This window comes from Celeribacter sp. (genome assembly GCF_048270365.1).
GTDB lineage: Bacteria > Pseudomonadota > Alphaproteobacteria > Rhodobacterales > Rhodobacteraceae > Celeribacter.
In genome coordinates, this window is the sequence record NZ_JBLWTA010000004.1 from 1 (window position 1) to 57,671 (window position 57,671).

At 57.5% G+C, this 57,671-nt stretch carries 51 protein-coding genes (1 of these 51 running past the window's edge); 21 read left to right on the plus strand and 30 right to left on the minus strand.

Annotated features, from left to right (window positions below; translation table 11 throughout):
* Positions 1-272: 272 nt before the first annotated feature.
* From ACN0X0_RS06550 to ACN0X0_RS06560, 3 genes are read left to right on the plus strand one after another with little or no spacing between them, the layout of a single operon-like run.
* Positions 273-920: a hypothetical protein gene (locus tag ACN0X0_RS06550; RefSeq protein ID WP_417278507.1), complete on the plus strand. Its 648-nt coding sequence runs from the start codon at positions 273-275 to the stop codon at positions 918-920.
* On the plus strand, positions 920-1,579 hold the full coding sequence (locus ACN0X0_RS06555; RefSeq protein ID WP_417278508.1) for a hypothetical protein: 660 nt from the start codon (positions 920-922) through the stop codon (positions 1,577-1,579). Before ACN0X0_RS06550 ends, ACN0X0_RS06555 begins: the two co-directional genes overlap by 1 nt.
* Positions 1,576-2,229: a hypothetical protein gene (locus ACN0X0_RS06560; RefSeq protein WP_417278509.1), complete on the plus strand. Its 654-nt coding sequence runs from the start codon at positions 1,576-1,578 to the stop codon at positions 2,227-2,229. The genes ACN0X0_RS06555 and ACN0X0_RS06560 overlap by 4 nt, the downstream gene beginning before the upstream one ends.
* A gap of 601 nt (positions 2,230-2,830) precedes the next feature.
* Here ACN0X0_RS06560 and ACN0X0_RS06565 read toward each other — a convergent pair.
* From ACN0X0_RS06565 to ACN0X0_RS06630, 14 genes are all read right to left on the minus strand, one after another.
* Positions 2,831-3,805, minus strand: a complete 975-nt coding sequence (locus ACN0X0_RS06565) for an aminotransferase class IV (protein WP_417278510.1) — start codon at positions 3,803-3,805, stop codon at positions 2,831-2,833.
* Positions 3,802-5,148, minus strand: coding sequence for an aspartate aminotransferase family protein (locus tag ACN0X0_RS06570; protein WP_417278511.1), 1,347 nt, complete (start codon positions 5,146-5,148; stop codon positions 3,802-3,804). The genes ACN0X0_RS06565 and ACN0X0_RS06570 overlap by 4 nt, the downstream gene beginning before the upstream one ends.
* Positions 5,145-6,425 carry a Tm-1-like ATP-binding domain-containing protein gene (locus tag ACN0X0_RS06575; protein ID WP_417278512.1) on the minus strand — a complete coding sequence of 427 codons (1,281 nt, stop codon included), beginning with the start codon at positions 6,423-6,425 and terminating at the stop codon, positions 5,145-5,147. Before ACN0X0_RS06575 ends, ACN0X0_RS06570 begins: the two co-directional genes overlap by 4 nt.
* Entirely contained in the window at positions 6,422-7,771 is a 1,350-nt protein-coding gene (locus tag ACN0X0_RS06580; protein WP_417278513.1) for an APC family permease, read from the minus strand. Before ACN0X0_RS06580 ends, ACN0X0_RS06575 begins: the two co-directional genes overlap by 4 nt.
* Before the next feature lie 254 nt (positions 7,772-8,025).
* The gene (locus tag ACN0X0_RS06585; protein ID WP_417278514.1) at positions 8,026-8,775 is read right to left on the minus strand and encodes a metallophosphoesterase family protein; all 750 of its coding nucleotides are present in this window, start codon (positions 8,773-8,775) and stop codon (positions 8,026-8,028) included.
* Positions 8,775-9,692 carry a LysR family transcriptional regulator gene (locus ACN0X0_RS06590; protein ID WP_417278515.1) on the minus strand — a complete coding sequence of 306 codons (918 nt, stop codon included), beginning with the start codon at positions 9,690-9,692 and terminating at the stop codon, positions 8,775-8,777. The genes ACN0X0_RS06585 and ACN0X0_RS06590 overlap by 1 nt, the downstream gene beginning before the upstream one ends.
* Positions 9,693-9,993: 301 nt before the next feature.
* Positions 9,994-10,884, minus strand: a complete 891-nt coding sequence (locus tag ACN0X0_RS06595) for a hypothetical protein (protein WP_417278516.1) — start codon at positions 10,882-10,884, stop codon at positions 9,994-9,996.
* A 67-nt stretch (positions 10,885-10,951) separates the two neighbouring features.
* Positions 10,952-11,662, minus strand: coding sequence for a hypothetical protein (locus ACN0X0_RS06600; protein WP_417278517.1), 711 nt, complete (start codon positions 11,660-11,662; stop codon positions 10,952-10,954).
* 309 nt (positions 11,663-11,971) lie between these two features.
* Positions 11,972-12,808, minus strand: a complete 837-nt coding sequence (gene fdhD / locus ACN0X0_RS06605) for a formate dehydrogenase accessory sulfurtransferase FdhD (protein WP_417278518.1) — start codon at positions 12,806-12,808, stop codon at positions 11,972-11,974.
* A complete protein-coding gene (locus ACN0X0_RS06610) occupies positions 12,801-13,106 on the minus strand; it encodes a hypothetical protein (RefSeq protein WP_417262528.1) in 306 nt (101 codons plus the stop codon). Before ACN0X0_RS06610 ends, fdhD begins: the two co-directional genes overlap by 8 nt.
* Before the next feature lie 13 nt (positions 13,107-13,119).
* The gene (locus ACN0X0_RS06615) at positions 13,120-15,417 is read right to left on the minus strand and encodes an FdhF/YdeP family oxidoreductase (protein ID WP_417278519.1); all 2,298 of its coding nucleotides are present in this window, start codon (positions 15,415-15,417) and stop codon (positions 13,120-13,122) included.
* A 97-nt stretch (positions 15,418-15,514) separates the two neighbouring features.
* The gene (locus ACN0X0_RS06620) at positions 15,515-17,218 is read right to left on the minus strand and encodes an OFA family MFS transporter (RefSeq protein ID WP_417278520.1); all 1,704 of its coding nucleotides are present in this window, start codon (positions 17,216-17,218) and stop codon (positions 15,515-15,517) included.
* A 260-nt stretch (positions 17,219-17,478) separates the two neighbouring features.
* Positions 17,479-19,458, minus strand: a complete 1,980-nt coding sequence (locus tag ACN0X0_RS06625) for a cache domain-containing protein (RefSeq protein ID WP_417278521.1) — start codon at positions 19,456-19,458, stop codon at positions 17,479-17,481.
* Between the two features lie 15 nt (positions 19,459-19,473).
* The gene (locus ACN0X0_RS06630) at positions 19,474-20,844 is read right to left on the minus strand and encodes a sigma-54-dependent transcriptional regulator (protein ID WP_417278522.1); all 1,371 of its coding nucleotides are present in this window, start codon (positions 20,842-20,844) and stop codon (positions 19,474-19,476) included.
* Between the two features lie 333 nt (positions 20,845-21,177).
* Here ACN0X0_RS06630 and ACN0X0_RS06635 point away from each other — a divergent pair, with 333 nt between their 5' ends.
* Genes ACN0X0_RS06635 through ACN0X0_RS06645 form a run of 3 tightly spaced genes read left to right on the plus strand, consistent with a single transcriptional unit; the run spans position 21,178 to position 23,713 of the window.
* Positions 21,178-22,239 carry a methionine ABC transporter ATP-binding protein gene (locus tag ACN0X0_RS06635; RefSeq protein WP_417278523.1) on the plus strand — a complete coding sequence of 354 codons (1,062 nt, stop codon included), beginning with the start codon at positions 21,178-21,180 and terminating at the stop codon, positions 22,237-22,239.
* Positions 22,229-22,903 (plus strand): methionine ABC transporter permease, encoded by a 675-nt coding sequence (locus ACN0X0_RS06640; protein ID WP_219784180.1) that lies wholly within the window; start codon positions 22,229-22,231, stop codon positions 22,901-22,903. The genes ACN0X0_RS06635 and ACN0X0_RS06640 overlap by 11 nt, the downstream gene beginning before the upstream one ends.
* A gap of 33 nt (positions 22,904-22,936) precedes the next feature.
* The gene (locus ACN0X0_RS06645) at positions 22,937-23,713 is read left to right on the plus strand and encodes a MetQ/NlpA family ABC transporter substrate-binding protein (RefSeq protein ID WP_417262522.1); all 777 of its coding nucleotides are present in this window, start codon (positions 22,937-22,939) and stop codon (positions 23,711-23,713) included.
* 188 nt (positions 23,714-23,901) lie between these two features.
* On the opposite strand, the gene ACN0X0_RS06650 is transcribed toward ACN0X0_RS06645, so the two are convergent.
* Genes ACN0X0_RS06650 through ACN0X0_RS06660 form a run of 3 tightly spaced genes read right to left on the minus strand, consistent with a single transcriptional unit; the run spans position 23,902 to position 26,696 of the window.
* Positions 23,902-24,201, minus strand: a complete 300-nt coding sequence (locus tag ACN0X0_RS06650) for an antibiotic biosynthesis monooxygenase (protein ID WP_417278524.1) — start codon at positions 24,199-24,201, stop codon at positions 23,902-23,904.
* 33 nt (positions 24,202-24,234) lie between these two features.
* Complete coding sequence (gene lsrK / locus ACN0X0_RS06655; RefSeq protein ID WP_417278525.1) at positions 24,235-25,764, minus strand: autoinducer-2 kinase; 1,530 nt, start codon at positions 25,762-25,764, stop codon at positions 24,235-24,237.
* 2 nt (positions 25,765-25,766) lie between these two features.
* Complete coding sequence (locus ACN0X0_RS06660; protein ID WP_417262519.1) at positions 25,767-26,696, minus strand: sugar-binding transcriptional regulator; 930 nt, start codon at positions 26,694-26,696, stop codon at positions 25,767-25,769.
* A 254-nt stretch (positions 26,697-26,950) separates the two neighbouring features.
* On the opposite strand from ACN0X0_RS06660, the gene lsrA reads away from it, so the two are divergent.
* The 5 genes from lsrA (at position 26,951) to ACN0X0_RS06685 (ending at position 32,767) form a co-directional block, all read left to right on the plus strand.
* A complete protein-coding gene (gene lsrA, locus ACN0X0_RS06665; RefSeq protein WP_417278526.1) occupies positions 26,951-28,426 on the plus strand; it encodes an autoinducer 2 ABC transporter ATP-binding protein LsrA in 1,476 nt (491 codons plus the stop codon).
* Positions 28,419-29,429 (plus strand): ABC transporter permease subunit, encoded by a 1,011-nt coding sequence (locus ACN0X0_RS06670; protein WP_417262517.1) that lies wholly within the window; start codon positions 28,419-28,421, stop codon positions 29,427-29,429. The genes lsrA and ACN0X0_RS06670 overlap by 8 nt, the downstream gene beginning before the upstream one ends.
* Entirely contained in the window at positions 29,426-30,409 is a 984-nt protein-coding gene (locus ACN0X0_RS06675; protein ID WP_417262516.1) for an ABC transporter permease subunit, read from the plus strand. The genes ACN0X0_RS06670 and ACN0X0_RS06675 overlap by 4 nt, the downstream gene beginning before the upstream one ends.
* A gap of 36 nt (positions 30,410-30,445) precedes the next feature.
* On the plus strand, positions 30,446-31,462 hold the full coding sequence (gene lsrB / locus ACN0X0_RS06680) for an autoinducer 2 ABC transporter substrate-binding protein LsrB (protein WP_226551388.1): 1,017 nt from the start codon (positions 30,446-30,448) through the stop codon (positions 31,460-31,462).
* 63 nt (positions 31,463-31,525) lie between these two features.
* The gene (locus tag ACN0X0_RS06685) at positions 31,526-32,767 is read left to right on the plus strand and encodes a class II aldolase/adducin family protein (protein ID WP_417278527.1); all 1,242 of its coding nucleotides are present in this window, start codon (positions 31,526-31,528) and stop codon (positions 32,765-32,767) included.
* A 79-nt stretch (positions 32,768-32,846) separates the two neighbouring features.
* Here the strand turns inward: ACN0X0_RS06685 and ACN0X0_RS06690 are convergent, their stop codons facing one another.
* The 3 genes from ACN0X0_RS06690 to ACN0X0_RS06700 form a co-directional block, all read right to left on the minus strand.
* Positions 32,847-33,824 carry a DUF4105 domain-containing protein gene (locus ACN0X0_RS06690; protein WP_417278528.1) on the minus strand — a complete coding sequence of 326 codons (978 nt, stop codon included), beginning with the start codon at positions 33,822-33,824 and terminating at the stop codon, positions 32,847-32,849.
* Positions 33,825-33,889: 65 nt separating this feature from the next.
* The gene (locus ACN0X0_RS06695; protein ID WP_167601057.1) at positions 33,890-34,174 is read right to left on the minus strand and encodes a YiaA/YiaB family inner membrane protein; all 285 of its coding nucleotides are present in this window, start codon (positions 34,172-34,174) and stop codon (positions 33,890-33,892) included.
* A gap of 56 nt (positions 34,175-34,230) precedes the next feature.
* The gene (locus ACN0X0_RS06700) at positions 34,231-34,908 is read right to left on the minus strand and encodes a PspA/IM30 family protein (RefSeq protein ID WP_417278529.1); all 678 of its coding nucleotides are present in this window, start codon (positions 34,906-34,908) and stop codon (positions 34,231-34,233) included.
* Positions 34,909-35,015: 107 nt separating this feature from the next.
* Between ACN0X0_RS06700 and ACN0X0_RS06705 the strand changes: the two genes are divergently transcribed.
* The 7 genes from ACN0X0_RS06705 to ACN0X0_RS06735 all read left to right on the plus strand — a co-directional run bounded on the left by ACN0X0_RS06705 (position 35,016) and on the right by ACN0X0_RS06735 (position 42,789).
* Positions 35,016-35,630, plus strand: a complete 615-nt coding sequence (locus ACN0X0_RS06705) for a TetR/AcrR family transcriptional regulator (protein ID WP_417278530.1) — start codon at positions 35,016-35,018, stop codon at positions 35,628-35,630.
* A gap of 71 nt (positions 35,631-35,701) precedes the next feature.
* Positions 35,702-36,310: a helix-turn-helix domain-containing protein gene (locus ACN0X0_RS06710; protein WP_417278531.1), complete on the plus strand. Its 609-nt coding sequence runs from the start codon at positions 35,702-35,704 to the stop codon at positions 36,308-36,310.
* Positions 36,311-36,313: 3 nt separating this feature from the next.
* Positions 36,314-37,573, plus strand: a complete 1,260-nt coding sequence (locus ACN0X0_RS06715) for an FAD-dependent oxidoreductase (RefSeq protein WP_417278532.1) — start codon at positions 36,314-36,316, stop codon at positions 37,571-37,573.
* A 26-nt stretch (positions 37,574-37,599) separates the two neighbouring features.
* Positions 37,600-38,523: an ornithine cyclodeaminase family protein gene (locus ACN0X0_RS06720; RefSeq protein ID WP_417278533.1), complete on the plus strand. Its 924-nt coding sequence runs from the start codon at positions 37,600-37,602 to the stop codon at positions 38,521-38,523.
* Positions 38,524-38,583: 60 nt separating this feature from the next.
* Entirely contained in the window at positions 38,584-39,489 is a 906-nt protein-coding gene (locus ACN0X0_RS06725; protein WP_417278534.1) for a rhodanese-related sulfurtransferase, read from the plus strand.
* 134 nt (positions 39,490-39,623) lie between these two features.
* Positions 39,624-39,947, plus strand: a complete 324-nt coding sequence (locus tag ACN0X0_RS06730) for a hypothetical protein (RefSeq protein WP_417278535.1) — start codon at positions 39,624-39,626, stop codon at positions 39,945-39,947.
* Between the two features lie 232 nt (positions 39,948-40,179).
* A complete protein-coding gene (locus ACN0X0_RS06735; protein WP_417278536.1) occupies positions 40,180-42,789 on the plus strand; it encodes a M10 family metallopeptidase C-terminal domain-containing protein in 2,610 nt (869 codons plus the stop codon).
* Positions 42,790-42,869: 80 nt separating this feature from the next.
* Here ACN0X0_RS06735 and ACN0X0_RS06740 read toward each other — a convergent pair whose 3' ends face one another.
* Positions 42,870-45,356: a calcium-binding protein gene (locus tag ACN0X0_RS06740; RefSeq protein WP_417278537.1), complete on the minus strand. Its 2,487-nt coding sequence runs from the start codon at positions 45,354-45,356 to the stop codon at positions 42,870-42,872.
* 303 nt (positions 45,357-45,659) lie between these two features.
* On the opposite strand from ACN0X0_RS06740, the gene ACN0X0_RS06745 reads away from it, so the two are divergent.
* Positions 45,660-46,421, plus strand: a complete 762-nt coding sequence (locus ACN0X0_RS06745; RefSeq protein WP_417278538.1) for a glycosyltransferase family 2 protein — start codon at positions 45,660-45,662, stop codon at positions 46,419-46,421.
* Here ACN0X0_RS06745 and ACN0X0_RS06750 read toward each other — a convergent pair.
* The gene (locus ACN0X0_RS06750; RefSeq protein WP_417278760.1) at positions 46,415-47,272 is read right to left on the minus strand and encodes a glycosyltransferase family 2 protein; all 858 of its coding nucleotides are present in this window, start codon (positions 47,270-47,272) and stop codon (positions 46,415-46,417) included. The two genes, ACN0X0_RS06745 and ACN0X0_RS06750, sit on opposite strands and share 7 nt — an antisense overlap.
* 98 nt (positions 47,273-47,370) lie before the next feature.
* On the opposite strand from ACN0X0_RS06750, the gene ACN0X0_RS06755 reads away from it, so the two are divergent.
* Complete coding sequence (locus tag ACN0X0_RS06755; RefSeq protein WP_417278539.1) at positions 47,371-48,696, plus strand: GSCFA domain-containing protein; 1,326 nt, start codon at positions 47,371-47,373, stop codon at positions 48,694-48,696.
* A 55-nt stretch (positions 48,697-48,751) separates the two neighbouring features.
* On the opposite strand, the gene ACN0X0_RS06760 is transcribed toward ACN0X0_RS06755, so the two are convergent.
* The 7 genes from ACN0X0_RS06760 to ACN0X0_RS06790 are packed head-to-tail and all read right to left on the minus strand — an operon-like array spanning position 48,752 to position 55,678.
* Positions 48,752-49,852 carry a glycosyltransferase gene (locus tag ACN0X0_RS06760; protein WP_417278540.1) on the minus strand — a complete coding sequence of 367 codons (1,101 nt, stop codon included), beginning with the start codon at positions 49,850-49,852 and terminating at the stop codon, positions 48,752-48,754.
* A gap of 3 nt (positions 49,853-49,855) precedes the next feature.
* Positions 49,856-50,881, minus strand: a complete 1,026-nt coding sequence (locus ACN0X0_RS06765; RefSeq protein ID WP_417278541.1) for a hypothetical protein — start codon at positions 50,879-50,881, stop codon at positions 49,856-49,858.
* A 2-nt stretch (positions 50,882-50,883) separates the two neighbouring features.
* Positions 50,884-52,119, minus strand: a complete 1,236-nt coding sequence (locus ACN0X0_RS06770) for a glycosyltransferase (RefSeq protein WP_417278542.1) — start codon at positions 52,117-52,119, stop codon at positions 50,884-50,886.
* A gap of 1 nt (position 52,120) precedes the next feature.
* Positions 52,121-52,828, minus strand: a complete 708-nt coding sequence (locus ACN0X0_RS06775; protein WP_417278543.1) for a hypothetical protein — start codon at positions 52,826-52,828, stop codon at positions 52,121-52,123.
* A gap of 3 nt (positions 52,829-52,831) precedes the next feature.
* Positions 52,832-53,722 (minus strand): glycosyltransferase family A protein, encoded by an 891-nt coding sequence (locus ACN0X0_RS06780; protein ID WP_417278544.1) that lies wholly within the window; start codon positions 53,720-53,722, stop codon positions 52,832-52,834.
* 54 nt (positions 53,723-53,776) lie between these two features.
* Positions 53,777-54,442 (minus strand): ABC transporter ATP-binding protein, encoded by a 666-nt coding sequence (locus ACN0X0_RS06785; protein ID WP_417278545.1) that lies wholly within the window; start codon positions 54,440-54,442, stop codon positions 53,777-53,779.
* A 3-nt stretch (positions 54,443-54,445) separates the two neighbouring features.
* Positions 54,446-55,678 carry a hypothetical protein gene (locus tag ACN0X0_RS06790; protein ID WP_417278546.1) on the minus strand — a complete coding sequence of 411 codons (1,233 nt, stop codon included), beginning with the start codon at positions 55,676-55,678 and terminating at the stop codon, positions 54,446-54,448.
* Positions 55,679-55,807: 129 nt separating this feature from the next.
* Here ACN0X0_RS06790 and ACN0X0_RS06795 point away from each other — a divergent pair, with 129 nt between their 5' ends.
* Positions 55,808-56,590, plus strand: coding sequence for an ABC transporter permease (locus ACN0X0_RS06795; RefSeq protein ID WP_417278547.1), 783 nt, complete (start codon positions 55,808-55,810; stop codon positions 56,588-56,590).
* A gap of 70 nt (positions 56,591-56,660) precedes the next feature.
* Here the strand turns inward: ACN0X0_RS06795 and gyrB are convergent, their stop codons facing one another.
* A protein-coding gene (gyrB, locus tag ACN0X0_RS06800; RefSeq protein ID WP_417262497.1) for a DNA topoisomerase (ATP-hydrolyzing) subunit B crosses the window boundary here: on the minus strand, positions 56,661-57,671 show its 3' portion. 1,425 nt of this gene lie beyond the right edge of the window; 1,011 of the gene's 2,436 nt are visible here — the last part of the coding sequence; the start codon falls outside the window, past its right edge — the gene reads right to left on this strand; it ends in the stop codon at positions 56,661-56,663.

A 57,671-nucleotide genomic window follows, 5' to 3' on the forward strand; every position in this document is an offset into this window, starting at 1 on the left:
AACAATGAACGCCCGAACATGGGCAACGGCGGGATGACACCCGCACAGAAACTGAGAATGGCCGCGTAAATTCTACGGCCAAGCCCCCGTAAAAACGGGGGGATTACCCCGGGGCATTTAAAAGACGCGATGGAGACACGAGCGTATTATTTGAGTCGCAATCCAATGCCGACGAGCTTCTGTTCAGAAGAAGGAGGCGACCAATGAAAGAAACAACTCAACGAACAAATCGAAGTGTAGGATCAAGCACTGTAAAAAGATAAGGCACCGATATGAAAAAGGTATTCTCGGCTATACTGTTGCTTCTCGCCATAGAGGTTGGAACCAGTTGGCTCATACAAGCAAAACGCCCAAACGCGCTTGGGTTATCCTTTTCGGACAATGTCGTTTCCCCATCCATTACCCGACTTGTCGAGAATGGGCGCACCATTGTTCAACGCTCCGCTAAGGGTCGCAATGAAGGCGGCGCGGCTAACTATCCCAATGCCTGGAGCGATAAGATTTATTACGAAGTGACCTGGTATGATATTTTAGCTGATCAGGCCTATACGCTGGATTTTTCCGTTTCAGCATCTGAGTTAGCTACGCTTGATCCAGAAAAAAATCACGCCACAATCACAATAGAAGTTGGCCCGGGCGCGGATGTCTTGGTCACGACTGCACATCCTACGGTCGCCAAACTGATTGCGGAACGGCGTGGCGTGGAGCTTGGCGAACTGAGCCATGAAGAGGTGCTTCCCGTAGTGCTCCGTGAACTTTGCGCCCATTCGCTGCCGGCCAGTGATCCCGTGGCGAGAGAGTTAAAGGCGGCTCATGATCCAAACGACGAGCATTTTAAAGACGCCATGCGCGGTAGAGATTATGTTTTGCAGCATGAAGGCCCAGTTTTATCCCGCTGCTCCAAGGAAAGAGACAGCTGATGACAGAAACAAACCAAACACGACTTCATGCAGCTCAGCAAGCCGCTCAGGCATCCGCGACAGAAGCAGGATCGGGGCCGACCGACACCATCGCTGCAAGTTGTGATCTGATCCGGGCCGGAGTGTTTTTTGACGGCACAGGGAATTCCCGCGACCATGTGCCGGTCAATGGCGTCACGTGGCACACGAATGTCGATCTCCTAGAGAGACAATATAGAGCGACAGAAAATCCAGATGTCGAAAACATTGACGGCCAGCCGCGCAATGTTTTGTATCTTAGCCGCTACATGCGCGGAATTGGCGTCGATGAAGATGGCACGACCAATGACTTTCTCTCATTTGATGATGGGATTATGTCTGGGCCCAGGGGTATGGGCTGGGGCACCGGACCAGAGGGGGTTGAAAGTCGTGTCGCGCAAACGATGGATTTACTTACACAAGACCTCCACAGCAAAACTCTAGGCATGCAGCCCTGTGATATTTGGTTTGATGTCTTTGGGTTCTCGCGTGGGGCCATCGCCGCCCGCGATTTCGCAAATGGCGTTCTGGATGAAGAGATCGAATTTGGATCCTCCAAATTTAAGGTCAAGTTCATGGGGCTGCTCGATACGGTTTCCTCTATGGGAGAAGGGGGCATACGGGTAATTACGAAGGTGTGACAATCGATACATATCGCAACGTCGCCGAAACCATTTTTCACATCACTGCCAAAGATGAGGTCCGACAGTTTTTCCCGCTGACCTTGGCTAAGAAAGGCAGGCGCATTCAGATGGTTGGCGCACACTCTGATATTGGTGGCGGGTATATGCCAAATGCCAAACCAGGGGGCGGGGCATTTAACATAAAGGAATATCAAGGTGTGCTTGATGTCTTGCGTGAAAAATTCGGCTTTTCCAAAGTCGATGAAACACGCGCATTAGATACCTACAAAAATCAGCAGGGCGATACCCTATTCATTAATTATTTCAGCCAGGCAAGAATACCGACAAGCTTTGCCTTCTTTAACAAAGCTGAGCATGGATTGCAGTTCGTTTCTCTACGCCTGATGCTTGATGAAGCCTTGGCGGCGGGCGTGCCGTTTAAGAAGAGCCTTGGCAACAATATTGACGGGATAAATGTCGCACTCTCCGATGAATTGCAGAAATATTACGAGGCGCTTAGTCATAGCGACACAGAAGCAATTGAAGAATTGGAAATGCATATACGCCAAAGATACGCGCATATGTCATTTCGCAATGCATCCATCGCAGGTGTGGTGTACGCGGCACTTCCAGAGAAAAATGGTGAACGCAGAATTACTATAATGTGACCACCATACCCGGAGTTACTCCTTTTCAAACCCTCCTTGACGAGCCGAATACGCGGCGAAGATGCCCCAAAATACGATTGAATTTTATGCACTTGCCTTGGGAGCAAAAGAATTCGTCATTAGGGGCAAACGTTTTGCACAAGTGGCTATGCAACAATGACGATTTCTGGTGTTTTCACAGCCCATAGCGGCAAAACTATGCGTCATCGCTCCAGAACTGGGGCAAGCCCCATAGTTCTGCCGCTGGCTCATATAACAAACACCTTTCCTCGCTTCATATTTTCGGGGTTCGAGCATCGTACAAGCTCAATCCCTTGTGAATCTTTTTCGTAAGTGTGGGCGGGAAGTGTGCGTTCGCCGCGGTTGCGAATAAAGAAGGCTGCTGTACCCATTGCGGACATTGGCATGCATCAAAGATGCAAAAAGCGGGATTAGCATGCCAACCAATTCGCTCAAACGAGCCGGACCTTAAGCTAAATCACCCGATCCAATAGCTCGCTGTTTCGCAAGGAGGCCGGAAACACTTGCGACTTTGGCTGCGTAAAGCTGAGCCAGCATGACCTCTTCCGCATCAGAGGTCATGCCTTTCGCTCACCTCCGATCAGTCAGTGCCCCCATCACAGGACCTCTCGTAGTCCACAGGCGTTCCAAGCCAGCCCGCTTCGCGCTCGGCCCAATATCTGTGCCGCAACTGGCGGCCAATCGTCGAAGCCAGCGCCCGGCCATCCAGTTCAGAAGCCGGCATGACGCCGCCTGCCGTGGTGGTCATGAAGATTTCGTCACAGTGCTCCAATTCTTGCACGGATATCGGCCTGACCTCTGTTGGGATGTTCAGCATAGCGCACAGTTCCAGCACGGATTGCCGCGTCATGCCTTCCAAAGCGCCACGATCGGGGGTCACAACCGTGCCCGCCAACACGGCAAACACATTATAGCCCGGGCCTTCGGTCACATAGCCGTCCGCATCGAGCAAAATCGCCCCGTCGAGCCCCTGATCCTCGGCCTCGAACAACGCTTGCGTCATATCCCCCCAGTGAAAATTCTTGGCGGTCGGGTCCACCGCCTCCGGGGCGATCCGGCGGGTCTTGGCAATCATCATCCGCGCGCCGCGCTCCTGCAGATCCGGCGGCATGATCCAGGCAAAGCCGCGCGCGAAAACCGCGAGATAGTTCTGGGCATTGGCCGGATGGCTTGCGACACCGCGCGGCGCCTTCCCCCTGAGGCAATCCATGCCCACATAGGCCGCTTTCAACCCCGACAGGGCGACGACGGCCAGAGCGACGTCATGGATTTGCGCGTCACTTTCCGGCGGATCGAGGCGCCAGCGGGTCATCGAGCGACGAAACCGGGCGATGTGGTCATCGAGACGAAAAAATGAGCCCTCCCAAACGCTTGCCACATCATAGACAACATCTGAGCGCCGGTAGGCCCAGTCAGTGATCGGAATCGTGGCTTCCGACAAGGGAACAAAGCGCCCACGCATATAGGCCGCCCCCTCTTTAAAGTCCGCCTTGCGGGACCAGGCTTCGGCAAAGGCTGTTTGGAGGCGTTCATCTCCAGCAAAATCGAGTGTCATTGAGCAAGGTCCCGGATCAGCGGATAGAGAATATCGAGCATGGCATGCGCGTCGGATTCGGTTGTGATCAACGGCGGACAAAGCGCAATCCGTCCATTGCGCGCACGCAGGATCAAGCCTTTCTCCAGAGCCGCACGCACCACGCCTTGCAACATCGCATCTTCAGGGCGCTCACGCGTTCCCGGCGTGCCGACCAGCTCCAAAGCCATCATCAAGCCGATTCCCTCGACCTGCCCCACATAGGGCAATGGCAGGAATTCCGCGCGCAGCCGCGCCATCATCAGTGTCGAGATGCGCGCAACATTGCCTTCGATCCCATCTTGGTCATAGGCGTCGAAGGCGGCATTCGACGCCGCCATGGCCAGCGGGTGACCGGAATGCGTGAACCCCGGCAGCTTGGCCCCTGCCAAAACATCCGTGATGCCTTGCCGGATCACGACACCGCCACAGGGCACGTAGCAGGAATTGATGCCTTTGCCGACCACAAGCATGTCGGGCACGATGCCCCAATGCTCTGCGGCAAAGCGCGGACCGGTCCGGTGGAACCCGGTCATGACCTCATCGAGGATCAACAAAACGCCGTAGTGGTCGCAAATCTCGCGCACGCGTTGCCAATAGCCCGGCGGCGGCGGGACATAGCCGCCGACCCCCAGCACCGGCTCGGCAATAAAGGCCGCCACGCTGTCGGGCCCCTCCAACTCGATGGTCTGAGCAAGCTGCTCTGCGGCGCGCGCGCCATAGTCTTCGGGATCCATGTCCGCGCCATCGCGGAACAGGTCGGGGGCCGGGATATGCACATGACCAGCAATCAACCTCTGCATGGAGCTTTGCCCGCCCATGGCCATCCCCGTCGCAGACACCGCGCCCGAGGTGGCACCGTGATAGCCCGTGTAGCGCGAAATGATCTTGGTCCGGTTGCGACCCATACGCGACCAGTAAAGCCGGGTCAGCGCCAGCGCCATTTCGATCCCTTCGGAGCCGCTCGTGGTGAACAGCACCTGTTCGAGATCGCCCGGCGCGGCGGCGGTCAGCCGCTCGGCGCATTCGATGACGCCGGGGTGGCTGAATTGATAGAACATCGACAGGTAAGGCAGTTCAGCGACCTGGTCTTGGACCGCACGCACCAGCCGCTCATGGCCGTAGCCAAGATTGACACAGTTCAACTGAGACCGGCCATCAATGAAACTGCGGCCCTCTGCGTCAAAAAGGCGGATGCCTTCTGCGCGATGGATGATGAAATCAACCGGCTCTTGCACGGCGTGATTGGGATGCAGAACATGGGCGAGATCGCGGGCGATGTCTTGGTTGAGATCGCTCTGATGGGCGCCGAAGGGGATGTTCATGAATGTGCTCTTTTCTTTTGGTCTTGATCTTGTGCCGGGGCAATCAGGCCCTGACGGCACCACTCGTCAAAGATCGCGAGGATCGCCTGACTGAACTCCGCGTCATTGATGTGATGATCGACGCTGTGCATTTCGATCGCGCCTGACAGGGCGGCACTCAGGGTGGCTTCGAACTGGGCAAGCCCCTCCGGGTCATGCATGTCCTGCCCCGGACGATCCCATTCGTTGACGCCCAAACGCGGCATGACAAAGGCCGTCGGCCCCTGACTGATCGAGAGCTTTTGCGCAATGATTTCAGCGATCCTGATCTTGTCCGCCGCCCCGGTAGCAATGCCTCCGATCAAACGGTTGTGCGCGTGAAAGCCCACCTCAGAGGACCGACCGGAGCCGTCCCACGCGCGGTCGTCCACGCTATCGATTGCACCGGGGGCGACGATCTGGGGCACGCCCAGCCGTCCGGCGGTTTCCAACCGATCCGCGCCGGAATGCACCGGGCTGCCCAGAGCGTGGTTCGAAACCTCGATCAGGGACAGATCGAGCACGGCGGCAAAACGACCCTGCGCCACGAGGCCCTCCAAAGTGCGCCCGCCCATTCCAACGGTGTGAAAAATCACCACCTCATAGCCACGCGCCTCCAACTCGGGCTTGAGATGTCCGATATAGCGCAGACAAGACCCGCCCAGAGACGAGATCGCGATGGCACGGGCGTCGGATCGCAACACGCCACACATCGCAGTTGCCGCGCCAACCACCGCACCCGCAGCCTGATTCAGCACCGCCTTGCAATCAGAATTCAGCCCCCATAGGCCACCGGCCCAGAGGATCATCATCAAATCCGGCGCGATGCGCTCGGGCGGGATGATATGCGAAAAGGCAACCGATGAGACGATCAGCTTTGGCACACCGATCGGCAAAGCGGACATGACCTCAAGCGCGAGATCCGTGCCCATCGTGCCACCGATCGCCAAAGCGCCGTCGATCTGCCCCGCGAGATAGAGATCAGACGCCAGCCGGGCCGCGCCCTCGGCCATCACTTCCATCGCCTTGCATTCATCCCCGAGCGCCGCCACCTCGGACAGGCGCATCTCTGCCCTCTTCGCAACCTCATGATTGGCATGATCGACGGGCAGTTTCGGCACCCCAAGCACACCGACATCCATGATGAGCGCCCGGTGTCCCAGGCGCGCAATTTCGGTTTGAAGGTAGCTGAGCTCATCGGCTTTCGTGTCGGCTGTGCCAATCAGCAGGATACGTTGCATCGTCTGTGTCACAGTCATTCTGCAGCATCCAGTCCCACCACAGGCGTGCGCCCCAGCATAAAGCGCTGGACGAGGTAAAAGGCGATCCCCGCCACGATCCAGGCCGTTCCCATGATCAAGGACTGGCTACTCAACCCGGTGAACACATAGGCCACAACGAGAAAGCCGATGCCGGGCAGGATCCAGTGCCGAACCAGCTGACGCGAGCCGCCACGAATCCCGTAATGCATGATGACCGAGGCATTGACGAACATGAAGGCCATCAGCGCTCCGTAGTTCACCAGCGAGAGCAAAGTGTCGAGATGCGCCCCGAAGCCCAGCGAGAGCACCGCCATGATCACGGCCATGAACAGGATCGCCACATAGGGGGAGCGAAACCGGCTATGGACGCGCGACAAAATACCCGGAAGTTGGCGGTCGCGGGCCATGGCAAAGAGCACACGGGACACGGCAGCCTGCGGCGGGATGGTCGAGCCAAAGCCGGTGCCAAGACCCACGGCGAGCGTCACAATCAGACCGACGAAGGGCATCCGGGCGTTGATGATCTCAAAAGCGGCGGCATCGGGGGACAGGTCCTCCAAGCCTTTCGACAGATCGGAAAGCAGCCAGCTTTCGACGATGAAAATGCTCGCCATCACCACAAGACAGAGGATCGTCGCCCGACCAACGGCATTGCTATGCCCCTCTTTGAGCTCTTCGGACAGTGTCGAGATCGCATCGAACCCGAGGAAGGACAAGATCGCGACGGAGGCCCCGGCGACGACCAGATTCATCTGCACGCCACCTTCGGGCAAAAGCGGCGAAAGGCTGAGACTGACGGGCGTGGAGGGCGACAGAAGATAGATCACGGCGGCGATGACGAAAATAGTCACGGCAATCATCAAGGCGCCTGCGATCATCATGTCGGCGCGGGTGGTGAATTTGATGCCACAGAGGTTCGTGACGGTCGCGATCACCAAAAAGAACATGACCCAGCCCGCGACCGGCACGGCGGGGATGGCGGCATTCATGCTTAGACCGGCGATCAACAGCATCAGAGAGGGCAGCAGGACATAATCAAGCAGGATCGACCAGCCCGCCGCAAAGCCCAAAAAGGGACCAAAGGCCTTTTGCGCGTAGTTGTAGACCGACCCCGCCCCCGGCGCGGCCCGCGACATGGCGGCATAGCTCAGCCCCGTCAGCACCATGCCGATACAGCCGATCAAATAGGACAGAACCGCCATATCGCCGGAGCTGTCCTGTACGAAACCATAGACAGCAAAGCCCGCGATGGGGCTCATAAACACGATACCATATAAAAGCAGATCAAGCGTGCCCAAGCTGCGCTTGAGCTTTGGGCGCTCGGTGTCAGTTGTCTGTGTCAAATCCTAGTCTCCCGTTGTCGCCTCAGACATGGCTGCCGTGTCTTGTCCCGCGCGCGGGACAAGCGAGGGCCTGTCTGAGCTTTTTGCTTTTTGCGTTTTGTGCCCCGGAGCGTGGGGCACGAGAAAACGGTACGAGGCCTATTTATATAAATGAAATGAAAGTTTTGAATTGCGGTATTCGCGATTTGAATTCCGCGGGCGCGCGCGTCGCACTCAAAGGAGCGTCACGCGGCACGCGAGACGCCCCGTCGCGATTATAGCGTCGTCAAAAACCGACGCTCACGTCCCTCAAGCACGGCGCAGGTCAACACGCCCTCATAGGCCCGCGTGTCCACATTGGTCCGGTTTGGACGTATCGTCGGCAGGTCCGAGGGCGTGTGCCCATGGATCACATATTTCGGAAAATGCCCACGGTAGTCGAGAAACCCCTCCCGGATCCACATCATATCTGTCGCGGTCTGCTCTTCGAGACGGACCCCCGGACGCAGGCCGGCATGGACGAAAATATAGCCATCCCGAATGTAGCAGGTCTGCAATTCCTCAAAGAATATCATATGCTTGTCAGGAATTCTCTCCCGCAACTTCTGCGCGATCTGCGGGAGGCGTTGAGGTGTGATCTCACCGGTTTCGACACCGTAGGCCTGCGCCGCCTCGGCCCCACCATGCGAAAGCCAACTCTGTCCCGCATGCTGATCCCCGTCTCTCAAAAAGCGCAGCAACAGGTCCTCATGGTTGCCCCGAAGACAGATCATGGGCACCCCCTCATGAGGCAGCTCCTCAAGAAGGAAATCGATGACGCCATCCGAATGCGGCCCGCGCGATATATAATCCCCCAAAAAGATAAATTCGCAGCTGTCCGCTGGGAAACGCCGGATGTCTTCGCGAATGCGGGCCATGAGGGCGCGCAAAAGATCGACCCGCCCATGGATGTCACCAATCGCATAGCTCCTATGCCCTTGGCGCAAATGCAGATTTGACAGGCGTCTTGCTCGTTTTATAGGCATCACATAACCTCCCTGAAACATTCGGCGATCTGGTCTCGCATCCAGCGATGCGCCGACTGGTTGGTCATATGTTTGTGCCACACCATGCGACAGGGCACGGGTTCCTGATCCATCGGCAGGGCAAAGGCCCGCAGCCCATCGAGATTGGCATAGGTCTCCGTATGGCTTTTCTGAACCCTTTGCAGCACATAGGTCACCATATCGGTATCGCGCAACACATTGATTGCGGCGAACAAATGCGGCACGGTCATCATCGTATTGATGTCGATACCCGCCTCGATGAGCACCGGGAAAATCCCCGTTTCCTGCTCTTTCAAAGACCCGATTGCGATCACCGGCAGTTCTGACAGACTTTCGCGCGTGATCTCTCTGTCGAACAGCGGATGGTCATGGCGCGCCAGTCCGCAATGGGAATCCATCAGGAGCGTAACACTCTCAAAACCAGGCGGAACCTCACCCGTCGGTCCGATCAGAATGTCATAGGCCCCGTCCCCAAGCCGTTTGAACAGGTCATGGCCGTCATTTGAGGAAATATGCAGCCGGACCTGCGGCGCGCGGTCGCGCAGCCTGCGCGCCAAAGGAGTGGCCAAAACTGTCGAAGCGTAGTTGTGAAACGCGATGTTGAAGGTGTTTTTCGCATCAAAAGGGTCAAACGCCGTGTCATCCAGAGTGACTTGAAGCTGCATAAGCGCCTCGCGCACCGGCCCGGCAATTTCAAGCGCGCGCGGCGTTGGTTTCATGATGCCTTCCGATCTCTCGAACAGGTCATCCCCCAACAAACTGCGCAATTTATTGAGCGCATGGCTGACCGCAGGCTGCGACAGCGCAAGACGCTCTCCGGCGCGAGTCACATTGCGTTCTGCCATCATGACATCGAAAACAAGAAGAAGATTTAGATCGAAGCGTCTTAAGTCCATACCGTTCTATCCGGTTGTCTGCGGGGCCCCTATCGCACCACACAGGGTGTTGCGTCATGGTCACCACAAATCAGGTCACATGTAGGAAAGCGGAAAATCTCCGCCGTGTTGCCGCGCTCCTCGGCAACACAATGCATCATAGGTGGCTCCAAATCAGACGCAAGCGATTGAGCGCCAAAAGAGCCGGGTCACATCGGCAGGAAAAAGGAAAATGCTGCCCGTATGTTGAGTCGTGCTGGCCCGTCCCAACTGATTTCGAGAGGATGCCGCATTCTGCCAAGGGCATCCGGCACACCCTCCCTTACTCCGGCAGCCGCCACGCAAAGTTTGAGCAGAACTCCAAGTTCACAGCATGATTGCTCTCGCGTGAACTTGTGAGAATTTCAGCATCGAACTCACGCGGAAACTCTTTTTCGGGCAGGAGTTTGGCAAGGTTCCTCGCAAGAGGCCTCAGCCGTCCCAATCCGAGCCGATTGAGCCTCTGAAGCGCGCGAATTTCCCCATAGGTCGGCGAGACATTTCGCTGACGTACCTCACGTGCCGCGTCACGCGTTGCCGGCGTATCCTCTTCAATTTGCGCCAGAAAATCGATAAGGATATTTCCCTCTGGAAAGTTCTTTCTCGAAAAAGGAATTGCGCGGATCTTCTCAGCTCCAAAGGCATCCGCCCACAGAGACAGCGGTCGATAATAGTCGAGCCAGAATCCGTCAGCAATCTGATCGCGCATGAAGTCTTCAAAACTTGACGCACTCGCCCTTTTGCCTTTCACCCATTGCGCGTAATAACTTTTGAGAAACGAGACCTGATCGCGCAGATATACAATCACCGTCACGTCTCCAAAAACGTCATAAAGCTGGTGCTTAAGAGCCTGTATGGCCTCCGCATCGTTGCCAAAATCGGAATAGATATGCTCACATGAGGCCAGAAAACGGTCGCTATTCTGCGCCGCTATTTCAACAGCTGCGTCTCTGAATACCGTGTCGCGCACGGTTTCAAAACGCGTATGGTTCGGTTTGTTTTTCCGACGTAGGAATCGCTCTCTGGCAAGTGTGCTGTTGGATGTCATCGCAAGTTTCCACGCCGTCTGCTCGCCGAAAGCCGCAACAGAATGCACTGAGAGCAGAGTCGTATTCACGAACCTCTGAATCGACGTACTGGCCGTTTTCGGTGTACCGATGTGAAGATAAAGCATGAGTTTTCCCGGCTGTTTCCGCCCTGTCGCCAAAATGGTCGACACAGCACATCAGTAAAGCGACGTTCTATCTAAGCTGGTAGTCAAATCGTTCGATCAAGTCACCGAAAATGGCATGAATCATCTGTTTGACCTCGGGCTGATCGGAGAGAATGGAGGCCGGAGTTGTCTTTTGAGGACGAATGTTGCCCTTCGCATTGATGGAGTGAAATGTGCTCCAAAGGCCTTTTAATGCAGGCACTTGGCTTTCAAGTTCCAGGATGTCCGGCTCAAAATTTTCAAAACGAATATAGAAATCAATGACATCCTTACCATTCAGATAATATTGATCCATGTATCTCCGAAGAACACTTTTGTTGCGCTTGACCCACGCCTGAAGGCTCGGGCGTTCCTCTTCATGTCTCGTTTTCCAAAAATAGAGAGAGACGATCATATCGAAGGGATTCCGCACGATAGAAACCTTATATGCCGCATCAAAAACCTCACGCCCCAAGCGACGACGCATTTTTGCAGCACCGATATGATTGTAGTATTTCTTTGGCTGGATCCCTTTGCGAAGAAGGTTCACAACATCCTTGGGCGTATATTCACGCGGCCGTTTCAAATAATTTTGACAGGTTGGAAAGCCCAGTGTCCGACGCGTGTTTTCATCCACGTTGGAAATCGGAGTGATGATATCGTCTTTTTCGGCGAAACGTGAAAGCGCGATTTCAAATGATGTCCCGGCTGTCTTTTTCGGCTTCAGGAAAAGAACATTCGATGATTTCAAAAAGATCACGGGCTACGTCCCCAAGTCGCGCAGAAAGCGCACGATAAGCCAGTCTTTTTAAGAGTCATTTAAGTATTTTTTCAACAAAAAACGTAAACGTTGCATCTGCCCCCAAATAGCCTCCGACGGGCGACATCACACCCTGATAGCCTTCCTCCAAACCAGAAGACGGCAATATGTCAGAGCAACCGAGCATTCGAAACCACTACGGTTTTTTCACATTCATCTGTTCCTTCAAGGTTGGGCAGACTCTAGGTGAGGGATTTCGCGGGCAGAAACGCGCTTCATTCCCGCCAGAGACTGTCCAACGGATGGGGCTCACGTCTTCGTTTCAGGGAGAGAGAGCTTCAGGCGGTCTGCGCCGGTCAGGATGTCGAACCGTCCGGCTTTGCAATTGGCGATCAAGGTCATGCCCGCAGCCTCTGCCGTTTCGACCGCGAGCAGGCTTGGGGCGGAGACGCCGATCACCGTCGGGCAGCCGATCATCGCGGATTTTTGCACGAGATCGACGGAGAGCCGCGAGGTCATCACGATCGCACCACTCTCAGGGGCGATGCCTTCGCGAAGCAGGGCGCCGCAGAGTTTGTCCAAGGCATTGTGCCGCCCGACATCTTCACGCGCAAAGGTGATGCCAAGGCCGGGGATCAGAAAGCCCGCGGCATGGGCCGAACGGGTCTGGTCGTGCAGCGGCTGAAAGGCGCGGAGCTGATCCGGGGCTTCGGCCACCTCTTGCGGGTCAAGTGTCACACCCTTGCCGAGGGGCGGCAGAGTGCGCAGCGCTTGATCGAGGCTGTCGATGCCGCAGAGCCCGCACCCCATCGGCCCCAAAGCCGCACGACGGCGAGACAAAAGCGCCTCGGCGGCCTGTTCCGCCACCCAGAACCGCGCCTCGAGGCCCTTGTCATGCGCGATCACCTCGAACCGCTCGATCTCGGCCAAATCGCGCAGATAGCCCTCCGTCAGGGCAAAGCCATAGGCGAAATCTTCGATGCCTTGCGGCGAGGCCATCATCACGGCGACGGTCGTGCCGTTGAACACGATCGCGACCGGGGTTTCGACCATGAGGCTCCGGCTCTGCTCGCGCAGGCCCTCGGCGGACCATCTGCGCGGTGCGATGGGACGGGTGGCCATGCGGGAAAGCGTCGGGTCAGCCATGTGCCGGGGTCCGATGCTCAAACAGGGCGCGGCCCTTTTCCGTCAAATGGTAGAACACCCGCGAGGTACGGATGTCCTTTTTCTGGGTCTCGATCAGGCCAAATTCCTGCTCGAGGCTGGTGCATTCCCGGATCACCAAAGCATGAGCCAGATCGAACAGACGCGCAAAGCCGCGGCTGTCTTTCGCGATCCCTAGATGAGAGGCCGCCAAAATCAGCGGCCCCATCGTGCTCAGGTAAGAGTGCTGCGCGTTTTGCGCAGCCCCGAAGGCGGACTCAAGGGCGTCTTCTTGCGACATGGTGATCCGGCTCTCACGCGCCCTGATGCGGGGTGATCTTGACGATCACCGACTTAGACGTCGGGGTGTCGCTTTGATCGCCCACGGTTTGGTGCGGCACCAGCTCGTTCATCTCCGGGTAATAGCCCGCGATACAACCCTTTGGCGTGTCGTAGGGAACGACGCGGAACCCAGTGCAGGCGCGGTGACGACCATCCTCGAAACAGCCCGTCAGATCGACGAGATCGCCGGCCTTAAGACCGTTTTTCTCAATGTCCTTCGGATGGATGAAGACCACATTGCGGGCGCCATAAACGCCGCGATAACGGTCATCCATACCGTAGATCGTGGTGTTGTACTGATCATGCGAGCGGAAGGTCTGAAGCACGAATTTTCCGGCCTCCGACTGAATTTGCTGCCATTCCGTCTGGTCGCGCAGATCGTCGATGGCAAAATTCGCCAGCTTCGTCGGCGTGTTCCACTCGCGTTCGCTCGCCGGGTTGCGCAGCCAGAAGCCACGCGGTTTGCGCACGTCGTTGTTGAAGTCGCCATAGATCGGCAAAACCCGCGCGATCATGTCCCGGATCAGGTCGTGATCTTCGGCCATTTCACCCCATTTGACCACATCGCTGCCGATGGTGGCCGCCGCGATGCCCGCGATGATGCCGATCTCGGATTTGAGCGTCTTCGAGGCCGGAAGGTTGATCCCGGAGGAGCCGTGCACCATCGACATGGAATCCTCGACCGTGATCATCTGGCGTTCGCCTTTCGAATTGCGGTCGATCTCGGTGCGGCCCAGACAGGGCAGGACATAGGAGGCCTTGCCCGGCATCAGATGGCCGTGGTTCAGTTTCGTCGCGATGTTCACGGTCAGATCGAGGTTGCGGAAGGCATCGGCGACCAGAGAGCTGTCCGGCACGGCGCGGGCAAAGTTGCCGCCAAGCGCGACAAAGGCCTTGGCCGAGCCTTCGAGCATCGCGCCAATCGTATGGGTGACGTTATGCCCCGGCGCACGGGACAGGGTGACACCCAACTCTTTTTCCAGCGCCACAAAGAAGCTCTCCGGCGCCTTTTCGTTGATCCCCACGGTGCGGTCGCCCTGCACGTTGGAGTGACCGCGCACCGGGCAGAGACCCGCGCCTTCGCGACCGATATTGCCCTTGAGGAACATGAAGGAGGCAATCTCGCGGATGGTTTGCACGGAGTGCAGGTGCTGGGTCACGCCCATCGCCCATGTGGTGATGACACGTTCGGCCTTGAGATACATCTCGGCGGCGGCGGTGATTTCGTCGCGCGACAGGCCGGATTGCTCTTCGATCAGCTCCCATGAGGTGGCGCGCACGATGTTGCACCAGCCCTCGAAGCCAGAGGTATGTTCGCGAATGAAATCGTGATCGAGGATCGGGGCCTCGCCTGCGGCCTGTACGCGGTCTTCGGCCTCCAGAACGATTTTCGACATGCCACGGAAAATCGCCATGTCTCCGCCCAGACGCGGACGGTAGTAATCGGTCGAGGTCGGCTCGGCGCCGCCGGTGAGCATCTCGATTTTCTTCTGCGGGTCAGCGAATTTCGTCAGACCCTTTTCCTTGAGCGTGTTGAAGACACAGACTTTTGCTCCGCGCTCCACCGCTTCGCGCAGGCTGGCAAGCATCCGCGGGTGGTTGGTGCCGGGGTTCTGACCGACGCAATAGACCAGATCGCATTTCTCAAAATCTTCGAGCAACACGGTGCCTTTGCCGATGCCGATGGCTTGGGACAGGGCGACGCCGCTGGCCTCGTGGCACATGTTGGAGCAATCGGGGAAATTGTTGGTGCCGTAGAGGCGCACGAAGAGCTGATAGAGGAACGCGGCCTCGTTCGAGGCACGGCCAGAGGTGTAAAACTCGGCCTGATTGGGGTCCTCAAGCGCGTTGAGCCCCGCCGCGATGCCAGCAAAGGCCTCGTCCCAGCTGACCTCTTCATAGTGGTCAGTCTCCGGGTTATAGCGGATCGGGTGGGTCAGGCGTCCGGCGTGTTCCAGATCGTAATCGGTCCAGCCCTGCAGCTCCGTGACGGAATGCTGGGCGAAAAATTCGGGCGTGACACGGGCCTTCGTGGCCTCCCATGCCACGGCTTTCACACCGTTTTCGCAAAATTCAAAAGACGACCCATGCTCGGGATCGCCCCAGGCGCAACCCGGGCAATCGAAGCCGTCGGCCTGGTTCAGGCTCAAAAGCGTCTTGGCGCCGCTGACGGGACGCCCGGTGCCCATCAACTGGCGGCCCACGCTTTTGAGTGCGCCCCAGCCACCTGCGGCGCCGGAAGGTTTTTTAATGCAGTCGTGCTTGGTCATTGTGCGTATCCCATGCTTTGCGCTTGTTTTGGGGGACATGACGCGGGGCCGCTCAAAAGAGCAGCCCCGCGCGATCTCATTTCAGAGTTTTGAGTGCTTACTCAGCAGCCACCGCTTCCGGGTGTGTCCGGCTGACGTGGTGCTTTTCATGCACCGGACGGATCAGCAGGTTCGCGAAGAAGGCGACGACCAGAAGACCGGCCATGCAATACATCGTGGTGTTGTAGAGCGTGGAGGTCGGGTCGATGGTGCCCGCCGGTGCGATTTCCAGAAGGTTCGCGATGGTCACGGTTTTGGCCGCCACGAGATCGCTCAACTGTGCCACAGGCGCGCCGAATTTCTCGGCGAAGGTGGCCGGATCGACCTGTGCCGCGAGATCGGCGATGGCATTTTCACGCGACACGTTGCGCAGCGTGGTGATCGCGAGCGGACCGAGCACACCGGCGGTGGCCCATGCGGTCAGAAGGCGCCCGTGGATGCCGCCGACGTGGAAGGTGCCGAACACATCTGCGAGATAGGCCGGGATGGTCGCGAAACCGCCGCCATACATGGTGAAGATCACCATGGTCGCCGCGTAGAAGCCGATGAGCGCAGGGGTGCCACCCATGGAGGCCCAGAACGGGACGGAGAGGTAGAGCGCGGTGCCCAGAACGAAGAAGATGTGGTAGGTGGTCTTGCGCCCGATGAAGTCCGAGGTGGAGGCCCAGAAGAAACGGCCAACCATGTTGAAGACGGAGATCATGAACACATAGGTGCTGGCGAAGGCCGCGGTGACGAGCGGCAGGTTGCCGAAGATTTCGTCCATCATGGTTTTCGCCACGCCGATCACACCGATCCCGGCGGTCACGTTGAAGCAGAGCACGATCCACATCAGCCAGAATTGCGGCGTCTTAAGCGCTTGGTCGATGTGCACGTGGTTGTCAGAGACCATGCCGGAGGCCGTCTGTTTCGGCTCCCAACCCGCCGGTTTCCAGTTTTTCGCAGGCACGCGGTACTGGAAGGAGGCGATTTGCATCACGATGAAATAGATGATGCCCAGCGTCACAAAGGTCGCCGCTGCGCCGGTGTCGCCGGTGCCGACCACATAGACGCCCGCGTCGCCACCGAAGGGTGCGGCTTGTGCGGCAGTCGCGACGATGACTTCGACGGTGCCATTCGCGGTTTCCGCAAAGCGTTTGCCGCCTTCGGTGATCAGCGCCACAGCACCTTCTGCACCGAGGAATTCAGGAGCTTTCTGGAAGGTGTTCAACAGCCAATCGATCAGGACTTTCCCGACCATTGCGCCGCCGCCGAACCCCATGATTGCCATGCCGGTCGCCATGCCGCGACGGTCCGGGAACCAGCGCAGAAGCGTCGACACAGGCGAGACATAGCCGAGGCCAAGACCGATGCCGCCGATGGCGCCATAGCCCAGATAGATCAGCCAAAGCTGGTGTGTGGCGATGCCGATGGAGCCGATCAGGAAGCCGCCGCCCCAGCAAAAACCAGCGACAACGCCCACGAAACGGGGGCCGACTTTTTCGAGCCATTTGCCGCCGAAGGCCGCAGACAGGCCCAGAAAGACGATGGCCACGGAGAAGATCCAGACCACAGACGACAGCGACCAGTCGCTCGCGGCCGGGGCCAGAACGCCGAACTCGCGGGTCAGCGCGGGGTTGAACAGCGACCAGGCGTAGACCGAGCCGATGCACAGGTGAATGGCGATGGATGCCGGCGGCACGCGCCAGCGGTTGTAGCCCTCGGGGGCGACGATATTCTCTTTACGCAGGAACCCAAGCGGCCCGGCTGCTGAATCTGACATGTGACTGTCCTCCGATCAAATGGGGCTCTTTGGTCCCCTTATTGCGCCTGTCCCGCTGGGGGATCACGCGTCACTCCGCGACCAGATGTCGCGCCGTGTGTCGGGAATTGCCATTCCATGTCTTGTAGTGTCAAACTAAAATAATATTTAGAAACAGTGCGTTATAAGATTTATCTGCAGCGCAGAAATGTCGAAATGACCCATATTGCCCCCCTTGCACCGAGGGGCGCCGGACAAAATGTCCACATTTGTATACCGCTTCAGATGTCATCCGGACAGAATGACGCGGCCGGGCACCAGACAGAAAAAATCGTGCCGCGCCCGCATATGCTCTCTACGGTGATGTTTCCGCCCGCGCGTTCCATCAAAGCCTGGCTGATCGACAGCCCCAATCCGGTGCCCTCAGCCTGTTTCGTGGTGAAAAACGGATCGAAAATATGGGCGATTTGATCGGCGGGAATCCCCGCGCCGGTGTCTGACACACGGATTTCAACGCCCGGCCTGTCGTCGCGCAGGCTCTCTTGAAGCTCGACCGTCAGCGTGCCGCCTTTGGACATCGCTTGGGCGGCGTTGATGAAGAGGTTGACCAGCACCTGTTGCAATTCGTTTTCAACGATCTCGATGGGGGGCACATCGCGGTCGATGCGCCGCGTCTCGATATTGTGTTTGCGCAGATCGGCGGCCACGAGGATCAACGCACTGTCGACCGCGTCTTTGACGTTCACCAAAGAGGAATGATCCGACATCTCGCCTGAGCGCGAAAAGCTCAACAGCTTGCCGACGATGACATTGATGCGACGGGTCTGGGCCTCGATTAAGTCCAGCTCCATCGCGACCTCGGCCTTCATCTCCTCGGTGAGGCTCATCCGCAAAAGCTCCATATTGCCCTGAATGACCGCAATCGGATTGTTGATCTCATGCGCCACACCGGCGGTGATCTCCCCCAAGGAGGCCAGCTTTTCCTTGAGGATCAGTTGCGCATAGGTTTCTTCGAGCTTTTCATTGGCGGCGCGCAATTCCTGCGTGCGCATATCCACCAGATCGTTGAGCTGATCGTTATATTGCCTGAGCGCCTCGTCGCGGTCTTTGACCTGATCGAGCAGGCGGTCGAGGTGGCGGGCCACGGCGCCGATCTCGTCCTCGGACTCCATCTTACCGATCCGGGCTCTCAGATCGCCGCGCTCCACCTGCTGCATCGTCGAAGTCATGCGCTCCAGAGGCGCGAAGACATCGCGTGCCATCCGCAAAAAGATCGGCACCGCCAGCAAGAGCACGGCAAGAAACGCCAGCCCAAGCGCCAGAACCGTGCCGTTGCGCTGATCCCTGTAGGGTTGTTCGAGAAAGCCGGTATAGAGCATACCGACCCGCGCGCCGGTCACATCGCTCAGCGGCATATAGCCGGAGATATACCAGTCATTGACGACGAAAGCGCGGTCGAGCCATGTTTCGCCACGCTCGACGACCTTGTGCCAGACCACTTCGGTGACACGCGTGCCCAAGGCGCGCTCGCCTTCGAAGAGGCGCACATTGGTGGAAATGCGCACATCATCGAGAAAGAGCGTCGTGGTGCCCGCATCCGACGGCGCCGCCACATCCCCGCCATAGACCAGCGCGTTCATCCGGTCGATCACATCGAGATTGCGGTTCAAAAGCCGCCCACCGAAGAGATAGCCGCCCTCTATCTGATAGGCCGCCCAAAGGATCAGGCCGCGTTCCTCGAAGGCGCGGTCTGTCGGGCGCGCCGCATCAGTGTCGCGGATCGGCAGGCGGGCACGCTCCGCGAGACCATCCCCCCAAAGCGCCATCTCTGCGGGAGAGGCGACGATCAAACCAGATTGCATGTCACGGTCGCGATCGCGCTGGAGCAAGGCCTGCACCGGCTCGGGCGTGCGAGCGCCATTGGTTTCCATGATCAGGAAATCCAATCCGATCTGATCCCGCCTGCGGTCGAGAAACTCCGCCAACGCCCCCTCGCCCTCAGCCCTCGCATCGGACAATTGCCGCGCGTTACCGATGGCCGCAATGCTCTGGGCCTGCGCCTCTTCGATCTTGACGAAATATTGCTCCGCGATGCGCAGGTCGCTGGTGACTTTCTCGGTCAAAAGCGCATCGAACCGCCCGAGCCAATGCCACATGGTCGCACCCAGAAAGATCGGCAACAGCACAGCAATCGGCAGCAGTGCCAGCACCAGAAGTTTGAGCCGAACCTGGGCTTTGAGGCGGGCGATCAGGGCGGTCATGCGCGCATCATCGCGTTAGAGGCCCCAGGCCTGACATTTGCGATCAATGGTCTTGCGCGCCACGCCAAGGATGCGCGCGGCTTCGGCCTTGTTGCCGCCACAGGCTTGCAAGACATTGAGAATGTGACGCTGCTCCACGGCTTCAAGGCTCTCGGTTTCAGCGCTGCCGACATCTTGGAGGGCGCGTTCAAAGCCGCCTTGAATGATCGCGCGCTCCACCACGTTGCGCAGCTCCATCACATTGCCGGGCCAGTCATGCGCCATGAGACGGCGTTTGTCGCTTGCCGATATGTCGGGCGCCACGGCCCCCATGCGCGCCGAGAGCGATGTGAGAAAGAACTCCGCGATTTCGATGACATCGGAGGGACGTTCGCGCAGCGGCGGAATCCAGACCTCATGCACATTCAATAGATAGAACAGATCGGTGCGGAAGCTGCCGTCTTCGACCGCCTGTTTCATGTTGCCTTTGGAGCAACAGACGACACGAATGTCGGTCTGAAAACTGCGGCCACCGCCGACCGGCTGAAACCGCCCGGTGCTGAGCCATTCGACCAACAAATTCTGCCCCGCAGGCGGGAGCAGATCGACGTCTTCGAGAAAGAGAACGCCACCTTCTGCCGTGTTGAGAATACCTTCGCCGGAGCTGACGGACCTGTCGACACGCCCAAACAGGCGCTCGCGAAAGTCTTCGAAACTGATCCCAAAACAGGGCAACCATGCGAAAGGCTTATGCGCACGGGGCGAGACGCTGTGCAGCATCCGCGCGGCGATATGTTTGCCGGTGCCGGTTTCCCCCTCGATCACCACAGGCGCGTTGATCTGGGCGGCGCGTTCAATGGTGTCGCGCAGGGTCTGCGCCGCCTGTGACGAGCCGACAAAGGTATCGCGCTGCCGCAGCAAATCGCTGCCCGCCGCCAATTCTTGACGCAGCACGGTATTCTGCCGTTTTAGCGCGGTTTTGGCGAGGCTTTTGGAGATCGCGTTCAACACCTGATTGGAATGGAACGGTTTCAACAGGAAATCGCTGATGCCCAGACGCAGGGCTTCGATCGCGGTGTCGAGATCGGCATAGGCAGTCATCAGGATGATGTCGGAGCGCAACCCGATCTGCCATTGATCCGCCAACCATTCAAGCCCGGTCATCCCCGGCATGATGTTGTCGAGCATGATGACATCATAGCTTTCCCCGTCGAGATAGGCAGACGCCTCGGCAGGGGTCGCGGCCACATCGACGTGGCGACATTTGGTGGACAGCGCTTTTTTCAGGAAATGGCGCATGCCCAGTTCGTCGTCGACCACGAGGACGGAGGCCTTGGCCAAATCCGGTCCGAAAGCTGTGCCCGCCTCTTGTCCCATGTCTTGCTTTTTGTGCGTTTGATCCGTCATTGCGCCCCTCTTTATCGCGTTTTGCGCAGAACGGTATCCTCCTTTTTCGGCAGGGTGTCGGATCAATTGGCGCACAGACCCGGTCGTCGGGTGGAACGTTGCGGAAAAGAAGGATATCCCGGTTTGACCATTCGATCTAAAACGACCTGCATCCTAGGGTGCAGGTGTCGTCGGACAGATGTTTGCATTCCGGGCAAGCGTCGGGACGTTTCGACGGGCCAGAACCGAGACAGGCGCAGGGGCAGACTTGGTTTATTGAGCCACGCGGCTTGAACCTTGGGGCGCATTCAGGTCTACAGCCCGGGATAGATCAGGGCCTTTGGAATCAAAACCATGACCTCACACGACGGCCAAGCGGCCTCCATCATATTCGACACGGTCGGAAAATCCTTTGCCAAACCGGGCGGGGGAACCGTTTCCGCGATCAGCGATGTTTCCCTGACCGTCGAGGCCGGGACGATCACCGGCATCATCGGCCGTTCGGGCGCGGGCAAGTCCACGATGCTGCGCATGGTCAACGGGCTGGAGCGTCCGACCTCTGGCAAGGTGCTGGTCGGAGATCAGGACGTGGGCACCGCGCGCGGCGCCAAGCTGCGGGCCATTCGGCGCGACGTCGGGATGATTTTTCAGCATTTCAACCTCTTGTCCTCGCGCACCGTCTCCGAAAACATCGCTTTGCCGCTGGAAATTGCGGGCATTGGAGGCGCAGAGATCAAGACCCGTGTGGCCGATCTTGTCGACCGTGTCGGGCTGACGGCGCAGGCGGATCGCTACCCGTCCGAATTGTCCGGCGGCCAGAAACAGCGTGTCGGCATCGCCCGTGCCTTGGCGACCGAGCCGAAAATCCTGCTCTCTGACGAGGCCACTTCGGCGCTCGACCCGGAGACCACGCAAACCGTGTTGTCGCTGTTGAAAGACATCAATCGCGATCTCGGGCTGACCATCCTTTTGATCACCCATGAAATGGCCGTAGTGCGTGACATCGCCAGCCATGTCGCCGTGATCGAGGGCGGACAGATCGTTGAGGCCGGCACGACCTATGACGTTTTCACCGCGCCGCAACATCCGACGACGCGGTCTTTCCTGTCGGGCGTGACGGGGGTCACTTTGCCCGCCTTTATCAAAGATAAAATCATCGCTGAGCGCCCGACGTCGGGCGGCGAGGAGGTGGTACGCGTGACCTTCTCCGGCAAACATGCGACCGATCCGATGTTGGCGCTTTTGACCCGCGATCTGGGGATCGAGGTCAATATTCTCGCCGGTGCGGTCGAAGAGATCGGCACCCAGCCCTTCGGCAATCTTCTGGTCTCGCTCGACGCCGCCAAAGGCGATGAGGCGCGGGCCTATCTGGAACGTCACGGTCTTTTGACGGAGGTGCTTGGCTATGTCGGCTAATCTCATCAACCTGTTGATCGAAGCGACGGGGCAGACGCTTTACATGGTGGCGATCTCGACCCTTCTGGGGACCCTGTTCGGCCTGCCTCTGGGCGTGTTTCTGGCGATCTCTCAACGCGGGGAGCTTTTGTCCTCGCCTTGGGTGAACAAGGTGTTGGGCCTTGTGGTCAATGCCACCCGGTCCGTGCCGTTCATCATTCTCGTTGTGGCGATCATCCCTTTCACCCGCGCCATTGCGGGCACCTCGATTGGCACCACCGCCGCGATCGTACCGTTGACCATCGCGGCTGTGCCCTTCATCGCGCGACTGGTGGAAAATGCCATTCGCGAAGTCGATGGCGGGCTCATCGAGGCGGCGCGTGCCATGGGGGCGACCCCGTTCCAGATCATCCGCAAGGTGCTGATCCCCGAAGCCTTGCCTGCGATCACACTGGGCCTCACGCTCGCCGTGGTGAGCCTCATCGGCTATTCCGCGATGGTCGGCGCCGTGGGCGGCGAAGGGCTTGGCGATCTCGGCATTCGCTACGGTTACCAACGTTTCATGCCCGATGTCATGGCCGTGGTGGTCGTCATTCTCATTGTTCTCGTCCAGCTTGTGCAGTCCATCGGTGAATGGATTGCCGCCCGCGTGGACAAACGTGCCCCCAAGGGGCGCGGTCAATAACCCTATCCGAACCGCATCATAAGGAGTTTACACATGCTGCGCGTTGCAACGCTTTCCTCCGTTCTGGCCCTCATGGCCTCTGTCGCTATGGCCGAAGAGATCAAAGTCGGTGTGTCCCCCGGCGAACATGCTGAAATCATGGAAGTCGTGGCCGAGGTTGCCGCCCCGATGGGCCTCGACATCGACGTGGTGGAATTCTCCGACTACGTGATCCCGAACACCGCGCTGGCCGATGGCGACATCGAAGCCAACTCCTTCCAGCACGTGCCCTATCTGGACAACCAGATGAAGGACCGCGGCTTTGAACTGGTTGTCGTGGGCAACACGATCACCACGCCGATGGGCATCTATTCCGACAAAATCGAAGACCTCGCCACCCTCGAAGACGGTGCAAAAGTCGCGATTCCGAACGACCCGACCAACGGCGGCCGTGCTTTGTTGCTGTTGCAAGACCTCGGTCTCGTGACGCTCGCGGAAGGCACCGGTCTCGTGCCGAGCCCGCTCGATGTGCAGGACAACCCAAAGGGCCTCAAGTTCCTCGAACTGGACGCCGCCCAACTGCCGCGCACCCTGTCGGATGCCGACATCGCGATCATCAACACCAACTACGCCATCGCCTCGGGTCTGAGCCCGAAAGACGATGCCATCGCGATGGAAAAGGCCGAAAGCCCCTATGTGAACGTGATCGTTGTGCGCAAGGGTGACGAGGACCTGCCCTGGGTGAAAACCCTTGTGGACGCCTATCACTCCGATGAGGTCAAAGCCTTTATCGAAGAGAGCTATGACGGCGCGGTGATCACCTCTTGGTAAGAGGCCTTTTTGGCATGACTCAGGCGACGTCCTGACCGTTTCGCCTGTCTGAATATCGAAACGCCGCCCTGCATCGGGCGGCGTTTTTTTCATCTGCGCAAAGGATCGGCATGCGGCGCGAAAAGCAGGATCGCGCAGGCAAAAGACCAGCATGGGCAATCAGCAAACGCTTGCCCATACCAATCATTTTATGCGTCCTGGACAAGCACCGGCGTAAAGTAGGTCTTGGACCGGCCACCCAGCGTGATCGGATCGATCATCTTCACGCAGGTCTGATAGTGCTCCGTCTTGCGATGCTCATCGAGCGCCGCTTCGCTTTTAAAGATTTCGTAGACAAAGAAATTATTCTCGTCTTCGGGGTCATGCAAAAGATCGAAACGAATGTTCCCGGCCTCTTTGCGGGTGCCTTCGCAATTGATGGTGAAGGCTTCGAGAAACGTGTCCCGCGTGCCTTCTTGCACTTTAACATTCACGAGTTGAATAAGCATGTGTGAGCCTTTCGAAAGATAATGTTGGGGCGATCAGGTGCCCGGCGCTTGCCACATTGACGTGGTGATTCCCGACGTGACCAAGTCACGCTGTGCGGCGTAGGCCCGCTCCCAGCGTGTGCCCGCTTCGTCGTAGAGGGGTTTGAGGTCTGCATTGGGGGTGAATTCGGCCTCAAGCGCAGACCAGACGGCACCACCTTCGGTCAACGACGAGAACAGTGACGCCCCCGTGGCCGCCGCGATGGCACAGCCCTGCGCGGTGGCTTCCTTGACCTTCGGCGTGACGACCGGAAGGCCGGTCACATCCGCCAGAATTTGCGCCCAATGCGCAGATTTCGACGCACCTCCGGCAAAAACGATGCGCTCCGGTTGCTGGCCGGACAGCTCGAACACCGCTTTCAGATTGCGATAGGCCACGATGGCGGCGTTTTCCTGCAAGGCACGGAAAATGGCGGCGGGGCCGGAGGTCTCGGGATCAATCGAAAGATTGAGCAGAGAGGGCGCCGCGTGGAACCATTCGCCATAGCGCATCACATCCGAAAAGATCGGGATGATCCCATGCGCCCCCGGCGGAACGGATTTCGAGGCGGCCTCCAGCTCTGTGTAGCTTTTGCCTTGCCCGAAAGCATCGCGGAACCAACGCATCACGGCGCCGGTGAAAAAACTGATCGCTTCGGCTTGATTGAGACCCGGCACGACATGCGGATTGATCCGCAAATTCATCGTCGGATCGCGCAGAGACAGCGGCACATTGACGACCTGTTGCCAGAAGGTGCCGCCCAAAACCGCGCAATCGCCCTCGTTGACGACGCCAAGCCCCAGCGCGCCGGTCTGGCAATCACCGCCGCCCGCGACGACCAAGGTGCCCACAGCAAGGCCGGTCACCTCGGCGGCTTTTGCATGCACTTGGCCGACGACTTCGCCCGTCGAAACAGAGCGCGGCATCAGATCCGCCGACAGCCCCGCAACCTCGAACGCCGCCGCCACGGGCGCGCGATCCGTCAGGCCGATGAGGCCGGTTGTGCCCGCATTCGACGGCTCGGACGACAGCGCGCCGGAGAGCCGATACAGCACCCAATCCGACAGCATCGTGAGCGCACGGGCATTCTCGAACACCTCGGGCATATGGCTGCGCAACCAGATCAGACGCGGCAAAGCGCCCAGCGCATAGGTCTGACCCGACAGCGCGTAGATGTCTTCTTCGAGACCGGGATGATCCGCCTTGAGGCCGCGCACTTCGGCATCCGCGCGCGCATCCACATTGGCGCAGGCCCAGATTTCGTCGCCCTGCGCATCGTGCAAAACAAAGGCCTCGCGCATCGCGGTCGCACTCACCGCCTTGATGTCTTTCGGATCGACGCCGGTCTTGGCGATCAGCTCACGGCAGCATCGTGCGAGCGTGCTCCAGTTGCCTTGGGTGTCGAAATCCATCGAGCCGGGAAACTGCGGATCGCTTTTGTGCCACCATTCCTGCCCGACGGCGCCGACCTCGGCACCGGTTTGATCGAACAAAACGGCGCGACCGGAGCCGGTGCCTGCGTCGAATGCGAGAAAATATTGCATGTTTACCCTTCCACGGCGTCGAGCAAAGCCAAGGCGGTCGGCTCGTCGGTCACCAGAATGTCGATGATTTCCCCGCGCAGGGCAGAGAGGATTGGTCCGGTCTTGGTGGGGCCACCCGCGGCGGCAATCACTTTCTCGGAGGTTCTGAGCTGTTCAAGGTCGACCCCGACGACGCAGTCATGCAGCGGCAGGCTGATGTCTTGGCCGGTGCGATCGTAGAAGCGGCACAAAATGTCGCCACGTGCGCCGAGGCGGCGCAGCGGGTCGATTTCGCCGGGCGCGAGATAGCCCTGATTCACAACAGTCGCGGTTTCGCTCAGCCCACCGATGCCCACAAGTTTATACTCGGCCTCCAGCGCCTTCGAGATCAGCGAGGACACAGACGGCTCCTGCATCAGCGCCTGCGCCAGTTCGGGGGTCGAAACCACCAGCGGGGCCGGGATGATATTGACGTTGCGATGCCAATTGGCCTCACGCATCCCCTCGACATAGGTCTTCACGCCCCCCGTCAGAGAATAGAGACCAACGCCGCGCTCTTGCGCCGTGTAGCCGAGCATTCGGATCGAATGCGCGACAGTTTCGCCCCAGCCGACCGACAGACTGTCGCCGGGCTGCAGTTTTTGCATCAAATACTGCGCCGCCGCTTGGCCGACACGCATATTGATGTCTTCCGAGGTGCTTTCGGGAATGACACGGCAATCGCTGAGACCGAATTGCGCACGCATGCGGGTTTCAAGCTCAAGACAGCCCTGCTCCCGCGAATTGATGCTCAGCTGAATGAGACCAGAGGTCCGGCCTGCTTCGAGCAGACGCGAAACCTTGATTCGGGACAGATTGAGGAGCGCACCGATCTCACCTTGGGTCAGGCCGTCATTGTAATAGAGCCACGCAACACGCGCGAGCAAAGCCGCGTCCCCGTTGGTCTCGTTCATGTCCGCCATCCTCTGCGCCCTTTTCGGCCTCGGTAAGTTTATTTATTTTTCGCAAATACATTTGATCATGTCAATATGCCTATTTTTACACCAAAATTGCCGCGTTGCGGCGAATTTATGGGCAATTTACGTATTGACAGACCGGCCTCGGGCTGAGCAGATGATATTAACTGAAACATCTGATCAGTGACTCGCGCCGCCAAACCTGCGGCCTCACCCTCAGATGCAGGTCTCGATGGCGTTGAGGAGGCGACATGAAACCGACCCTTGCGGAGCTTGTCTCCGTCTCGAAAAACTATGGTCCGGTGGCCGTCCTGAAGGGCGTGGATTTTTCCGTGCGCGAAGGAGAGGTCCATGCGCTTTTGGGTGGAAACGGCGCAGGCAAGTCCACATTGATGAAGATCCTGGCCGGGCTGGTGCCGGCCACCGGCGGCCAAGTGCAGATCGGCGGCGCAGCTTTGTCACCCGCCACCCCGGCGCAGGCGCAGGCCATGGGGCTCTACCTTGTGCCGCAAGAGGCGCATATTTTTCCGAACCAATCCGTGCTCGAAAATGTCTGCATCGGCCTGCCGCAGGCCGCCAGCGCCTATCGCAGCCGCGTGAAAGATCTGATTGCCCGCATGGGCGTGACGCTCGGACTTGAGACCAAAGCGGCGACCCTTGAGATCGCGGATCGGCAAATCGTCGAGATTCTGCGCGGACTCATTCGCGATGCGAAAGTCCTGATCCTCGATGAACCGACCTCCGCGCTCACGCCGCATGAGGTGGAGACCCTGTTCACCCGCATGAAAAGCCTGCGCGAGTCCGGTCATGGCCTCGTGTTCATCTCGCACAAGCTGCACGAATTGCGCGCCGTTTCCGACCGGATCACCGTTTTGCGGGACGGCTTTGTCGTGCATAGCGCCGAAATGGCGCAGAGCACAGATGCGGAGATTCTGGCCGCCATGAGCCCCGGCGTGACCGCGCTCAACGACCGCATCGAAGGGAAAATTGTGTCAGAAGAGAAGGTCCTGCAGCTGTCGCACTTGAGCGGCGAGGGCTTTGTCGACATTTCTCTCGAGGTGCATCGCGGTGAAGTTCTGGGCCTGACGGGTGTTGTCGGCGCGGGCCGAACCGAACTGGCCGAAACCCTCGTCGGCCTCAGACCGCGTTCTGGCGGGGAAGTTCTGCTCGAAGGCCTTCCGTTCCACGCGACCAAACCGAGCGACGCCGTCAAGCAAGGCATCGTGCATCTGTCCGAAGACCGCCAGCAATACGGCCTCTTCCTCGAAGCGCCGCTCTATTGGAACACCTCGTCTTTCGTCTACCACCGTCTGCCCTTCTTTTTGCGGCCGGGGCGCGAACAGACCCGGTTCGAGACCTATCGCAAAAGTCTCGGCATCAAATGCGCCAGCGCCGATCAACCGGTGAACAGCCTGTCGGGCGGCAATCAGCAAAAGGTGCTTTTGTCGAAATGTCTCGCCGCTGAGCCAAAGCTTTTGATCCTCGACGAGCCGACCCGCGGCGTCGATGTCGGCGCGCGCAACGACATTTATCGCATCATCGAAGACCTCGCCGCCGCAGGCACCTCCGTCATCGTGATTTCATCCGATTTCGACGAGGTGGTGCGCCTGTCCGACAGGATTGCGGTGATGGCGGGCGGGCATCTGGCCGGAGAATTGCCCGCAGGGGCCTCGACCGACGCCATCGGACAACTGGCCTTCGAGTCCAAGGAGACCACCCATGCTTAACTGGATCGCCCGCGACCGCGTCGCGACACTTTTGCTCGTCACCATCGCGGTGCTTTTGGCCGTTGGTGCGGCGGCACCGGGATTTCTGGCGCCGAGCACGGCCACGATGATCTGGTCGAACGGGCTGGTGCTCATGCTGATCGCCTTGGGCGTCTTTCCGGTCATTTTGACCCGCAATATCGACGTCTCCGGCGGCTCGGTTCTGGGGCTTTCGGCGGTCACACTTGGACTGTCCCTCAATGCCGGGCTCGCCATGCCGGTGGCCATTGCCCTGACCCTTGGCGCGGGCCTTGCCGCCGGCGCAGTCAACGGGGTTTTGGTCGCCGTGCTTGGCGTGCCATCGATTGTGGCAACGCTTGGCACACTGGGCCTCTTCCGTGGCGTGATGCTGATCGCGACAGGCGGAGAATGGATCGAAGAACTGCCGGAAACGCTCAAGGCGCTTGGCGCGAAATCCATCGGCGGGCTGTCCGTGATGGGCCTTTGCACCATGGTTGTGATCGTCGCTGTCTGGGCCTTTTTACGGGCACGACGCGGGCGCTGGGTCATGGTGGTCGGCGACAACCGCGCGGCGGCACGCCACCTCGGCCTGCCTGTGAAGCGGATCGAATTTCTCGCCTTTGTCTGGGGTGGTGGCATGGCCGCGCTTGCGGGCATCACCTTCGCCGCGCAGATCGGATTTGTGCCAAACCAGGCCGGCACCGGCATCGAGTTGCGTGCGATTGCGGCGCTGGTTTTGGGCGGCATCAGCCTTTTGGGCGGCGTCGGAACGGTCGCTGGCGTGGTGATCGGCGTGATCTTTTTCACCTCGATCGACACCGCGCTCGTGTTCCTCAAAATCCCGGCCTATTGGAACGATCTGATCGGTGGCGCCATGCTTTTGACCGTCTTGCTGATCGATGGCCGGTTGCGCATTGCGCTCGAAGCCCGAGATCGTGCCGCCCGCTATCACCGAGGCGAGGCCCCAACACCCCAATCCAAAACGCTGGAGGATGCGGCATGAAAAAGCTCATTCTGCGCTGGGAAGTTCTGCTTCTCGCCCTGCTCGCTCTCGAACTCATCATCTTTGGCATGATCAACCCACGCTTTTTGCGGCCCAGCTCGCTTTTGTTCGGAACATCGGATTTCGTGCAGGTCGGGATCGTCGCCGTGCCTTTGACCCTCGTGATCATTGCGGGCGGCATTGACGTGAGCTTCGCCTCCACCGTCGGGCTTTGCGCCATCACCTTCGGGATCGCCAATTTCTTTGGCCTGCCTCTGGCGGCCTCTTTGACGGTCGGCTTTGCCACCGGCGCGTTGGCGGGCCTTTTGAACGCCACGATCATTCGCCTGACGCGGTTGCAACCTTTGGTCGTCACCTTGGGCTCTCTCTATATGTTCTCAGGGGCTGCGACCGTCTTGTCGGGCGTTGTGGGCGCGAATGGCTACGAGGGGATCGGCGGATTTCCGGCCGCCTTCACCGGGCTTGGCTATGCGCAAATGTTCGGCCTGCCGATGCCGCTTTTTGTCTTCCTGTGCTTCTCTGCCGTGCTTTTGGTCTTGCTGCACATGACGCGCTTTGGGCGGCTGGTGTTCCAGATCGGCCAAAACGAAGACGCCGCGCGTCATTCGGGCATGCCCGTGTTCCGCGTCCAGATGTGGACCTATGTGCTCACCGGTCTGGCCGCAGCACTCGCAGGACTGTTGCTGTCGGCCTATTTCGGATCGGCGCGCGTCGATCTGGGCGGCGCAACGCTGTTGCCCGCAATCACGGCGGCGGTGCTCGGCGGCGCGTCGATCTATGGCGGCAAAGGGTCTGTGCTGGGCACGATCATCGCCACATTCGTCATCGGCTACCTGCAACAGGGCCTGCAAATGAGCGGCGTCCCCAGTCAGATTTCCAGCGCGCTGTCCGGGGCGCTTCTGGTGATTGTCGTGGCGTTCCGCCATGGCTTCGCGCTTTTGAGCGCATTTATCCCGGTGCGCCCAGGTCAGACCAACTGACCCGTGCAAATAAGTTCAAATGGAGGAGGAAACACCATGCGTAAATCGGTAAAATTTCTTGGCGCGATCGCAGCCGGGGTGATGGCGGTCAACGCCGCCGCCGCGGAGGACATCGCGTTCATTCCCAAACTGGTCGGGGTCGGCTTTTTCACCTCGGGCGGCAACGGCGCGACGGCGATGGGCGAGGAGCTTGGCGTCAATGTCACCTATGACGGCCCGACGGAGCCCAGCGTCTCCGCACAGGTTCAGTTCGTGAACAACTTTGTCAATCAGGGCTACGGCGCCGTCGTGCTGTCTTCTGTGTCGCCCGACGGTCTTTGCCCGGCGCTGAAACAAGCAATGGCGCGTGATGTTCTTGTGATGACATGGGATTCGGACGTCAGCCCGGAATGCCGTTCCTACTACATCAACCAAGGCACGCCTGAGCAGTTGGGTGGTCTCTTGGTCGATATGGCCGAGGACGGTCTTGAGGGCAAAGAGGACGCGAAAGTGGCCTTCTTCTACTCGTCCCCGACCGTGACCGACCAGAACGCCTGGGCGGAAGCGGCCAAAGCCAAGATCGCCGCCGAGCATCCGGGTTGGGAAGTCGTCACCACGCAATACGGCTACAACGATGCGCAGAAATCTCTGCAAACGGCCGAGAGCATCCTCTCCGCCTACCCGGATCTGGACGCGATCATCGCCCCCGATGCCAACGCGCTCCCGGCCTCCGCGCAAGCCGCCGAGAACCTTGATCGTGCAGGCGACGTGACCATCGTCGGCTTTTCCACCCCGAACGTCATGCGCCCCTATGTCAAACGCGGCACCATCGAGCGTTTCGGCCTGTGGGATGTGACGCAACAGGGTGCGATCTCCGTCGCCGTTGCGGCTCATGTGCTTGAAAACGGTCCGCTGAATGTTGGCGACAAAGTCGAGGTGCCGGGCATCGGCGAGGTCGAAGTGTCGCCCAACGCGGTGCAGGGCTATGACTATGAGGCCGATGGCAATGGCATCATCCTGTTGCCGGAGCGCACTGTTTTCACCGCCGAAAACATCGACAACTTTGACTTCTAAACACTAACACACACGTCAGGCGGGGGCGTTCGCGCCCTCGCTCTTTCATGGAAGGAACCACCTATGCAGTCCCGCTGGAATGACACCGAAGCGCAGAAATTTATCGAGGCCGCCGAGGCAGAGGGGCAGCCCGCTGCGCTTGGCCTGCGGGTCTACACCTCGCGCCTGATCGGGCAAGACCCCGATCTCGTTTTGCATGGCGGGGGCAACACCTCGGTCAAGGTCAAAGATGCCGAGGGGCAGGATTTGATCCATGTGAAGGGCTCCGGTTGGGATTTGGGCGACATCGAAGCGCCCGGCCTTCCCGCGATGCATCTTGAACCGCTTTTGAAAACGCGCGAGATCCCGCATATGTCGGATGAGGACATGGTGGCGCTGTTGCGGGCCAATCTTTTGGACCCAAGCGCGCCGACGCCTTCGATCGAGGCGCTGCTGCACGCCTATATGCCCCACGCTTTTGTCGATCACACCCATGCGACGGCCTCTCTCGCGCTGGCCGATCAAAGCGACATGGAGCCGGTGATGCATGAGATTTACGGCAACCGCGTGGCCTTTGTGCCCTATGTCATGCCGGGCTATAGCCTCAGCCACGCCTGCAATGATGCGCTGAACAAACACCCGAATGTCGAGGGGCTTTGGCTGGCGCAGCATGGGCTGTTCACCTTCGCGGAGACGGCGCGCGAAAGCTATGAGCTGATGATTGAATTCGTGACGCTGGCCGAGGACTATCTGGCCGCGCGCGGCGCAGTGGCGCTGCCGCCGCAAGACAATGATCGTGACGCGCCCGAGGCCCTGACGCAGGCGTTGCGCGACGCTCTTGCCGCTGACGGCCATCTGGGCGATGCCCCCGCGCTTGATTTCCGCTCCACCCCGTCCATTCGGACCTATCTGGCGCGCGAAAACCTGATTGAACTGTCGCAACGCGGCACGGCGACACCGGATCACGTCATCCGCATCAAGCCTTTCGGCATGATTCTGGACGCCAATGACGGCGCCGAAGAGATCACCCGCGCGCTTGCGGACTACGCAACCCGCTACAAAGCCTATTTCGACCGCAACGCCCCCAATGCTTCGGAAGAAAAGATCATGCTCGATCCGCTGCCGCGCGCGGTTCTTGTGCCCGGCGTTGGTCTTTACGGTCTGGGCGCAAATGAGAAAGCCGCGAAGATTGCCGGTGATCTTTTGGAGCAAACCACCCGGATCGTGAACGCTGCCGAGGACTACAATCGCTTCACCCCGATCTCGGAGGCCGATCTGTTCGATATGGAATATTGGTCACTGGAGCAGGCAAAACTGCGCAAGTGAGCGAGACTTTAACGTCAGAAAGGCCACAACCTTCGCGTTGTGGCCTTTTGCATGAGACATCCTCTTTGCGTGCATCAGATCATTTGCGTCGAATGACATCGGAAAAAGAGGCCTCGCCGGTATCGTTCTGCGCCAGCGGCGTGATCAGCGCATTTTCGTCGCGCTCCTCGGCCGGTGCGGCATCGATCACGCCCAGATCGGTCAGGTAATCCGGCAAACGCCCGGAGAGGATCAGACGTTCATCCATCGGCAGGTCGGGTTTCAGAGCCAACGCCAAAGCCCAGACGCTCGTCGTGCAATTCGCGGTGATCGTGTTGTAAAAGGACGGCTTTTCTTCGAGGCGCTGCGCCAGTTCGACATAGGACAGGAACATGGTCCGGCGTTGCTCGGCGCTCAGATGGACCGGGTAAAGCCGCACCTGTTCCTTGCGGTAATTGGTGCGCAGCTTGACGATGTCACGCTCGGTCGCGGCGATCAGAACAAGCTCGAATTGACGGAAAAACCCACCGAGTTCGTTGAATTCTTCATTCGCCTCACGACGAATCTCGACGGAAAACACCACGTTTTCACCCGAGGCAAAGCCGAAACTCACCAAGAGATGGGCAATATCGGGATTGTCCCAGACCGAGGTGATCATATCGACCGTCTCAAGATCGTTCAGATCGTAGTCTTCCGTGATCCAACGCGGCGTGGCCTCGGTTTTGCTCTGCCACTCGAAATCCCGGATATTTGCCAGCCGGACGTGATCGCCCTCGACTTCGGCCCGCACGCCTTTGGACACATCCATCGCCCAGTCGCGCGTTTGTTCAGGCGTGATGGTCTGATACCACCCCGCCACCGCGAGGCCGCCCAGCGCCAATGTGGCCCAACCCAAACGACGCCCCCGTTTAAACCGCAGGATCAGCGCCGTGAGAGCCATCGCAATCAGGGCACCAAGCGCCCCCACACGCAGCCCGCCGGTGAGATGCAACCAAAGCGCGGTCGCGCTCCAGGCCGTGCTGGCCAAGACGATCAGAACAAAGAGGACATGGGCCAGATATTTCATCGAACGGGTCATGGGAAAACTCGCATAGCAAAGAGATTGGCAGGCGGCCCAGAGCTTTCGGGGCCGCCCGAGAAAGATCACACGTCGGTGTCGCCGCGGGCTTCGGCCAAAAGGCGTTCAGTGCGGGCATCTTCGAGTTTGTTGTAGATGCGCTCGCCTTCCTCTTTATCGCGCAAGGCCTTTGTGATCGAGGCCGTCGAATAGACCAGCATCAGCGCCGCCATGGCGTAATAGCCTTTCGCGGAGAAACTTGCCTCCAGCGACCAGATGCCGCCGGCCATCATCAGGGCCGCGATGGAAAAGTTGAAATAGGTGAAGAGGTTCCACGCGTTGGACACTTTGGGGGTATAAGATTTCGACATTTTAGGTCTCCGTTGAATTTTGGTGTGTTCGGTTGGTTTTGACAAATGGGTTTGGATCAGGCGGTTTTTGCACGCAGACGATCAAGCACATGGGCGGCTTCCGGGCGCAGCGGCGCACCGCAGCCAGCGGCGGCGAGGCGGGCCACTGTGCCTTCTGCGGACGGGCCTGTGGTCAGATCACGCAGGGCAATATCGACAGCTTCGGCGTGCTCTTGACGAGATTGCAAACGCTCCAAGGTGGCTTCGGCTTCGCGAAGGCTTGAGACAACGCCGTCCGGCATAGTGCCGCGCAGTTTTTGCGTGCGGGCAGCCGCATCGGCGATTTGCTTGCCGCGTTGCAAGGCGCGCAGGCGCTGCTCAGAGAGGCTCACCTGTTCGCGCAGACGGCGGATTTCCGCATCATAGTGGGCCGTGGCCCGCGCCGAGGCGGCGGCTTCGGCTTCCAATTCGGCAATCGCAGAGGCGGCCTCGGTGGCGAGGTCTTCACGATCCTGACGCAGCGCTTCGACGGCGCGCAGTTCGAGATCATTGATCTGCCCGGCAATCTTGGCCGCGTTGTTTTTCTCACGCTCGGCATAGGCGATCACCACGGCCACCGCGCGTTTTGCGCCCTGAAGCTCATCGGCGGCATCGCGCAATTGCTGGCGCAGGATGGTCAGGGCATTGGCATCTTCAATAGCCTCTGCCGCGTCATGCGTGCGGGCCCGGATGAGGGTCGTAAACATCTTGAACATCGTAAGCTCCTTCTCTATGAACGTTGTTCATGAAGCCTGTATGCAGCAATCGTGAACGTTGTTCAAGATAAAAAATGAACATCGTTCAAAAAAATTCGAGGAATAAGATGAGCACCGCACGCGAAGCCAAAAAAGCCGAGTTGAAAAAGCGCCTGATCGACGCCGCAGAGGCGGAAATCATCGAACACGGCTTGGCGGGGTTGAAGGCACGGGCCGTGACCGCACGGGCAGGATGTGCCCTGGGCTCGCTCTATACAGTGGTCGAGGATCTCGACATGTTGGTGATCGAGGTGAACTCGCGCACCCTCACCGAATTGGCCGAAACCCTGACCGAAGCGGTCACGCAGGCGGGCGACACGCCGCAACACGCGTTGCAGGCCCTCGCCCTGCGCTACGCAGATTTCGCCATCGCGCATCAACCGCTTTGGCTCTCACTCTTTGAACATCGTCTGCCCGAAGGTCAGGACATTCCGGAATGGCACAAACAGGAACATGCGGTCCTCGTCGAAGTCATCGCGCCGCATCTCGCGAAACTGCGCCCGGATATGACGCATGAGGCCCTGATCCTGCGCACCCGGACGACCTTCGCCGCGGTTCATGGCGTGGTCTACCTCGCCTTGCAGGGCCGCTTTGTCGGCGTGCCGATGGAGGCGTTGAAATCCGAGATTGCCGGTCTTGTGGAGACGCTGACGGCGGGGGCCGCGCAGATGACCAAAGACTAGAGACTGCCCTCTTGATAAATTTTGCGTATATGCAATAAATATCCACATTTGACACACTGAAGAGAGTCGCGATGTGGACATCTGAGCTGCGCACCACCGACACCCCCTCCGAAACCGCTCCCCGCGAGCCGCTGTCCGACACGCTCAAACGGCTGAGACAGGACCAGACCCTGACACTGGCGAAACTCGCTGCGCAAAGCGGGCTGTCGGTTTCGACCCTGTCGCGGATTGAAAACGGCCAGCTGTCGCCAACCTTCGAGACGCTTGAGAAATTGTGTTCCGGGCTGGGGCTCAGCTTGAATGCGTTTTTCAACGCGGGCCAGACCTCCTCGCTGTCCGGCTGGCGGTCGCTGACCCGCAAAGGACAGGGGCGCCTTGTCGAAACGCCACATTACCGGCTGGAGCTGCTGTGCGACGACGTTGTGGCGAAACAAGCACTGGTGTTTCGCGCCGAAATTCTTGCCCGCGATCTGTCCGAGTTTGACGCGCTGCAACGCCACATGGGCCAAGAGCAAATCCTTGTCCAATCCGGCCAGATACGGGTCTTTACCGAACATTACGCCCCCGTCGATTTGCAGCCCGGCGACAGTTTTGCCTTCGACAGCGCCATGGGGCATGCCTTGATCAGCCTGAGCGAAACACCTGCCGAGGTGCTTTGGATCAGCACCTCGGGGGCCTGAGCGATGCAACAAGACAGAACCATCGTCATTGGCGCGGGCGCCGTGGGCATCATGACCGCGCGGGCGCTGATGCTGCGCGGCAAGACGGTCACTGTGATCGACCGCCTCTCCGGCCCCGCCGAATTCTGTTCGCGCGGCAATGCCGGGTTGATGGCGGTCGGACATGCCAAGGCCTGGGCCGAACCCGCCGCTCTCCCGGCCATGATGCGCGCACTCATGGGGCGTGAGCCTTCGGTGAAAATTTCGAAACTTCTGGACCCGGCGCTGTGGCGATGGGGGATGGAATTTCTGACGCAGTGCACATCACGCGCCAACGCCGCCAACACCCGCAAGCTGCAACGCCTCGCGCGGATGAGCCGGGACATGCTTTTGCCCGCCGAAACTGCGATGGGTCTCCCGGGGGAGACGCGGCACGACGGGGCGCTTTATCTGTTTCAGGACAAGGCCCAGTTTCAAAGCTATGCCGCCAAGATCGGCTCTGGTCAGGAGATCGAGGTGCTCGATCCTTCGGCCCTGATCGAGCTTGAGCCGGGCCTTGCCGGAATGAGGGATCGACTGGCAGGCGGGCTGCGCAGCCATATCGATTCCGTGGGCGACTGCCACCTGTTCAGCGCGCGCACCGGGGCATGGCTTGATCGAGAAGGCATCGCGTTTCGCTATGACACCAAGGTCACGGGGTTTACCTGCAAAAACCACCGGATTTCGGCCGTAGAGACCGATGCCGGGCCGATGGAGTGCACAGACGTGGTGCTTGCCACCGGGGTGGAGACGCCGGATGTGACCCGAAACCTAGGGTTTGTGCCGAATATCTATCCGATCAAGGGCTATTCCGGCACCTGGCGCATCACCGATCCGGGCGCCGTGCCGCAACTGCCCTTTGTGGATGAGACCGAATTGCTGGCCGTGTCGAATTTCGGCGACCGGCTTCGGGTGACCGCGATTGCCGAATTTGCTGGACGGGATCTTTCTCTGCCGGAAAAACGGATCACGTTTTTGAAAGAGTACGTGCAACGGAATTTCGGCACGGGCGTCGATCCGGACCATCCAGAAATTTGGTCCGGGCTGCGTCCGACCACGCCCGCCGGGCCGCCCTATCTCGGGCGTGTGCGCGCCTATGACAATCTTTGGATCAATGCGGGGCACGGGCAGTTGGGCTGGACCATGAGCCTCGGGAGTGCGGAGCTTTTGGCGCAGGCGATGATGGGCGAAACACCCGTGCTGAACGGTGTATCCGCGACGGCGAAATGGCTCGCCGCACTTTGAACCCTACAGACCGAATGGAGAGACAGATGAAAGTATTGAGTGCCGAAGAGACCCGTGAGGCGCTGCCGTTCGACGGGCTGCTCGCCGCCTTGGATAAGGGGTTCAAAACCGGGGCGGAGGTGCCCTTGCGCCACCATCACGCGATGGGGGAGGACACGCTTTTGCTGATGCCCGCGTGGCAATCCAAGGGCTGGGGCGGCGTCAAGATCGTGAATGTGCATCCGGGCAATGGCGCGCGCGGGCTGCCTGCCGTGGTGTCGTCCTACATTCTGTTCGACCGCGAAACCGGGATGCATAGGTTGATGTTGGATGGCACGGAATTGACGGCGCGGCGCACGGCGGCGGCCTCTGCCCTTGCCGCGAAACGTCTTGCCCGTCCGGACAGCCGCAAATTGCTGATCGTGGGGGCAGGTGCCGTTGCCGCCAATCTGGCCGGCGCCTATCACGCCGCGCTGCCAATTGAGGAGATCACGGTCTGGGCCCGCAATGCCGCCGCCGCCGAGGCTCTGGCGCAGCGGTTTGTCGCGCAAGGCTATAAGGCAAAGGCCGCCGCCGATCTTGAGACTGCGGTGTCTGCGGCAGATATCATCTCTTGCGCCACGCTCGCGCGTGACCCAATCCTCAAGGGCGTATGGCTCAAACCCGGTCAGCATGTGGATCTCATCGGCTCCTTCACGCCCGCAATGCGCGAAGCCGACGATGAGGTGATGCGCCGCGCCAGGATTTATATCGACACCGAACATGCCAAGATCGAGAGCGGCGATATTGCCATCCCTCTTGCGACAGGCGTGATCACGGAAAGCGATATTGCGGGCACATTGGAGGGGCTCTGTCGCGACGATCTTTTGCCACGGCAAAGTGCAGAGGAGATCACCCTGTTCAAAGGTGTCGGCTCTGCGATCGAGGACCTGTCTGCCGCGCTTCTGGCGGCGGATCGCGTACTCAGCTGATCCGGCCCCGAATGCAGAGAGGGCTTGCCTGATCTGGCGCGCAGGCGTATCGAACAGCGCATGTTTACAGTCTGCGCGCTCTATCACTTCACCCGCTTCGAAGACCCCGCCGCCCTGCGGTCGGGTCTGTTGGATCTTTGTCTGGCCGAAGGCATCACCGGATCACTTTTGTTGGCGAAAGAAGGGATCAACGGCACGGTGGCAGGACCCACGCCCGCCGCGATTGAGCGCCTCGTTGCACATATCCGCAGCCTGCCGGGCTGTGATGATTTCGAGTATAAACTCTCGACCGCCGCCGAGCAGCCGTTCAACCGGATGAAAGTGCGGCTCAAGAAAGAGATCGTCACCATGGGGCAGCCCGATGTCGACCCGAAAGCCCGGGTTGGACACTATTGCAGCCCCGAGGAATGGAACGAATTGATTTCCGCGGATGACGTGGCGATCATCGACACGCGCAACGATTACGAGGTGCAGATCGGCACCTTCAAAGACGCCATTGACCCGAAGACCAAGAGCTTTCGCGAGTTCCCGCAATGGTGGGAAGAGAATAAGGATCGGTTCCACAACAAACGCATCGCGATGTTCTGCACCGGCGGTATCCGTTGTGAGAAATCGACGAATTTCCTGTTGGGACAAGGCATCGAAGAGGTCTACCATCTCAAGGGCGGTATCCTGAAATATCTCGAAGAGATGCCGCAAGACGAGAGCCTTTGGGAAGGCGAGTGTTTTGTCTTTGACCAGCGCGTGTCCATCGGGCATGGGTTGACCGAAGGGCCGCATGAGCTGTGCCATGCCTGCCGTCGTCCGATCCTTCCCGACGACAAGCTGCGTCCTGAATATGAAGACGGCGTGTCCTGTCATCAGTGCATCGATGAAACGGATGACGACCGAAAGGAACGCTTCCGCGAGCGCCAGAAACAGATTGCACTGGCGAAGGCGCGGGGCGAAAAATATATTGGTGCGTAGACACGCATTTGATCCAAGTGAAACGACCGGAGGACGCTGTGTCGAAATCGGTATTTCAAACGCTGAAATATGTGAGTTTGGTTGCAGCTCTTGCACTCGCACAGGTTTTCCTTGTCAGTGAAAGGGGGCAGGCCATGAGCCAATCTCAACGCACTATTCAATTCACATGTTCCGCAGAGCAGACAACAGAAGCCTCCACCTGTGACTGGGCCAGAGAGGCCCTTGAGCATGTTCTGCCAAACGGGGTTGCCCAGACAGATCAGCCGGCACAGGCCCGCCTCGACGTCACCTTAAGAGAAACGCCCCTCGGCCTCGCTATGTCCATGGACTATGAGCCCGCCGATGGCGAGGGTGTGTCAGAAACGCGAGAGCTGTCGGTCATGGACCGACCAGGAGGGAACACGGAAGGACTTTACAAGCGCTTTTTCGAACGCAGCTTTGCATCGCTTTTCGAATAAAACCTGCCCCCGTTGCGCAGATAAGACTTCAACATTCAAAAACATTTAAATTGTCCGTTTAATATCTCGCCAGAAAAGAAAGAAGCATTTACTAATTCAGGCAGGTCTATTCATCGCATGTGGGGTGTGGGAAACGACCGAGGGTTTAACGGCGTACTGCTTGTGTGGAGTAATTGAGGGAAAATTTATGTGTGGAATTTGCGAGGCTTTTAGGCCGACTGACGATGACTGCGTGTATGAAGACAACGCGACCTATGCGACGATCACCGAAGGGTCGGATGCCGCCGCGGGAACGAATACAAACTACACCATGAGCGTCGGGGATACGTTTTCCGGCACATTGTCCTCCAACAGTGACGTGGATTGGGTCGAGATCAACCTGACCGCAGGTGAGACCTACACCATTTCAATGACGGGGTCTTCTACTCTGACGGACACCTATCTCGATCTGTACGATGCAGGTGGGAATGTGGTGACCTACGATGACGACAGCGGTCCGGGGCTTTACTCGGAAATTACCTTTGCCGCGACGTCGAGCGGCACTTATTACATTGGCGGCGCGGCTTACCCAAATGCTTCAAACTATGGTGCCTACACGATTGATGTGGAGACGACCGAACCCGTTGCGGAAGGCTCGCTCGACGAGTTGGCAGATTATCTGACCGATGGCTTCTGGAGCGACTATGGCGGGGACTGGCGGTCGTTTAACACCTCAAGCTCGAATGTGATCACGGTCAATATCAGTGACCTGAACGCGACTGAGCGGGACCTTGCCCTCGCAGCGCTTGAATCGTGGGAAATGGTTGCGGATGTCTCCTTCTCCGTCACGACCTCAACCGGCGCAGACATCATGTTCTACAATGATGACAATGGTAATTCGACATCCCTGAACGCATATTCCACCTCCGATCTGAGCGGAAATACGATCAACTCTTCCGACGTTGTGATCACCAGTGGCTGGGTGAATTCCTACATGGGCGATGAAATCGGCACCTATGGGTTTCAGACATATATCCACGAGATCGGTCACGCCTTGGGTCTGGGGCACCAGTCCGCTTACAACGGATCCGCAAACTTCCCCTCAGACGCAGATTTTGCCAATGACAGCTGGCAAATGTCGATCATGTCGTACTTCTCGCAAAGCGAAAATACGAATGTGTCCGCCAGTCTGGCCTATCTCGTCACCACGATGATGGCCGACATCCGCGCCATTCAGAACCTTTATGGGGCCGCCGGCGCGGGCTCAGTGACGTCTGGCGACACCATTTGGGGCGTCGGCACCAATCTCAACAACTATCTCGGTGATCTGTTCAACGACTGGGAGAATGGGACGAATACCGTCTATTCCGGCGACCCAATTGCATTTACGATTTACGATGCCGACGGGACCGATACGCTCAACTTGAGCATCTCCACCTCGGATGACCGGATCGACATGCAGGACGGTACGTTCTCTGACGTGGATGGTCTGATCGGCAATGTCGGCATCATGGTCGGCACTGTGGTCGAGAATCTCTATGCTGGCTCAGGAAACGACGACATCACCGGCAATTCGGCCAACAACGAGATTTACGGCGGTGCAGGGGATGACACGATCCGCGCACTTGATGGAGACGATATCGTCGATGGCGAAGGCGGCTCCGATATCGTTTATCTCGGCGACGGCGCAGACCGTTTCAATGGCTCTTCCGACGTCGACGGGGACACGGTGTATGGTGGCGCGGGCAGTGATATCATGTCGGGCGGCTCGGCGATGGACGAATTGCGCGGCGAAGATGGCTGGGATCGCATCTACGGTGGCGATGGCAACGACCTGATCGTCGGGGGCCAAGGGAATGACCGTCTCTATGGCCAAGACGACAACGACAGCATATATGGCGAATCTGATGATGACATCATGTACGGCGGCAATGGTGCGGATTGGATGTCCGGGGGAACCGGCGACGACCGCGTGTCGGGTGATGCCGGTGACGACGAACTCTATGGCGGAGACGGCAACGACTACGTCTATGGCGGGACGGAAAACGATACGATCTACGGCAACGGTTCCACGGATCGCCTCTACGGTCAGGACGGCAACGACACGATCTTTGGCGGGGCCGGACGGGATTATATCTACGGCGGCGACGGCGCCGACCGCGCGTCTGGCGAAGATGGCAACGACATCATGTTCGGCGGCGCCGGATATGACCGCCTTTGGGGCGGAACCGGTTCGGATTCGATCAACGGTGAGGCGGGTGTCGATCGTCTCTATGGTCAGGACGGTGACGATACGCTCTCTGGTGGTGAGGATGCCGACTATCTCTATGGCGGCAACGACAACGACACCCTGTTCGGAGACTCTGGCGCGGACATCCTAAGCGGTGACGCGGGTGTCGATCAACTTGACGGGGGCACCGAAGGGGACCGACTCTATGGCGGTACGGGGGATGACACTCTGATCGGGGGAGATGGGTATGATCGCCTCTACGGCCAGGACGACAACGACATCCTCTATGGCGGTCAAGGCAATGATTACCTCTACGGCGGCGATGGAAACGACACTCTTTATGGCGGCACCGGGGATGACACCCTGGTGGGCAATGTCGGCGAGGATACATTTGTCTTTGATGAGGTTGCTCTGGGCACAGATATGATCAACGACTTCACGTTGACCGAGGATACCCTGTCGCTGTCCAGTGATATCTGGGGAGGCACCACCCTTACGGCCAACCAAGTGGTCTCCACCTACGGAGTGATCAGCAACGGCGATCTGATTCTGGATTTTGGCGACACCACTATCATTCTAAGCGGCGTCACAGACACCGCCGGTCTGGCCTCAGATATCAGTATCATTGCGTAATTCGAAAGCTCCGGCGCGGCCTTTTAATGTCGCGCCGGGCGTTCATATCTTGTCGGCTCGTCTGACCGATTAAGACCAGTTCAGACAAACACGAAATCCAGATCACCCACCTCAGAGAGCGAGACACCGCTCAGAGACAGGAGCCCCTCTCCGCCCGCGACGGAGATGACCAGATCGCCCTGATCGTTGCTGGAGAAACTCAAATCGCTCTCGACAACACCTCGCGCAAACTCCACGTCGTCTAGGCCGAGCTCAAAGTCTGAGATTGTACTTTGACCGGACAGGTCATCGAAAACGAATCTATCCGCACCAATGCCGCCTTCGAGAAGGTTAATCCCTGCGCCTCCGGAGAGACGATCATTTCCCGCGCCGCCATAGAGTGCGTCATCACCGGCGTCTCCAAGCAGGGTATCGTGATCATTCTCACCATACAGCGTGTCATTGCCATCACCGCCGTAAAGGTAATCACGCCCATCGCCGCCGAAGATCGTGTCAGCGCCCTCTTGACCGTAGAGACGGTCCCACCCCGCCTCGCCGTAAAGAGTGTCATTTGCGAGACCACCCCAACCGCGATCCCCATGTGCACCGCCGTAAAGAGTGTCATTCCCATCGTTCCCGGAAAGAATATCGTCATCATCGCCGCCGAGGATCACGTCATCTCCGTCGCCACCGTAAAGGTAGTCACGCCCCGCCCCACCGGAAATATAATCATTGCCGGCTTGGCCATAGAGCCGATCCCAACCATCGTCGCCATAAAGCTGATCGTCGTCATCGCCGCCGTAAATCCGGTCACTGCCGGACCCGCCATAAAAGATGTCTTGGCCGCCACCACCGGCAATCACATCCCGACCGCTGCCGCCATAAACCGTGTCGCGGCCATGGGTGCCACCCTGGCCATCATCGAAAAACCAGTCATCTCCATCCGACAGATAGACGGTATCACGACCGCCTCCCCCATATACACGATCGTTTCCGGCCCCCGCGTCTATGAAATCGTATCCGGCATCTCCGTAGATTTCATCGTCTCCGTCACCGCCGTACAGCATATCGTCCCCATCGCCGCCATAAATAAGATCATTGCCTTCGTACCCGATGAGAACATCATTGCCCTCTTGTCCAATGAGCGTGTCGCCCAAGACACTTCCCTCGATATGATCATCTGAAGCGCCGCCAATCATCGTCCCGACCGAATCGATGGCCGGACGATCCGGCCCGAGAAATGCGGTCGCAATAATGTCATCGAAATCAATGTCATAGCCATCATCGGACAACACATCGATGTATTCCCCATTGATGATCAGACGTATGCCGCCAGAAAGATAGGACCAGCTTACAGCATCATCGGAATAGGCCATCGTGTAGTCGGAGAGATCGAGACGATCATCACCGATGTTAAAATCCGTGATCGTATCGGTTTCGCCATCCTCGCTAGTGACAAAAATGTCATTGCCATAGCCACCGGTGAGGCGGTCTGCGCCATCACCATCGACCAAAATATCGTCACCATTTCGTCCATTCAGCGTGTCATTACCCGCGCCGCCAGACAACACCTCGCCGCTAGCGGTTCCGTCAATTATGTCCGCACCATCTCCGCCCCAAAGGGGCGTGGACCAGCGGTCCGCGTCGAAAAACAATCTGACTGTCCCCGCCTGAGACTCTGAGGAGACATAGATCGACACACCATCAAGGTTGACATCAATAACCAGACTACAGGGATCGTACAGCGGCATCGAGGCGTAGGCAGAGAGGTTCTCAAGTAAAATGAGCTGTCCATTTTCGTTCATGGTAAAGAGGCTCAGGCCATTGTCCGCACCGGCGGCGACGACAAACACCATCCCGTTCAGGGTGAAGGCTTCCACATGAGATGCCGCTCTGAACTGTGTCTCTCTGGTATCTAGTACGTGGTCGACCGCATCGAGCACGCCGTCCTCATCCATGCTGAACACGGTTAGGGAACCCGATCCGGGCGAGGCCACGACAACATATGTTTGTCCACCAATCTCAAGCGTTGTGAAGTCTTCGGGCAAACCCATGCCGATCTGATCAATTGCGCCCGTCTCGCACACCGGCGTCGCCGTCTCAGTAATCGGATCATAGAGGTAAGATAGCACATTTCCGTCTGACTGATCCAAAGCCAGAATGATAATTCCGGCATCGGTTTCGATATAGTCGATCGCGGAGATGTCGCCTTGGAACAGAACCGTAGACTGTTCTGAGACAAGATCGCCGCTCTCCTGTGCGACATGAAACATACGTACGTAGCCATCGGCGCCGACGCTGATCAGGCTGGCCACATTGCCGCCGTCTGACAGAGTCAGGAAACTGCGAACATCGGCCATTTCCGTGGCCGAGCTTGGCAGGATTGTTGGGGACAGGAGCGCGCCACTGTCCGTAAGTTCATAGGCGAAAACGTCGCCCGATTCAGAAGCGCCTACAAGCACATAATGCGTCCCACCGATATCTACGATAACAGATTGCGATGTCAGCAGGCTGCGCAATCCAAAACCGAAGCTCTGCGTGTCGATCAGCGTTAAACGCCCATCCGCCCCCACAGAATAGCTTGCCATACCACCGTTTTCGCCAGATAAGGTGACAAGAAACGACCCGCCAGAAGTCTCGTATAATATGTATTCGGATATATCGTGATCATAGATGACATCTCCGACTGTTTGCGTGCCTTCATAAAGAAAAGACGACATGGCTGACCCCATTTTTACCCATGGCCGACTTTAAAATACTGTGGTTACGCAAGCCTCACTCAACTGCGTTGCAAATGTGGCATTCCCAGAGAAGTTTAAGAAAATGCCATGACTTGGCGCCGCTGCCTGCTCGGGCTAATGTGGACTGAACTGGAGATCAGGAGAGCGGATATGGGATCGGCGGTAACCATCATAATGCCTGTCTTCAACTGTGCCCCCTATCTTCCCGAAACGCTTGAGTCCGTGATTGCGCAAAGCCATGACAACTGGACCCTGCTCGCCATTGACGACAAATCCTCGGACGACAGTGCCTCGATTGTTGCGCGCTACGCGGCTACGGATTCGCGCATCAGGTTGCTGCATCACACAGAACAAAAAGGCGCAGCGGCGGCGCGCAATACCGGATTGGCGGCGGCACAAACGCCTTGGATCGCGTTTCTCGATGCCGATGACATTTGGACTGAGACCAAGCTCGCTACGCAATTGAGTTGGCTCGAGCGCCAAGGGTATCGCTTTGGAGCGACAAGCTACGGGGTCATTGATGGGGATGGGCGCCCCTTGGCGACCCGGCGCGTTCCGGCGCAGATCGACTATAAACAACTTTTGCGCGGCAATCCGATCGGGACATCGACGGTTATGATCCATCAATCTGCTCTGAACGGGGTGCGCTTTCCCGATCTGAGGCGCCGTCAGGACTACGCACTGTGGCTGCACTTGGCACAACGGGGTCTAAGCTGCCACGGCATAGATACCCCGTTGACGCTTTACAGGCGTCGGCCGGATGCCTTATCGGCCGCAAAATTGCCCTCGGCCTTGGCGACGCGCCATGTCTATCAGACGCTCCCAAACCTATCGCGTCTGGGCGCATTGAAAGCCTATAGCACCTATTTGTGGCGCACCGGGCTCAAGCATCTCGGATGGGTCGATTATTGACGCTCTGCGTTCGAACCGCCCACAAGCCTCACGGTTTCCCACAAGGTCACACCCCACAGGACATAAAGCACCAGAAGCGCTTTGGCCTTGCGTCCGCAAGGTGCCTTTTTGCGGAGAAAGCGCCAGGTCTGGCGAAGCGGCGGGACACAGGAAGCCAACATCCACAGCATCCGTCGCCCAACTGTGCCGGCCCGGATTTGACCACCCCGCACCCGTCTTGCTTTGGTGATGACGTCACGGGCGGTCGTACGGGCCGGATGTGTCACACGAACCTCATCGGCATAGGAAATCCCGAACCCCGCTTGGCCGGCTTTGCGGCAAAACGCGGCGTCTCCTCCGGAAAACCGCGTCACATCAAAGCTGCCGACGGCCTCCAACACTCTACGCGCGACACCCAGGTTGGCACAGGCCCCATAGCCTCTCGAGACGTAGTGTTTTTGCGGGATGCCTCGGATGATGTCATATGCCGCCCAAAGTGTTTCATGGGCAGGCGTGTCTATGTCGATACGCCCCGCACACAGGTTTTTTGGGGCCTTCGTCAGCCGCACCAACAAGCATTCCAGCCAATCTGCAGCGGGCAGACAATCAGCATCGGTAAATGCAACAAATGGCGTGGTGGTAGCCTCGATCCCCGCGTTTCTTGCGGCATAGGACCCCGGCGTAAGACAAACGATCATCCGCGCATTTTGTGCAGTCCCGGCGACATCAAATCCTTTGGGCGGTAGCTCATTTGCGACAACAACAATCTTGTATCGAGACTGTGAAAGTGTTTGCGCATCCAGAGCGCACAAGAGGCGAGACAACCCGTCCCACTGACGATATACGGGAATTATAACCGATATATCAGCCATATCTTTCACTGTCTTCGTCCTTGCTCAGCATTTGTTATCTATTGGCAAGAAATATCAAGGCCGATAGCTTTCGGCCCAGAGGATAAAGGAATTCAACCATGACAGAAACAGCTTTCGAGCGCGTGAACGCCGCACAAGCACTCAAATCGCGTGGCGATTTTTCTAATTGGTCCTCTGTCAAAGATCGTCTGACCCCACAGGCATGGCCGAGCCTTTCTCCGTCATTTAAAGTCCCCTCCAAGGCAAAGGTCTTTACTATCGGAAGCTGCTTTGCCCGCAATATCGAAGAGCATCTTGCGCTCTTGGGCTTTCAACTTCCGACCTTGGACTTCTCTGTCCCTGAAGAAGAATGGAGCGGCAAGAGACGCAACGGCATTCTCAACAAATATACGCCCGCGACAGTCTGTCAGGAAATCGAATGGGCTGCCGCAATCTATGAGCGCGGCACAGGATTTGTCCCGCAAGATGCGGACCCGATGCGTTTTGACACCCGTGATGGCAAGGTGATTGACCTTCATCTCGGCGGCTTCCTACCCGTCACCGAAGAGCGGTTTATTGCCCGCCGCCACAGCATTTATAAGCTTTATGTCGAGGCTTTCTCCTCTGATCTCGTTGCACTGACATTCGGCCTGACGGAAAGCTGGGTAGATCGAGACAGCGGGCTTCATATCCATCAAGCGCCTGCCACACGCGCCACGCTGCGGGATGCAAAAAACTACGACTTCGTCAATCTCGATTACGAGGCCTGTCTCGACTATATGAAACGCAGTGTCGAGACCCTACGGCGCCTCAATCCCGATGTCATGATCATCACCACTGTCTCTCCGGTGTCCCTCAACGCGACATTCACCGAGGCCGACGTCATCATTGCAAACAGCCTGTCAAAGTCGACATTGCGCAGCGCTGTTGGAAAAATCGAGCGGCTTTACGAGTGGCTCGACTATTTCCCGAGCTATGAAAACGCGACACTTTCGCCGCTGGAAGATGCCTATGAAGCAGATCTGCGCCATGTTCGGGACGGTTTTGTCGGCAAGATCGTCAAACAATTGATCGCGCATTATTTCGAAGTCACCGACATCGTTTCTAATCTGGTGCAATCCGCCGCGGTCGCCCTCGGGTCCAATCTCAAGGCTGAGGAAACCGATGCTTTCATCACACTTTGCGATAGCGTGACACAGTTTGAAACGCTCTCGGACGATCAATTGAATATCTACCTGCGCAGCCTCTGGCGTCTGAACCAGAAGAAAGCCATCAAGGCTGTCGCGAAGGAAATCATGGCGCGCGAAACCCGTTTGCACCGGCATCTGCGGGCCATTGCCCATATCTTTCCGCGGTGTGGCCTGGAGCACGAATTGCGCACCTACGCCAAGGATATTCTTGCCGGAGATCCGAACAATCCGATTGCCCTCAAGTGGGTCGCGTAAGGCCTATTTCTCGTGATATGGGCAGACTCTTTGGTCTGCTCATGGCGCCAGAGAGTCACTGTTTGGAAAAACGTTCCATCAGATCGAGATAAGCATCCGCAACGCGGTCCGGGTCGTAAGCCGAAAGGGTCTCAGGCCCATGAGACGCAGCTTTCGGCGCATTGATCGTCTCCGAAATAGCCTGGATCAGGCCGTCTTTATCGCCTAGGGGCACCAGATGGCCCAAGCGGCCATGATCCAGAATTTCCGCAGGGCCAGAGGGACAATCCGTTGCCACGACAGGACATCCCGCAGCGAGGGCTTCCGCGATGGCTAGGCCAAATCCCTCCCAACGAGACGTGGACACAAACACGTCGGCATTCGTCATATAAGGCTCAAGATTCGGAAGGTGCCCAGCAAAACAGATGTCTTGGGCATAGCCGGTTTTTACCGCGAGGATTTCAAGCGCGCCACGCAAGGGACCATCACCGCAAATGAACAATTTGAGTGGCCGCTGGGCCCGCAACTCCGCGAAAACCCTAAGCAGAAGCGCATGGTCTTTCTGGGGCACAAGTCGCCCCACCGACAACATAATCGGTACGTCCTTTTGAAGCCAGAAAGGGTGATCTGGACATAACGCTGGGGTTGCGCCCAATGGAGCAACAGGATTGTAAATCACCTCTATCCGCGCTGCCTTTGGCACATAGCGCATCAAATCCCGTGCCACCCCCTTGGACACCGCGACACATACATCTGTGAGTGGGCTAAGCCTGTATGCACAGCGCATCAAAAGCTTCATCGGCACGCTTTGATGCGCCAATTCCATCGTTTGTTCGGTGTGAAACGTCCATATCAGACGACAGTGTTTTTGACGCGACAAAAGCTTTGCAGCCAAAAACAAAAGATCTGTATAGACCCGCCCTGAAATCACAGCATCCGGGCGATTTTCAGACAGGTAACGCACCGCATGCGGCAAAGATTTACGAGTGCGTGTGCCAAGCCGGACAACATTCAACCCATCTGGCAATTCCAAAGTAAGCTCTGCATGATTGGTCAGGACCAGATCGACCCGATGACCACGCGCCAGAAAGACCTTTGCAAGCACGAGCAGCACCCGACGTATGCCACCGTTCGTCATCGCGCCCGCAACTAAGCAGATATGTTTCTGCGCATCCACAGCTCAGTTTTTTGCCAAATGGCGGCTGAGATGCAAAAGGAATTCCGTGTGCAAAGAGTCGCCGAAAAGGTAGTCAGACTTCAAAGTGTCGGGAAATAGGGGCTCATGCGACGACAAAAGTGGCAAGAACTCCCTTTTGAGCAATTCGTTCGCATCGGAGAAACTCCGATGAAACGCCTGCATATCCTCAAAGTCTTGATAAAGGCTCCGTTTTGGCATTTCTTTCAGCATGGCCTTGAGACTGCCGCGGGAGATTTTATCGACCAATTCTCTTAGACCATTCGTCGATGCGCTGGAATCCGCCATCATGCGTTTCAAAACCACCAAATCTGGTGGCAGTGAAGCATTCTCGCGCGGCGCAGCCTTCAGCCCCGAGAGATCGACATCAATCAAGGCACCAAAGCTTTTCAGGACATCCTCACTCTGGACAAGATCCTCAAATCGAAGCAGCCGGAGTATTCCAAACCCTTCACGCCACGCGCGTGCCTGACGCAGATAGTCAAAGCGTTGCCAGTGTTTTTCGCGAAACGTTGCAAAGTTCGCATTATATCTGCTCGTTTTGACATGTTCCTGATAGAGGGACATGCCATAGTCGACCTGCCGGCGTACCGCCATGACAATTTCGATATTGTCGTGATCGAAGTGTCGTCTCAGGTTATTGATATAGGCCTGGCGCGCCTCCCAATACGGCTCTGGCTGCCCTGGAATTTTGCGTGGATTGCCGTCTTTGGTCAGATCGATGTGACGGAAAAACGCCTCGGCGCTCAGGATGGTGACGTCATAATCCGCGGCACGGCGTGACACTTCAGCGAAAAAGCGAATGGCCTGTTCACGGGACATGTCCGGGTGCGCTTTTGAAAACGCGTTTGCGATCCCGATATGGGCGTAGTGCCCTTTCGCACCAATCAGATCGTAATCTGGGTAGAAAACGCCCCGCTCGAGCAAAGCCTGCCGATTTCTCGACAAACCACGTTGGATCGACGTTGTCGCGGTCTTATGCGTTCCGATGTGAATAATAAGACGGCCCATATTCAGACCTCCGCCTGTGTTTTTTTGCCGTGGATGACCTCTTCCCAAAGGTCGAGCACCTTGTCTTCTCTGAAGCGCTCAAGTTCCTCAAGTCCTGCTTGACTGAGGCGTGCGCGCGTTTCGGGATCGCGCATGAGATGCGCGAGCGCTTGCGCTAGATTTGCGCTGCGGCTTCCCTCCGAAGGCACAAAAATGCCACTTACCTGATCGCGCACGATGAAATTGAAGCCTGAACAATCCTCAAATCCGACGACCGGCAATCCATGGGCGAGGGCCTCTGTGATCACCAGTCCGAAGCCTTCAAATTCGGCCGGGTGGGCAAGGATCGCACTTTCGAGATACACCCTTTCCATACTCTTCGAGTGACCGCGCAAATGGACCTTTTCGGACAGCCCAAGCTCTTTGATCTGTTGCGCGAGCTGCGCCTCAATCGGGCCAACCCCGTAGATTTCACAGCTCCAATCCGGGAATTCTTCTTGAATATCTAGCCAGGCCTCGATCAAGAGATGATGCCTTTTGACATCCGCCAGACGCCCAACGGAGACCACTTTTTTCGTCCGCTTCGCCGTCGCGATCTTTTCGGCCTGCACTGTTTTGACCGCATTGGGCATGACCAAAAGACGATCGCGCAACGCAGGATCGAACCAATCGCAAAACTCCGGTAAGAGCGTCCCGATCCCGTCGAAATGTTCCAAGGCACTCTTGCGCAGACGCCGGTCCACAGGATTTAGGTCCCAACGCTGCGTGTTGTCGAAATCCTGCTCCGGGACATTATGCAGCGAAGCAAAGCGGCGCGGTTTATACTTTGGTTTTGCATGACCGAGTGCCGTGACGGCAGGCGGCAAGAATGCGATCACGACATCCGGCTCAGTGGCATCAATGTGACGCGCGAGCCTGTGGCGAAAACCTCCATGCTCGCTCCACCACTGAAGCTGCGCCAAGCCTGGAAGATAGAGCCTGTTTTTGTGAAACACGCTGCGCAAGCGCCCCCAAAGGCGCTCGATACGGGTCCGGTTTTTATCGCGCGGATAAAGATTTGTGTGAATGATACCTTTGCGCAGCGGGTAGAACGGTTTCTTGCCGCGATGCTCGTGAGAGACAAGTTCAATCGCATAACCGCGATCATAAAGCGCATTTGCGGTGTCGATCAGGACGCGTTCGGCCCCCCCGCTGCGCAGGGCGAGCTTTTGAATGACAAAACACACCTTTGTGTTGCGCAGAATTCGCTGCTCTGACACCTCATCTTTTCCTTTTAGGTTTGTTCACGAGAGCCTGAAGCATATCCGGGAAAATAAGATCCGAAAGACGCTTGAGCTGCCCGTCGTCCGCAGCCAGATCAAAGTGCAAATCCTCCGTCACGAAGCCATCGAGTTTCTTGACGATGAAATCCTGCGCTTTCTTGTGCGAGAGTGCGAGACCGAACTGCCCTACATAGTCGACCAGATCATCAGCCAGTTTTTCACTGAACATATTGATTTGGCAGCGCCTATCCAGACGCGCGACATCCTTTAGTTCGATCCGGCGCAAAGGTTTGTACTGCATGCCTTTCACGGGCAAAAGGCGTGCCTTTACATCCTCTTCTGCCCCCAAAACGTCCAGTATAGCCGGCTCAACCACTAGCGGGGCGTTTCCCAACTTTTCGACAAACGTTGACAGAAACTGCTGAAGGTTTAGGGCGTCATCCGCGCTGTCGAGTGCAGAGGGAAAAATCATGACCGGAATCTCTTCTGGTTGATAGTCCACCTCAATCGCGAAGATCGAGGTTTCCAGTCTGCGATCTTCATCCACACTCAAAAGGCGTTCGTGATAATACCGCCCCGCGTTGCGCGAATACCAGGGCATCAGGAAAACCCGATGGTTGGGCCCCAGAAGATTTTCGAAAAACTGCGTATCCAAGTGCTTTGGCAAAAGCACGTTGCGACGCCCCAAAACGAGACACACTTCCATGTTTTACCCTTTCAAAACAAATTTCTTGGCACGGAAAGCCGCATAATGTGGATCGGTGAACAAAGCGCCCAACTGATACCCAAGCGCCCCGAACCTTTCGCCATTGTTGCGCGCAAACCGTGCGGCCACAAAGTCAGCTTTGGCCCGTGTCCGACGCGCAAAACCACGCCCATGCCCCAGCAGAGCCGCATGATGTTTCGCAAAGATCGTATCATAGCATTGGCGAATTTCCTGCGCGTTCCGCCCGATGTCCGATTTGAAGTAACAGCACAGAGGCGCATCAGTCCCGGGGGAGACGATCCGACCGCCGGCGCGCACAAAGGACAGGAAAAAATCCAGATCCTGAAGGCGTGTCAGCCGTTCATCAAAACGACTTGCGAGTGTGAAAGACTCCCTCGTGCCCAACAAAGTCCACAGATATGCACGCAGCTTGTCTCCCTCAAAAAGGTCTTTCAGTTGATTGCCAGCGGTATTTTGGACCACTTTGCGCCGCCGCCGCCCGACCCATTGCCAGTCATAGTGGCAACTGACCCAGATCGTATCGATATCGGTGCCCTCGAAGTGATGTCTGAATATCGTGTTGAACTGATGCTCCGTCTTTTCTGGATACCAGATATCGCCAGCATCCAACCACGCGACAAATCTGGCCTCCGCCGCTTGCAAAAGCGCATTGCGGGCTTTCGGACGGCCCAAGTTCTGAGGGCTGCGAATAAGCTCGATATCCAGTGGGCTATCTTTAACGATCTGCTCCACTTGCGCCAGATTCTCCACGGTCGACCCATCGTCGAACAGGACGACACGTTTTTTACCGCGCCAAGTTTGATCTGCCACAGATGCAAGTGACATCTGCAGATCTACCGGAGCGTTGTAATGTGGAATGAGGATATCAAGCATGCTGCATCTCGTTTATCTTTTATGGGGTAAATGGCTCGATATAGTAGCGAACGGCTAATAGTCCGTCGCTTTCATATTTGTCTCGTGATGGGCGATGGCATCTCGAATTTCATCAAAAAAGAGCAGATTTCCGTTCTCTAAAACCGCGCCACAATCACATAATTCACGCACCATGCGCATATTGTGGCTAACAACGATAGCGCCGCTATCCTTGAGCCGTTCCCGGATCAAGGCGCTACTTTTTTGGCGAAAGGATGCGTCACCGACAGACGTCACTTCGTCAATTATATAAGTGTCAAAGGGGATCCCTACGGAAACCGCAAATGCGAGACGCGCTTTCATGCCAGAGGAATATGTCCGCACGGGCATATGGAAATGATCGCCTAACTCGCAAAAATCTTTGACAAATTCGAGCAGTTCATCGGTATCCACTCCGTAGACACGCGCCACAAAGCGCGTATTTTGCGCCCCGGTCATGGCCCCGTGAAACGACCCTGCATAACCAACAGGCCATGACACCGATCCTTCGACTACAGCCCGCCCCCAGTCAGGACGCAAGTTCCCGGAAATCATACGCAAAAGCGTGGATTTCCCCGTCCCGTTACGCCCGATGAGAGCCAAGCTTCTGTTGGACGGCAGATTTAGAGAAACATCGTTCACGATATACTTGGTATGGGTCTTTAACTTGTAAGCTTTCGTTAAATGCTCTAGGCGAACCATGCCCTAGACCCTTTCGCGCAGAGAATAGTATATCAATGCGCCCACCAGCCACATGAAAAAGGCAAAGAACAAGGTAAGCCCTGTGATCATCAGGCCCTTGGGTGCCCCGGCAGTTTGCGCCAAAGTCGGCCGGACATGCGCGGCCAGATATCGGCTTTGCTTTTGCGCCTCTGCCTGAGCCGCATCGAGATTGGCCAGAGACTGGATATAGGCTTGCTCTGCAAATTGCACTTCGACGTTCAATTCTTCGAACTGCCCCATCATCTCCGCGTAGGCTTCTGTTTGGCTGCCTTCAGAGTGACCGAACTTGCCGCGCTGCAATTCAACCTGCTCTTCAATGACCTGAATCATGCCATCAAGCCGATCCAGCCGAGGATCAGGACGCGACGTGGTCAACTCCAAAAGCCCCCGATCAATCAGTGAACTCGTGAGCTGTTCCTGTAGCGAAGTGATCACCCCCATCTGGCTTTGAAAATCCAGATCCGGGTCAATAATCTGTGTTTCATTCCTGAATTCCGCAAGCCGGCGACGGGCAAACTTCAGGCGATCGACGGATCGTTCGAGATCTATCTCAGCATATTTCGTCGCATCCGCCCGGGCAGCATTCGAGAGATCGTTGATCATTCGCCCACTGCTTTTAAAGGCCACCTCCGCGATTGTTTGCGCATCGCGTGGATTAAAGCTCTTGACCGATAATTCGATGATTCCGCCACTGCCATCGTAAGCGACTTCAGTCATGTTGTTCCAATACGTAACGAGTTCTTCCACAGAAGCTTCAGGTCGCAGACAATAGAGCGGATCAAAGACTTCATCCGGGCAAACGTAATATTGTCTGAGGCCGATTTCTTCGTCGATCTCTTCTACAAGTTGCTGACTTTTCAGAAAATCATAGAGTATATCACTGTCCAAAGTGTCCGCGCCGGTGAGATTGCTGATACCACCTAAAAACTCTATCGCAGGCGCGCTTTGCACACTTCGAACAGAAAAGGAGACGCGTGAAAAATACTGATCTCGTGCAATCAACCCCATATAGATACCAATCAGAAGAGTCGGCAGAAGTACGCAAATCACAAAGCTCAACGCGAGAAAGCGGTGTCTCTTTTGCACCTTCGCAGGACGCGCGAGGGGATGCACAACAATGGTCGGTGCGACAGCTTCATCTTCTGGTTTCCGCCCTTTGCCTTTCGGAGACATTGGTATTTTTTTTTCTTCTTCGCTTGCGGCCAAGACTTCCATGCTCCTCGGATGCTGTTCGTTGATCCGTTTATCGTCTTATCGTAGTAAATAAAATAATAAAGGGCGATGTATTTCCTACAAATACACGCTAAAGGCGAACGGCATTCCTCTCGAAAAGCAAGGAAAGATGTGGGCAAGGTGAAATCGCAGCACTCCATGTTACGGCGGTCCGGCTCCAGTATTGGCGCACTGATGGTCCGGGAAATGAGCTCGAATTATGGTAAGGCGCCCGGCGGCTACATTTGGGCGATCCTCGAACCCGTGGCCGGTATCGCGCTTATGACGATCCTGTTCTCATTCGTCTTTCGCAGCCCCCCCCTGGGCGCGCATTTTGCCTTGTTCTACGCTTCTGGCGTACTTCCGTTTTCATGTTATCGGGATATCTCTTCGAAAATCGGAAAGTCCATCTCCTTCAGCACAAAGCTGCTGTCCTATCCCGCTATCACATTGACCGACGCTATTTTAGCACGGCTCTTTCTCAATGTGCTAACACAATGCCTTGTCGCCATTTTGGTCCTGGGTGGCATATTTCTATTTTCTGACGTGCAGACCGTGGTGAATTTCCGTTGGATTTTCATGGCGTTTCTTTCGGTCTTTGTCATTTCTCTAGGGATCGGGGTAATGAACACATGGCTGTTCAACCGCTTTCCTGTGTGGGAGCAAATATGGAACATTTTTAACAGGCCAATGTTCCTCCTATCATCTGTCTTTTATTTGTTTGAAAGCACGCCAGAACCCTTTCGCAGTTTTCTTTGGTTCAATCCCCTTGTGCACTCTGTGGGCCTCATGCGACGCGGCCTTTACCCGACATATGAGGGAGATTTCGTCTCGCTCACCTATGTATTCGGAATTTCCCTTGTCTTAACGGCATTCGGACTTGCTATGCTTAAAGGGCATCAAATCGACACTTAAAACAAAAGCGCCCTTCCCTCAAAATAACAGGGAAAGGCGCATAAAGTCAGGTTTTTGAAACGCTTGAAGATTACGCGTCGAGGTTCTCCACATTCAGCGCGTTGTCCTGAATGAACTCGCGACGCGGTTCCACGACATCGCCCATCAGCTTGGTGAAAATGTCGTCGGCTTCCGCGAAGTCGTCGATTTTCACCTGCAACAACGTGCGGGCATCGGGGTCCAGCGTGGTTTCCCAAAGCTGATCCGGGTTCATCTCCCCCAGACCTTTATAGCGCTGAATCGAAAGGCCTTTTTCGCCCTCTTCCAGGATCGCATTCAACAGATCAATAGGCCCGTAAATCGCGGTCTCACGGTCTTTGCGGACCAATTTCGACGGGTCCGTGTAGCGCCCATCGGTCGCTTTGACTTCTTGGTTAATCCGCCGTGCTTCGCCGCCACGAAGGATCGCACCATCGAGGGTGCGGACCTCTTCAACGCCGCGCAGAACGCGGGTCAGGCGGATGCCGACATCCTGTGTCGGACGGCCAGACCAGCCGCGCTCATATTCCACCGCGATCATGTCCAGCCGTTGGGCGATCAGCTCCGCCGTGCCCGGCAGATCTGCATCCACGCGCCCCGGTTCGAACGCACCGGCAAGCGCCGCCTGTTCGAGAATGTGACGCGGGTAATGCGTCGGGAAGGCTTCGAGAATGCGTTTGAAACTCCGCGCACCTTCGACCACACGCGCCAGATCGGCGCCCGCAATCTCTTCGCCGGATTTCAGGCGCAGCACGGCGCCTTCGACGCCCTGTTGGATCAGATAATCCTCCATCGCGCCTTGGTCCTTGAGGTAGACCTCCGACTTGCCGCGCGCCACTTTGTAGAGCGGCGGCTGAGCAATAAACAGGTGCCCGGCCTCGATCAGGTCCGGCATTTGACGGAAGAAGAAGGTGAGCAAAAGCGTACGAATGTGCGCACCGTCGACGTCCGCATCGGTCATGATGACGATCTTGTGGTAACGCAGCTTTTCAAGCTTGAACTCATCGCGCCCGATGCCTGTGCCAAGCGCCATAACGAGGTTGCCGATCTCTTGCGAGGAGAG

What these genes read in the sequence shown, in the direction of transcription:
- ACN0X0_RS06550 (WP_417278507.1), top strand. Translation starts at nt 273, where the DNA reads ATGAAAAAGGTATTCTCGGCTATACTGTTGCTTCTCGCCATAGAGGTT.
- ACN0X0_RS06555 (WP_417278508.1), top strand. Translation starts at nt 920, where the DNA reads ATGACAGAAACAAACCAAACACGACTTCATGCAGCTCAGCAAGCCGCT.
- ACN0X0_RS06565 (WP_417278510.1), bottom strand. Translation starts at nt 3,805, where the DNA reads ATGACACTCGATTTTGCTGGAGATGAACGCCTCCAAACAGCCTTTGCC.
- ACN0X0_RS06570 (WP_417278511.1), bottom strand. Translation starts at nt 5,148, where the DNA reads ATGAACATCCCCTTCGGCGCCCATCAGAGCGATCTCAACCAAGACATC.
- ACN0X0_RS06575 (WP_417278512.1), bottom strand. Translation starts at nt 6,425, where the DNA reads ATGACTGTGACACAGACGATGCAACGTATCCTGCTGATTGGCACAGCC.
- ACN0X0_RS06585 (WP_417278514.1), bottom strand. Translation starts at nt 8,775, where the DNA reads ATGCCTATAAAACGAGCAAGACGCCTGTCAAATCTGCATTTGCGCCAA.
- ACN0X0_RS06590 (WP_417278515.1), bottom strand. Translation starts at nt 9,692, where the DNA reads ATGGACTTAAGACGCTTCGATCTAAATCTTCTTCTTGTTTTCGATGTC.
- ACN0X0_RS06595 (WP_417278516.1), bottom strand. Translation starts at nt 10,884, where the DNA reads ATGCTTTATCTTCACATCGGTACACCGAAAACGGCCAGTACGTCGATT.
- fdhD (WP_417278518.1), bottom strand. Translation starts at nt 12,808, where the DNA reads ATGGCTGACCCGACGCTTTCCCGCATGGCCACCCGTCCCATCGCACCG.
- ACN0X0_RS06610 (WP_417262528.1), bottom strand. Translation starts at nt 13,106, where the DNA reads ATGTCGCAAGAAGACGCCCTTGAGTCCGCCTTCGGGGCTGCGCAAAAC.
- ACN0X0_RS06615 (WP_417278519.1), bottom strand. Translation starts at nt 15,417, where the DNA reads ATGACCAAGCACGACTGCATTAAAAAACCTTCCGGCGCCGCAGGTGGC.
- ACN0X0_RS06620 (WP_417278520.1), bottom strand. Translation starts at nt 17,218, where the DNA reads ATGTCAGATTCAGCAGCCGGGCCGCTTGGGTTCCTGCGTAAAGAGAAT.
- ACN0X0_RS06625 (WP_417278521.1), bottom strand. Translation starts at nt 19,458, where the DNA reads ATGACCGCCCTGATCGCCCGCCTCAAAGCCCAGGTTCGGCTCAAACTT.
- ACN0X0_RS06630 (WP_417278522.1), bottom strand. Translation starts at nt 20,844, where the DNA reads ATGACGGATCAAACGCACAAAAAGCAAGACATGGGACAAGAGGCGGGC.
- ACN0X0_RS06635 (WP_417278523.1), top strand. Translation starts at nt 21,178, where the DNA reads ATGACCTCACACGACGGCCAAGCGGCCTCCATCATATTCGACACGGTC.
- ACN0X0_RS06640 (WP_219784180.1), top strand. Translation starts at nt 22,229, where the DNA reads ATGTCGGCTAATCTCATCAACCTGTTGATCGAAGCGACGGGGCAGACG.
- ACN0X0_RS06645 (WP_417262522.1), top strand. Translation starts at nt 22,937, where the DNA reads ATGCTGCGCGTTGCAACGCTTTCCTCCGTTCTGGCCCTCATGGCCTCT.
- ACN0X0_RS06650 (WP_417278524.1), bottom strand. Translation starts at nt 24,201, where the DNA reads ATGCTTATTCAACTCGTGAATGTTAAAGTGCAAGAAGGCACGCGGGAC.
- lsrK (WP_417278525.1), bottom strand. Translation starts at nt 25,764, where the DNA reads ATGCAATATTTTCTCGCATTCGACGCAGGCACCGGCTCCGGTCGCGCC.
- ACN0X0_RS06660 (WP_417262519.1), bottom strand. Translation starts at nt 26,696, where the DNA reads ATGAACGAGACCAACGGGGACGCGGCTTTGCTCGCGCGTGTTGCGTGG.
- lsrA (WP_417278526.1), top strand. Translation starts at nt 26,951, where the DNA reads ATGAAACCGACCCTTGCGGAGCTTGTCTCCGTCTCGAAAAACTATGGT.
- ACN0X0_RS06670 (WP_417262517.1), top strand. Translation starts at nt 28,419, where the DNA reads ATGCTTAACTGGATCGCCCGCGACCGCGTCGCGACACTTTTGCTCGTC.
- ACN0X0_RS06675 (WP_417262516.1), top strand. Translation starts at nt 29,426, where the DNA reads ATGAAAAAGCTCATTCTGCGCTGGGAAGTTCTGCTTCTCGCCCTGCTC.
- lsrB (WP_226551388.1), top strand. Translation starts at nt 30,446, where the DNA reads ATGCGTAAATCGGTAAAATTTCTTGGCGCGATCGCAGCCGGGGTGATG.
- ACN0X0_RS06685 (WP_417278527.1), top strand. Translation starts at nt 31,526, where the DNA reads ATGCAGTCCCGCTGGAATGACACCGAAGCGCAGAAATTTATCGAGGCC.
- ACN0X0_RS06690 (WP_417278528.1), bottom strand. Translation starts at nt 33,824, where the DNA reads ATGACCCGTTCGATGAAATATCTGGCCCATGTCCTCTTTGTTCTGATC.
- ACN0X0_RS06695 (WP_167601057.1), bottom strand. Translation starts at nt 34,174, where the DNA reads ATGTCGAAATCTTATACCCCCAAAGTGTCCAACGCGTGGAACCTCTTC.
- ACN0X0_RS06700 (WP_417278529.1), bottom strand. Translation starts at nt 34,908, where the DNA reads ATGTTCAAGATGTTTACGACCCTCATCCGGGCCCGCACGCATGACGCG.
- ACN0X0_RS06705 (WP_417278530.1), top strand. Translation starts at nt 35,016, where the DNA reads ATGAGCACCGCACGCGAAGCCAAAAAAGCCGAGTTGAAAAAGCGCCTG.
- ACN0X0_RS06710 (WP_417278531.1), top strand. Translation starts at nt 35,702, where the DNA reads ATGTGGACATCTGAGCTGCGCACCACCGACACCCCCTCCGAAACCGCT.
- ACN0X0_RS06715 (WP_417278532.1), top strand. Translation starts at nt 36,314, where the DNA reads ATGCAACAAGACAGAACCATCGTCATTGGCGCGGGCGCCGTGGGCATC.
- ACN0X0_RS06720 (WP_417278533.1), top strand. Translation starts at nt 37,600, where the DNA reads ATGAAAGTATTGAGTGCCGAAGAGACCCGTGAGGCGCTGCCGTTCGAC.
- ACN0X0_RS06725 (WP_417278534.1), top strand. Translation starts at nt 38,584, where the DNA reads ATGTTTACAGTCTGCGCGCTCTATCACTTCACCCGCTTCGAAGACCCC.
- ACN0X0_RS06730 (WP_417278535.1), top strand. Translation starts at nt 39,624, where the DNA reads ATGAGCCAATCTCAACGCACTATTCAATTCACATGTTCCGCAGAGCAG.
- ACN0X0_RS06740 (WP_417278537.1), bottom strand. Translation starts at nt 45,356, where the DNA reads ATGGCAAGCTATTCTGTGGGGGCGGATGGGCGTTTAACGCTGATCGAC.
- ACN0X0_RS06745 (WP_417278538.1), top strand. Translation starts at nt 45,660, where the DNA reads ATGGGATCGGCGGTAACCATCATAATGCCTGTCTTCAACTGTGCCCCC.
- ACN0X0_RS06750 (WP_417278760.1), bottom strand. Translation starts at nt 47,272, where the DNA reads ATGGCTGATATATCGGTTATAATTCCCGTATATCGTCAGTGGGACGGG.
- ACN0X0_RS06755 (WP_417278539.1), top strand. Translation starts at nt 47,371, where the DNA reads ATGACAGAAACAGCTTTCGAGCGCGTGAACGCCGCACAAGCACTCAAA.
- ACN0X0_RS06765 (WP_417278541.1), bottom strand. Translation starts at nt 50,881, where the DNA reads ATGGGCCGTCTTATTATTCACATCGGAACGCATAAGACCGCGACAACG.
- ACN0X0_RS06775 (WP_417278543.1), bottom strand. Translation starts at nt 52,828, where the DNA reads ATGGAAGTGTGTCTCGTTTTGGGGCGTCGCAACGTGCTTTTGCCAAAG.
- ACN0X0_RS06780 (WP_417278544.1), bottom strand. Translation starts at nt 53,722, where the DNA reads ATGCTTGATATCCTCATTCCACATTACAACGCTCCGGTAGATCTGCAG.
- ACN0X0_RS06785 (WP_417278545.1), bottom strand. Translation starts at nt 54,442, where the DNA reads ATGGTTCGCCTAGAGCATTTAACGAAAGCTTACAAGTTAAAGACCCAT.
- ACN0X0_RS06790 (WP_417278546.1), bottom strand. Translation starts at nt 55,678, where the DNA reads ATGGAAGTCTTGGCCGCAAGCGAAGAAGAAAAAAAAATACCAATGTCT.